This window comes from Brevundimonas fluminis, assembly GCF_003934285.1.
Lineage (GTDB): Bacteria > Pseudomonadota > Alphaproteobacteria > Caulobacterales > Caulobacteraceae > Brevundimonas > Brevundimonas fluminis.
Genome location: NZ_RQWJ01000004.1, coordinates 1 through 53,288, shown reverse-complemented (window position 1 = coordinate 53,288; position 53,288 = coordinate 1). Strand labels below are relative to the sequence as shown.

Sequence of the window (53,288 nt, the reverse complement as noted above, 5' to 3'; positions counted from 1 at the left end):
CCACCCCGACTATTACCAGATCCCGGTCGCCGACCGCGAGGCCATCATGGCCGAGGCCGCGACGGACGAGGATCATGAGGACGATCTAGGCCGCGAGAGCGCGGACGACGAAGGCGACAGCGAAGGCAAGCTGGCCGACGAGGAGCGCCTGAAGCGCCGCCTGATGCGCCGCTACAAGATCCAAGACGTCATCAAGCGCCGCCAGATCCTGCTGGTGCAGGTCGTCAAGGACGAGCGCGGCGGCAAGGGCGCCGCGCTGACCACCTGGCTGTCGCTGGCTGGCCGCTACTGCGTGCTGATGCCCAACACCGGCAAGGGCGGCGGCATCTCGCGCAAGATCACCAACGCCGCAGACCGCAAGCGGCTGAAGGCCGCCGCCGCGTCGCTGGACGTGCCGCGCGGCATGGGCCTGATCATCCGCACGGCGGGGGCCAAGCGCACCAAGGCCGAGATCAAGCGCGACTACGAATATCTGCTGCGCCTGTGGGAGACGATCCGCGAGACGACGCTGCGGTCCAACGCCCCGGCGATGATCCATGAGGAGGAGAACCTGGTCCGCCGCGCCGTGCGGGACATGTTCGACAAGGACTTCGACGGCATCCAGGTGGAGGGCGTCGAGGGCTGGAAGGAAGCGCGCGACTTCATGCGCGTGCTGATGCCCAGCCAGGCGAAGAAGGTGCACCTGTACCGCGGCTCCAAGCCGCTGTTCGCCGCGAACGGCATCGAAGAGATACTGCACCAGATCCACCAGCCGGTCGTGAACCTGAAGTCCGGCGGCTACCTGGTGATCAACCAGACCGAGGCCCTGGTGGCGATCGACGTCAACTCCGGCCGCGCCACCAAGGAGCGGAACGTCGAGCAGACGGCGTTCAAGACCAACATGGAGGCCGCGGCCGAGGCCGCCCGCCAGCTGCGTCTGCGCGACCTGGCCGGTCTCATCGTCATCGACTTCATCGACATGGAGGAGTCGAAGAACAACCGCGCCGTCGAGAAGTGCCTGAAGGACGCCCTGGCCCAGGACCGGGCCCGCATCCAGATGGGCAAGATTTCCGGCTTCGGTCTGATGGAGATCAGCCGCCAGCGGCGCCGCCTCGGGGTGATCGAAGGCGCGACGGAGGCCTGCCCGCACTGCCACGGCGCCGGGCGCGTTCGCTCGGCCGAGAGCGCGGCCCTGATGGCCCTGCGCGCCGTCGACATCGAGGTGGGCAAGAACGGCGCGGGGGTGGTTAACCTGCGCGTGCCCACGGCCACGGCCCTGTACATCCTGAACTTCAAGCGGGGTCATCTGGACCGCCTGCTGGAACAGCGCGGCGTGACCCTGGTGGTCATGGTCGACGACCGGCTGGGGCAGGCCGAGAGCGCGGTCGACCGGATCGAGACGAATGAGGACTTCGTGCCTCCGGCCGCGGACTTCGATCCGGCCGATCTGACCGACGACTTCGTCTACGACGAGGCCGAGGAGGAGGACGAGACCGCCGAGGACGTCTTCGGAGACGACGAGGACGAGGACGCGGCCGAGGACGACGAGGACGAGCCCCGCCGCGAGGCGCGCGGGCCCCGTCGCGCCGAGAGCGACGACGACGGCGAGGGCGGACGCCGCCGCCGTCGCGGACGCCGCGGCGGTCGCCGGGCGCGCGAGGACGCGGGCGAGAAGGACGGTTTCGTCTGGGTCCGCGGCCGCACGCCGTCGCTTCAGGACCCCTTCGTCTGGTTCGATCCCCTGCAGCCGCAGGCCGGCGGCGAAGCTCCGGTCCGTGCGGAAGACGCTCCGCGCCTGAACGAGGAGACCCGATCGGACGAAGCTCGCGGCGACGGCGAGCGCGGCGGACGGCGTCGTCGGCGTCGGGGCCGCGGACGCGGCGAGCGCGGTGAGGGTCTCGCGACGACCGACGGGACCGAGGTCGCCGAAAGCGTCCAGGACATCGCTGAGACCGCCGACCCCGCTGCGGACGCCGCTCCCGTCGCAATGCCGGCCGAGCCCAAGCGTCGCCGCGTGCGCCGCAAGGTGACCGCCGCCGAGGGAACGGAAGACGCGGTCGTCGCCGAAGCCGCGCCGGCGCTGGAGGCCCCTGCCCTCGACGCGCCGGCGGAGGAGGTCGAGTCCCCGACGGCCGAAGCCGAAGAGGCTCCGGTCGACGCCGACGAGGTCGAAACGGCCGTCGAGCCGGAGCCCGAGCCCGCCGTCTCGGCCGCTCCGGCGCCGAAGCCCGAGCGGTCGCGGGCGCCTGCCGGGGTCGCCGAGGACGATCCGGCCCAGATCACCGCGCCGCCGCCCAAACCGAAGCGCGGCTGGTGGCGTCTGTAACGGCGCCATCAGTCGGCCACGATGGTTTCGGACGCAGGGAGCGACCCGTCGACGCGGTTTCACCTGCGGCCGTCACGCCCTAGGATGAAGCCGGAGGGGCGTCAGGAGTGGAGCGTTCAATGAGCTGGCTGACCCGAACCGCGACCCGCGCCGCGGCCGTTCTCGCGGCGGCCGCCCTGACGCTGTTCCCACAGGCGGCCGGCGCCCAGAGCCTGATCCGCGACACCGAGATCGAGGGCATCATTCATGACTGGTCCGAGCCGGTCTTCGTCGCCATGGGGCTGGAGCCGGACGAGATCACCATCCTTCTGGTCAACGACCAGGAGCTGAACGCCTTCGCCACGCGCGGGCGGATCATGGGTCTGAACACCGGGCTGATCATGCGCACGCGCACGCCCAACGAGCTGCTCGGCGTGATCGCGCACGAGGGCGGGCACATCAAGAACCGGCACACCCTGCGGGACGGAGCCCAGCAGGCCGGGATGCAACCCTTCCTGATGACCATGGCGCTGGGCGCGCTGGCCGCGGTGGCCGGCGCGCCCGACGCGGCCGCCGTGCTGATGGCCAACAGCCAGTATTTCGGCACCCTGTCGGCCCTGCGCTACATGCAGGGGCAGGAAGGGGAGGCCGACATCACCGCCGCCCGGGCGCTGGAACGGGCGGGCATGTCCGGCCGGGGTCTGCTGGGCTTCTTCGAGAATTTCCGGTCTCAGGAGGTCTTCTCCGAGGCGCGGCGCTTTCCCTATTTCCGCAGCCACCCGCTGTCGTCGCAACGCATCGAACAGCTGCGCCCGATCGTGACCCAGGGCGAACACTACGGCGTCGTGGACACGCCGGTGCAGATCGCGGAGCACGCGCTGGTCTTGGCCAAGATCCACGCCTTCATGGAGCCGCCGGTCCAGACCCTGCGGAAATACCCGGAGTCGGACGCCAGCTATCCGGCACGCTATGCGCGCGCCATCGCCCGCTATCGCGCCGGCGAGACCGAGGTCGCCCTGGCGGCCGTCGACGAACTGCTGGCGGAGCAGCCGGAGAACCCCTTCCTGTGGGAACTGCGCGGTCAGATCCTGTTCGAGGAGGGGCGCGCTCCGGAAGCCGTGGAGGCCCACCGCAAGTCGGTCGGCCTGATGCCCGACGCCCCGCTGCTGCACGTGAACCTGGCCCACGCCCTGCTGGAGTCCGGCCGCACCGAGGCGGTGGAGGAGGCGGTCGCCCATCTGAAGACGGCGGTCGCGCTGGAACCCGAGAACAGCTTGGCGTGGCGTCTGCTGGGGCAGGCCTATGCCCGCCAGGGCAAGGAGGGCGAGGCACGCCTGGCCCACGCCGAGCTCTATTTCGCCATGGGCGACGAGCGGCAGGCCGTGCAGTTCGCCCTGCGTGCCCGCGACATGCTGGAGCCCGGGTCCATGGAATGGCGGCGCGCCATGGACATCATCCTGGCCTCCGGCGCGACGCACGAGGACCTGCGCCGGCTGGACGAGGACACGGCCCGCCGGCGCCCCGGCGTGATCCGCCCCACCGGCGACTGACGCCCGACACGGACCCGACATGACCGAACAGACCCCGCCCGAGACCGCGCCGGCGCGCGATCCCTTCGCCCGCTTCGGCGATCCCCGCGCCACGGCCGCCGCCCTCGCGGTCGCCGTGCTCGCGCTGATCGTCGCGGTCTGGCCGCAGGTGGGCGGCGGCGGCGACTTCGGCGCCCGCGTGCGCTCCTACCTGCTGGCCAATCCCGAGGTTCTGGACGAGGTGGTGCGCGCCCGCGACGTCAAGGCCAACGCCGACCGCGTCAACGCCCTGACCAAGGCGGCGCAGGCCAATCCGGCCCTCCTGCAGCCGGGCCCGAACGAGCCCGCCTTCGGTCCGGCGGACGCGAAGGTGACGGTGGTCGAGTACTTCGACTACCGCTGCCCCTACTGCAAGCTGGCGGCGCCGGGCTACATCCAGCTGATGCGGGACAATCCCGACGTCCGCTTCGTCTTTCGCGAATGGCCGATCCTGGACCGCGAGGGCGAGATCACGTCGCAGTACGCCGCGCGCGCCGCCCTGGTCGCCCATGCCCAGGGCAAGTACCTGCCGGTGCATCAGGCGCTGATGGCGGAACGATCGCTGACCATCGAGGGCATCGACCGCGTGCTGGCCGAAAACGGCGTCAACCTCGGCCCCAACCGCGAGGCGCTGCAGAGCCCCCCCGTGGCGCAGGTGCTGGCCGACGTGCAGATCGGCGCGGGGCGGATGGGTCTGGACGCCACGCCCACCTTCTTCGTGAACGGCCGCGCCATGCCCAGCAACGATCCCGAAGCGATCGGCCGCGCCATCCAGGCCGCCCGCTAGGCCTCAGATCAGGCCCGACAGCGGCGAGCTGGCGCTGGCGTACATCCGCCTGGGCATCCGGCCGGCAAGATAGCCCTGACGGCCGGCCATCACGGCGTGCTTCATGGCCCCGGCCATCAGGATCGGATCCCTCGCCCCGGCGATGGCGGTGTTCATCAGGACGGCGTCGCAGCCCAGCTCCATCGCCAGGGTCGCGTCCGACGGCGTGCCGACGCCCGCGTCGACCAGCACCGGCACCTTGGCCTGCTCCACGATCAGGCCGATGTTGACGCGGTTCTGGATGCCCAGGCCCGAGCCGATGGGCGCGGCGGCCGGCATGACGGCGGCGGCGCCGGCGTCCTCCAGCCGTTTGGCCATGACCACGTCGTCGGTGCAGTAGACCATGACCTGGAAGCCGTCCTTGGTCAGCAGGTCCAGCGCCCGGAGCGTCTCGAGCATGTCGGGATAGAGGTGGGCGGTGTCGCTGAGCACCTCCAGCTTGACCAGGTCCCAGCCGCCCGCCTCGCGCGCCAGCCGCAGGGTCCGCACCGCGTCCTCGCCGGTGAAGCAACCCGCTGTGTTGGGCAGAAAGGTGAAGCGGTCGGGCTTCACGTGATCGACCAGCATGGGCTGGTTCGGATCGGTCAGGTTCACCCGGCGCACCGCCACGGTGACGATCTCGGCCCCCGCCGCCTCGGCCGCCGCCGCGTTCTGCTCATAGCTGGCGTATTTCCCGGTGCCGACGATCAGTCGGGACGAGAAGGTGCGGCCGGCGACGGTCCAGGTGTCGGGGGAAGAGGTCATGAGCGGGGTTTAGCCGCCCCCCACGAACTGCACCACCTCGATGCGGTCGCCCTCGGTCACCGGCGTGTCCGCATGCAGCGATTTCGGCACGATCTCGAGATTGCGCTCGACGGCCACCTTGCGGACGTCGAGGCCGAGTTCCTCGACGAGCGCCAGGATCGTGGTCGCCGCGACGTCGCGGTCCTCGCCGTTCAGCTGAATGCGCATGACGCGGGGTCAATCTCCGTGTTGGACGACGGCGAAGCCTCGGCTAAAAGGCCCGTCCGATTCCGGCCTGACCGGCCGCCGATCTCGAGCGCATGCCCGAAACCCCCGTCCTTTTCGTCCTGAACGGCCCGAACCTCAACCTGCTGGGGGAACGGGAGCCGGAAATCTATGGGCGCGAAACGCTGGAGGACGTGCGCGGGATCTGCGAGCGCGCCGCGCCCGACTGGCGGGTCGACTTTCGCCAGACGAACCACGAAGGCGTGCTGGTCGACTGGGTGCAGGAAGCGCGGATCGCCGCGCAGGCCCTGGTCATCAACCCCGCGGCCTATACGCACACGTCCATCGCCTTGCTGGACGCGCTGAAGACGCTGAGCATCCCCGTCGTGGAATGCCACCTGTCGGATCCGGCGGCGCGCGAGGCGTTCCGACATCATTCCTACGTCGCCCTGGTGGCGGCGAAGACGGTCGCGGGCCACGGCGCGCGCGGCTATGAACTGGCCGTCCGGGCGGCCGTCGAACTGGCACAGGAACGCGGGCTGGCGTAAGCCCGTTCGAAGACAGAAGAAACAGAGGTCCCAAATGGCCGTCAGCAAGTCCCCCGCCGCCAAGCCGGCCGCGCCGAAGTCCGACCAGATCGACGCCGGGCTGGTCCGCTCGCTCGCCGACATCCTGAAGGACACCGAGCTGACCGAGATCGAGGTGGAGCGCGGCGATCTGCGCATCCGCGTGGCGCGGGAGATCACCGTGGCGGCCGCCCCGGTCGCCTATGCCGCCGCCCCGGCCCCCGTCGCCGCCCCCGCTCCCGCCGCGTCGGCCGCGCCCGTCTCCATGCCCAGCGACCCGGCCACCATCGTCGCCAAGGCCGGCGAGCAGGTGAAGTCGCCGATGGTCGGCACGGCCTATCTGAAGCCGTCGCCTGAGGCGCCGGCCTTCGTGCAGCCCGGCGACACGGTCAAGAAGGGCCAGACCCTGCTGATCGTCGAGGCCATGAAGACCATGAACCCGATCCAGGCCCCGCGTGACGGCAAGGTCGTCGAGGTGCTGGTCGGCGACGCCCAGCCGGTCGAGTTCGGCGAACCCCTCGTCCTGCTCGAGGCGTAAGCCATGTTCACCAAGGTTCTGATCGCCAACCGCGGCGAGATCGCGCTGCGCGTCCATCGGGCGTGCAAGGAGATGGGCATCTCCACCGTCGCCGTGCACTCCGAGGCCGACCGCGGCGCGATGTGGGTGCGTCTGGCCGACGAGAGCGTCTGCATCGGGCCTGCGCCGGCCGCGAAATCCTATCTGAACATCCCCTCGATCATCGCGGCGGCCGAGATCACCGGCGCCCAGGCGATCCATCCCGGCTACGGCTTCCTGTCCGAGAACGCCCGCTTCGCCGAGATCGTCGAGGCGCACGGCATGACCTTCATCGGTCCGCGTCCCGAGCACATCCGCGTCATGGGCGACAAGATCACCGCCAAGCAGACGGTGAAGGACGCGGGCATCCCCGTGGTCCCCGGTTCGGACGGCGAGGTCGAGACCGTCGAGGCGGCCATCGAGGCGTCGAAGACCATCGGCTTCCCCCTGATCGTGAAGGCGGCGGCCGGCGGCGGCGGGCGCGGCATGAAGGTCGCGCTGACGCCCGACGACCTGGTCGAGGCGGTGCAGACCGCCCAGTCCGAGGCGCTGGCCGCCTTCGGCAACGGCGCCGTGTACATGGAGCGCTATCTCCAGAAGCCGAGGCACATCGAGATCCAGGTCATCGCCGACAGCCACGGCAACGTGGTGCACCTGGGCGAACGCGACTGCTCCCTGCAGCGCCGCCACCAGAAGGTGCTGGAAGAGGCCCCCTCTCCCGCCCTGTCGGCCGCGCAGCGCACCGAGATCGGCCATACCGTCAACAAGGCCATCGCCGCCATCGGCTACCTGGGCGTCGGGACGATCGAGTTCCTGTGGGAGGACGGCGAGTTCTTCTTCATCGAGATGAACACCCGCCTGCAGGTGGAGCACCCGGTGACGGAGGCGATCACCGGCGTCGACCTGGTGCGCGAGCAGATCCGCGTGGCCGCCGGCCTGCCGCTGAGCTTCACCCAGGACGACATCCATTTCGAGGGCCACGCCATCGAGGTGCGGGTTAACGCCGAGAATCCCGACACCTTCACGCCGTCGCCCGGCACGATCACCGATTTCCATGCGCCGGGCGGACTGGGCGTCCGTTTGGACAGCGCCATCTACGCCGGCTATTCCATCCCGCCCTTCTACGACAGCCTGATCGGCAAGCTGATCGTGCACGGCCGCGACCGCGAGGAATGCGTGGCGCGGCTGAAGCGGAGCCTCGGCGAAATGGTCGTGGGCGGCATCGACACGACCATCCCCCTGTTCCAGCGCCTGCTGCAGGAGCCGGACATCCTGTCAGGCGATTACGACATCCATTGGCTGGAGCAGTGGGCCAAGCGGCGCGCCGGGGCCTGACCCGTGTCGCGGGGCGTGATCCCGCTGGACCTCCTGCTTCGCGCCTATCGCGACGGCGCCTTTCCCATGGCCGAGACCGCGGACGACGCCGAGGTCGGCTGGGTCAGGCCGCACGTGCGCGCCATCCTGCCGCTGGATCCCTTCCGCGTGCCGTCGCGGCTTGCCCGCACGGTTCGCAAGTCGCCCTTGGCCGTCACGACCGACCACGCCTTCGGCGAGGTCATCGCCTCCTGCGCCGCGGCGACTGTGGGGCGGCCGGAGACGTGGATCAACGGCGCGATCCGCGACGCCTACGTCGCCCTGCACGCGGCCGGCGCGGCGCACAGCGTCGAGATCTGGGACGCGGACAGTCTGGTGGGCGGCCTGTATGGCCTGCGGATGGGCGGCGCCTTTTTCGGCGAGAGCATGTTCAGCCGCGCGACCGACGCCTCGAAGATCGCCCTGGTGCATCTGGCGGCTCGCCTGAACCGGGCGGGGTTCGTCCTTCTGGACGCGCAGTTCGAAAACCCGCACCTCGACCAGTTCGGAGCGCGTGCCGTGCCTCACGCCGCCTACATGCGGATGCTCGATGCTGCGGTGGCCATGGAGCCCGACATGACGCTGTTCCACGCCCCGATGAGCGGGCCGGAGGCCGTGGGTCAGCCGCGACAGCCCACGATCCAGGCGTCGTAGACGGGGTGCTGCAGCCCGCTGACGCCGGGGCTTGAGGCGAACATCCAGCCCCGGAACAGCTGGCGCACGTCCTGTGCCGGAGCGCCGCCCCGGGGCTGGGCGCTGATCTCCATGTAGGCGACGGCGTCACGGGCGCGCTCGTCGGAAGCCGAAACCTCGCAGGCCCGGGCGCGGAAGATCAGGGTCTTGTTGAACGCCACCGGGCGGCCGTTGACCTCAACCTCGAAGCGCATGGTCTCGGCCGTGACCTTGTCCACCGCCTGAACGATGGCGAAGCGGCGGCGCTGACGCCGGCCGGGAGGGCCTTCGGGCTCGGCGGGCGCGGCTTCGACAGCGACCTCCCCCTCCTCGGCCTCGTCCTCGTCGGCCTTCTCTTCGGCCTGTGAGATGGACGCCGGCGCCCGATCCGATTCCTGGGCCGCGGCCACCGCAGCGGCGATGGAGTCCGCGCCGCCGGGCGGCGTCACGGGGACCGGGCGCTCGGGCGCCGGGTCGCCGGCGGGCGCCTGCTCGGCCGGCGGGGCCTGCGGCGGGTCCTGCGGATCCTGAACCGGCCGGGCGTCCTGAGGCAGATCCAGCAACGCCGCGGTGACCCCCGCGCCGCCGAGGGCCAGGACCGCCGTTCCCGCGATCAGCGCCAGGCGAAGCGCGCGTCTCACTCGGGCTTCCAGGCTTCGTAGTCGCCGTCGGCCTTCGGCCGCACGCCCTCGGCCGCCAGCGAGCCAGGCGGCCGCCACGCCATCGGCGTGCCGGTCAGGTTCGGCAGGTGCGACTTCTCCCACGTCTTGCGCGGGAGCGGGGTGCGGCTGGGCGGTTCGTCATAGGTGTAGCGCAGCCAGCCGTGCCAGTCCGGCGGCACCTTCGAAGCCTCGGCGTAGCCGTTGTAGAGCACCCAGCGTCTGCGCCGGCCGTCATAGCTGACCGTGTCGCGCGACTGGAAATAGCGGTTGCCGAACTCGTCGGTGCCGACGTGTTCGCCGCGGCCCTTGACCGTCACCAGGGTGCCGATGGTGGCGCCGTTCCACCAGGAGAAGAGCTTTGCGAGCACGCGAATCCGTCCGTCAACATCACCCGGCGAAGGCTTCGCCGCGGGCGACCTGATCATAGAAACCCGACGCGTCCGCGTCCAGCGCGCCGCGCGTTCACGGAGAGCCCATATCTTGTGGGCGAATGCCCTCCGGGGGCCCAGATTTATTGCCTGGGGCGCGCGTGACGACTTATCCTGCGGCCCAAGACGCCGCCCGCAGGCCGCCCCAAGGACGCCCATGCCCCGACGCAGCCGAATCCCGTTTCCGGCCGACCTCGCCCCGTGCGTGGAACGCGAGGTGGACCGCGACGCCGACGTCGTGACGGTCGTCGCGCCCATGGACTGGTCCACGGCGCGGCTGGAAGCCTGGATCGACTGGGCGGGATGCGACGGCGGCGACGTGCTCGAAGCCGTCGAGGCGCGGCTGCGCGCCCTCGGCGCCGACGACGGGACCGCAGCCGACCTCGCTCTCGCCGTTCGCGCGGGGCTGGTCGCCTTCGGGGCGGTCGCCGCGACGTCCGGGGTGATCGACGGTCGCCACGAGCAGGGGCGCGCGCCGATCGCGCGGCATGTGGGGGAGGCGGCCGCGGCCCGACTGGCCCATGGCGCGCTGACGGCCCTGACCGACGCCCTCGGCGGCGTGGCCGAGGCGGTCCTGCGCTGCGAAGGCCCCGCCGCCGACTGCGGAGACCCGCTGCGCAATCCGGCCCTGGCCCGCGCCGCCTGGGCCGCCCGGCGCGCCGGCGCCTCCGACGCCGAGATCGCCCGCGCCGTCGACGGCGACGTGCCGACCGCGGCGGACACGTCGTGGCCGACGCCCCCGCCCCTCACCGTCGTGCTCGAACGCGGCGGCGAGGCGGAGAGCGCGGTTCTGACCGGCCTTCTGCACGGCGACCTGATCGCCGTCTTCGACGCGCCGGACGCGACGCCGGTCGCGCCGGTGAGCCTGGCGCTGAATCTGGAGGCCTGCCGAACGGTCTTTTCCGACGGGACGGAGGAGATCCGGACCTTGGCGGACCTGACGGGTCGGGCCGCGATCGCCCTGGCTCGCGAGGGCACACGTCTGATCCTGCAACTGGAAGGGTTGACGGCGCGCGGCCTGCGGGCCGGCGACCTTGAAGCCGGCGTCGCCGAAGTCCGCGATCTTGCGACGGCGATGGTCGAGGCGGTCCGGGCTAAGGGACGCCGGATCGGCCTGTTCGGAGCCGATCCGGAGGCGGCCCTGCGCCTGGGAGTCGGCCGGTGGTCGCCCGTCGATCTGTTCGAGACCGCCGACGGCGACGTGAGCCGGCGCCTGCACCCCGCGCTCGCCGACGCCCTGACCCGGCATGAGCCGGCCCTGGTCGAGGCCGCGGAACGACGGCTGTTCGGACGGCGGACTCTGGTCGACGCGCCCGGTCTGGACCACGCGACCCTGCGGCGGGCGGGGTTCACCGACGTCGAACTGCAGGCCATCGAGGCGGCCCTGAACGAGGTCGACACGTTGGACGCGGCGTTCGCCGAGCCCTTCCTCGACGCGGGTTTCGCCCGGGACGTGCTGGGACTCGAGCCGGGCGAAGGGTCGCTGTTGAGCCGGCTGGGGTTCGGCCCCGCGGCGATCGCGGCGGCCGAAGCCCATGCGCTGGGGACGCCTGACCTGACCGGGTGGCGCGAGGCGCCCGAAACGCTGAAGCCTTGGCTGGACGGCGTTCCAGGAGCGGCGCCCGACTTCGAGGCGGCGCTCGCGGACCTGTCCGACGCGCCGGATCTGCGGGCACAGCCCGTCCACTGGCGGGCGACCGCCGCCGACGCGGAGGCCCTGTTGGCCGACGCCGCGGCCAAAGGCCGGCCCGGCCTGCGTCTGGCCCGGGCGGAACCGCCCGCCGGGTTCGCCCTCGACCTGCGCCCCGTCGAGGAGCCGGCGCCGCGCCGCGCGGACCCGCCCGCTCCCCCGGTCGAACAGCGGGTCGTGGAGCGGGTGGTCGAAAAGGACAGGTCCCGCCGGAAGCTGCCCGACCGACGCAAGGGCTACATCCAGAAGGCTGCCGTCGGCGGCCACAAGGTCTACGTCCACACCGGCGAATACGAGGACGGCGAACTCGGCGAGATCTTCATCGACATGCACAAGGAAGGCGCCGCTTTCCGCAGCCTGATGAACAATTTCGCCATCTCCGTTTCCATCGGACTTCAATACGGCGTGCCGCTGGACGAGTTCGTCGACGCCTTCACCCACACCCGGTTCGAGCCGTCAGGACGGGTGACCGGCAACGATTCCATCCGGTCCGCGACCTCGATCCTCGACTATATCTTCCGGGAGCTTGGGGTGTCCTATCTGGGACGCGACGACCTGGCCGACGGCGCGGAGGGCGGCGACCGCGACGGGCTGGTTCCTGCGGACGACGCCGAGGCGGTCCCGGCCGCCAGCCTGATCTCGAAGGGCTTCGCCCGCGGAGCCACGCCGGACAATCTGGTGGTCCTGCCGTTCGGCAAGGCGCGGGAGGAGCGGCGGTCGCCCGCCGAGGCTGAGCCCGCCCAGGCCCCCTGCCCCGCCTGCGGGGGAATGGCCGTTCAGCGCCGGGGCGAGACCCTGACCTGCGACACCTGCGGCGCGGCGTCCGGGGCAGGCGGGGGAACGGTCCAAACCCCGGCCGGCTGAGGCGCGAATCTTGCAGGGCCGCAGGCTTCGTTTCCGGAGCGTCCCATGCCTCGCTTGACCGCCTTCGTCGTGTTCGTCGCCGCCCTGGCCTTCGCCGCTCCCGCCGCGGCCCAGAACGCGGGCCAGATCTCCCGCGTGCAGTCCGGTCGCAGTTGCGCCGGATGCAACCTGTTCCAGGGCGACTTCACCGGGCTGGAGGCCTCGGGACTGAACCTCGCCCGCTCGCGGCTGAGACAGGCGTCGCTTTCGTTGGCGGTGATGAACCGGACCAACTTCTCGGGCGCGGACATGCGCGACGTGGACGCCTACGGCGCGGTGTTCGGCGGAGCGAGCTTCGCCGGCGCGGATCTGACCAACGCCAGCTTCGTGGGCGTGTATCTGGAAGGCGCGAATTTTTCGGGCGCGAACCTTTCGGGCGCCGACTTCTCGGGAGCCGAGATGGGCACGGCCCGCGGCCTTACCCAAGGCCGGCTGGACAGGGCCTGCGGCGACTCCGCCACGCGTCTGCCGCGCGGCCTGCACATTCCCGCCTGCTGAATGCGGCGGACCTTACGTCGATTTAAGTAGGGTTTTCGGCGAGATCGGATCATCTAGACCCGTGACCCAGTTTCCGCATCCCCGTCTGTTTCTGATCACGGCCGCCGCGGCGCTGCTCGCGGCCGCCGGGCCCGTCGTGGCCGGAGAGACCACGGCGGCCGAGATGCGGCAGGCGATCCCGGTGACGAAGCCGCAGGAGCCCTTCCTGCAGCAGAGCCCGTACTACGGCCAGGATCCGGACGTGGCGCGGACGGTGTCGCTGGGCGGTTCCTGCGTGCGCTGCGAACTGTCGGGCCGCGACCTTGCGGGGGCCACCTTCATCTCCGCCACCTTCACCGGCTCGACGCTGGTGGGCGCCAACCTGCGCGGCGCAGAGCTGGTCGGTTCGAACTTCTCCGGCGCCGACTTCTCCCGGGCCAATCTGACCGGCGCGACCCTGGTCGGGGCCAATTTCGGCGGCGCCAACTTCACCTCGGCCCGGTTGAACGGGGTCGAGGCGATGGGCTCGGTCTTCACCTCGGCGAATCTGAGCCGCGCCGACCTGACCGGCGCCGAGCTGGGCGGAGCCAACATGAACCGGGCCAACCTTCGCTCGGCCGTGTTCGCCGACGCGGAGCTGTTCGGCGTGACCCTGGCCAACGTCGACGCCCGCAACGCCAACTTCACGGGCGCCGAGGTCGACGCCTCGAACCTGTCGAACGGCAATTTCGCCGGAGTCAGCTTCCGCGGCGCCTCGCTGGACGGCGCGCGCCTGACCGGGGGCGCCTTCGGCGGGGCCAATTTCCAGGGCGCCACGCTGGACCGGACGGACATTCGCGGCACCGATTTGACCGGCGCGCGCGGGCTGACCCAAGCCCAGGTGTCCGAGGCCTGCGGCGACGCTGCGACCCGTCTGCCCCGCGACATGCGCGTCAACGTCTGCCGCGGCCGCATGGTCGTCGTGCGTCCCCCGGCCCCGCCTCGGCCGGCCGCGCCGCCGCGCACCACTCGCAACATCGTCGTCGCCGACCGCTGAGCCCGGCCTGAGCCGGCCGCCGCCCCCCTACTTGAGGGGCAGAGCCGTGCGGATGTGGACGTCCTTGAGCTGGCGCTCCTGCGCCTCGGTCGGGGCGTTCATGAGCAGATCCTCCCCCTGCTGGTTCAGCGGGAAGGCGATGACCTCGCGGATCGCGGTCTGATTGGCCAGCAGCATGACGATCCGGTCGATGCCGGGCGCCAGACCGCCGTGAGGAGGCGCGCCGTAGCGGAAGGCGTTCAGCATGCCGCCGAACTGCTCCTCGACCACCGACGCGTCGTAGCCGGCGATCTGGAAGGCCTTGAGCATGATCTCGGCCTTGTGGTTCCGGATCGCGCCCGAGCACAGCTCATAGCCGTTGCAGACGATGTCGTACTGATAGGCGCGGATGGTCAGGGGGTCCTGCGTCTCCAGCGCCTCCAGCCCGCCCTGGGGCATTGAGAAGGGGTTGTGGCTGAAGTCGACCTTCTTCTCTTCTTCCGACCATTCGAACATCGGGAAGTCGACGATCCAGCAGAACTTGAACTGGTTCTCGTCGATCAGCTTCAGCTCCGTGCCCACGCGGGTGCGGGCCAGGCCGGCGAACTTGGCGAACGTCGCGGGCAGGCCGGCGGCGAAGAAGGCGGCGTCGCCCTTGCCGAGGCCCAGTGAGGACATCAGGGCCTCGGTCGGCTCCTGGCCCAGGTTCTTGGCGATCGGTCCGCCCCAGGCGCCTTGATCGTCGGACCAGAAGATGTAGCCGAGGCCCGGCTGGCCCTCGGCCTGGGCCCAGGAGTTCATGCGGTCGCAGAAGGCGCGGCTGCCGCCGGTCGGGGCCGGGATGGCCCAGACGGCGTTGTTCTCGTCGGCCGCGAGGATCTTGTTGAACAGGCCGAAGCCGCCGTCGCGGAAATGCTCCGACACGTCCTGCATCCTGATGGGGTTGCGGGTGTCCGGCTTGTCGGTGCCGTACCAGGCCATGGACTGGGCGTAGGTCAGCCGCTCGAAGCCCCGGTGTTCCGACGTCTGGCCGAAGTCGTTGGTGAAGGTGTGGACGCCGTCGATGGGCGAGACGGGCTTGCCGTCGGCGAACTCCTCGAACACGCCGTGCATCACGGGCTCGATGGCCGCGAACACGTCCTCCTGCGTGACGAAGCTCATCTCGACGTCGAGCTGGTAGAACTCCAGCGAGCGGTCGGCCCGGAGATCCTCGTCGCGGAAGCAGGGGGCGATCTGGAAGTAGCGGTCGAAACCCGAGACCATGAGCAGCTGCTTGAACTGCTGCGGGGCCTGCGGCAGGGCGTAGAACTTGCCCGGGTGCAGGCGGGACGGCACCAGGAAGTCGCGCGCGCCTTCCGGCGACGAGGCCGTCAGGATCGGCGTCTGGTACTCCAGAAAGCCTTGGTCGACCATGCGACGCCGGATCGAGGAGATGACCCTGGAACGCAGCACGATGTTCCGGTGCAGGGTCTCCCGACGCAGGTCGAGATAGCGGTGCTTCAGGCGCAGTTCCTCGGGATACTCCGGCTCGCCGAAGACCGGCAGGGGCAGTTCGGCGGCCTCGGACAGGACCTCGACCGACTTGACGCGGACCTCGACCTCGCCGGTCGGCAGGTTGGGGTTCACGGTGCCGGCCTCGCGGGCCACGACCTCGCCGTCGATGCGGATCACGCTTTCGGCGCGCACGCGCTCGACCACCTCAAAGCCCGGGGCCTCGGGGTGGAAGACCAGCTGGGTCAGGCCGTAATGGTCGCGCAGGTCGACGAACAGCAGGCCGCCATGATCGCGCTTGCGGTGCACCCAGCCGGACAGCCGCACGTTCGAGCCGGCGTCGGAGGACCGGAGGGCGCCGCAGGTGTGGGAGCGATAGGCGTGCATGGTCGGTTCGTCTTGGAATCCAGGGCGCAAACGGCGCAATTCGGGGATGGCGTAGGGCGCATCATCCCCCCGCAAAGTCAAGGCTGGCCGTCCCCAGCGGGCGTCGATCCGTCCACGGAACGGCCCACCGGCGCCCTGCCCCACGGCGCCGGTTCTGCTATGGGGCAGGCATGACGGGCGAGGAGCCGAAACGCGGCCAGATGAAGCTGGACCTGACCCACGAAGGCGCGGGTCGTCATCGGCCATTCGTCACGTCCGACTGCAACGCCGCGGCGGTGGCCCGGCTGGCGACCTGGCCCGACGCCCTGACGCCGGTGCTGGCGCTGATCGGGCCCAAGGGCAGCGGCAAGAGCCGGCTGGCCGCCGACTGGGCCGAACGGGTCGGCGCCGTGCCGGTGCACGGGGCGGAGGCGTCGCTGCTGGACCCGCTGGAGGTCGAGGGCCGGCCGATCCTGCTGGACCGCGCGCCGGACGCTGACGACGAGACCCTGTTCCATCTGATCAATCTGGCCCGGTCGGGCGGCGGCGCCCTGCTGTTGGTGGCCCGCAGCGCGCCGTCCAGTTGGGAGGCGGCCCTGCCCGATCTGCGATCCCGGCTGGACGCCGTGCCCACGGTCGCGATCCAGACGCCGGACGATGCGGTGTTGGCCGAGATGCTGGAGGCCGAATTCGCGCGCCGCTCGATCGCCCCTCCGGCCGATCTGATCCCGTGGCTGCTGAAGCGGATCGAGCGGTCGTCGGGGGCCGTGGAGGCCGCGGTGGCGAGGCTGGACGCGGAGCCGGGGGCCGTGACGCGGGCGGTCGCCCGGCGAGTCTTCGGACCGCTGGGCCCCGGCGATCCGGATTGAAAATTTGAGTCCGGACAGTCCGGACAGTCCGGATCGCGTGCGCCGGGCGCCGTCAGCGCATCCCGGGCCGGATGGGGGATGCGAGCGCATTTCTGGCACGCGGCCGCGACGGAAACGGTCGCGGGCCGCGCATCTTCATGCCTGCGCGGTTGCGGCGTCGCCGAGACCGGGCCATGACCAAGGCATGAGCGAATCCGCCGTCATCAGCGACCCGACACGCGGCGACGACGTCCCGACGTCACGCGCGCCGCAGCTGAAGCTGGACAAGGCGCTGATGGCCTCGCCGGAACGGTTCTTCAATCGAGAGCTGTCGTGGCTGGCCTTCAACGCCCGCGTGCTGGAGCAGGCCGCCAACCCGGACCATCCGCTGCTGGAGAGGCTGCGGTTCCTGTCGATCTCGGCCAACAATCTGGACGAATTCTACATGACGCGCGTGGCCGGGCTGAAAGGTCAGGTCCGCGAACGAGTGCGCATCGTCTCGCCCGACGGGCTTACTCCCGCCGAGGCCCTGGAGAAGATCAACACGGCCGCCGGCGTCCTGATGGCGGAGCAGCAGCGGCGCTGGCGCAAGCTGCGCAAGGAGCTGATCGGCGCCGGAATCGAGATCGTCGACGCGGCGAAGACCACCAAGACCGAGCGGGAACGCCTGGAACCGGAGTTCCTGAACCAGCTGTTCGCCATCCTGACGCCGATGGCCATCGACCCGGCTCATCCCTTTCCCTTCCTGCCGAACCTCGGCTTTTCGCTGGCGCTGAAGCTGCGCCGCGTCGCCGACAACCGGGTGCTCTATGCGCTGGTGCCGGTGCCGACCCAGGTGAAGCGGTTCTGGCCCCTTGCGACGGACGGGCGGTCGACGCCGGGCAAGAAGCGCTACGTCACGCTGGAGAGCCTGCTCACCCTTTTCATCGACCATCTGTTCCCCGGCTGCGAGGTGCTGGAGCGCGGCGTCTTCCGGCTGATCCGCGACAGCGACATCGAGATCGAGGAAGAGGCGGAAGATCTGGTCATGGAGTTCGAGGAGGCGCTGAAGCAGCGCCGCCTGGGCTCGGTGGTGCGCATCAAGATCGAGGCCTCGATGCCGGAGGATCTGCGGACCTTCATCACCGGCGAGCTGAACGCCCAACCGCAGGACGTCATCCTCGTCGACGGCATGCTGGGTCTCGCCCAGCTTTCCGACCTGATCCCGGCGGGCCACCCGGATCTGAAGTTCAAGGGCTACGAGCCCCGCTACCCGGAACGGGTGCGCGACCACGGGGGCGACATCTTCGCGGCGATCCGCGAGAAGGACATGCTGATCCACCACCCGTTCGAGAGCTTCGACGTGGTGGTGCAGTTCCTGCGACAGGCCGCGCGCGATCCGAACGTCCTGGCGATCAAGCAGACCCTGTACCGGACGTCGAAGGACAGTCCGATCGTCGCCGCCCTGATCGAGGCGGCCGAGAACGGCAAGAACGTCACCGCGCTGGTCGAGCTGAAGGCACGTTTCGACGAGGAGGCGAACCTGCGCTGGGCACGGGCCATGGAGCGGGCGGGCGTCCACGTCGTCTTCGGCTTCGTGGAGTACAAGACCCACGCCAAGGTCAGCGTGGTGGTGCGCAAGGAGGGCGAGGGACTGCGCACCTACTGCCACTTCGGCACCGGCAACTATCACCCCGTCACGGCGCGCATCTACACCGACCTGAGCCTGTTCACCTGCGACCCCGTGCTGGGTCGGGACGCGACGCGGGTGTTCAACTACATCACCGGCTATGCCGCGCCCGATGAACTGGAAGCGCTGGTCGTCTCGCCGCTGAACATGAAGGCCACCCTGATCCGCCTGATCGAGGCGGAAATGGCGGCGGCGGCCAAGGGCAAGCCCGCGGCGCTCTGGGCGAAGATGAACAGCCTGGTGGATCCGGAGGTGATCGACGCCCTGTATCGCGCCAGTCAGGCCGGCGTGCGCATCGAGCTGATCGTGCGGGGCATCTGCTGTCTGCGTCCGGGCGTGGCCGGGCTGAGCGAGAACATCCGGGTGAAGTCGATCGTCGGGCGCTTCCTCGAGCACAGCCGCGTCGTCGCCTTCGCCAACGGGCGGGATCTGCCGAACGACAAGGCGAAGCTGTTCATCGCCTCGGCCGACTGGATGCCGCGCAACCTCGACCGCCGCGTCGAGTTGATGACCCCGGTGCGCAACGCGACGGTTCACGACCAGGTGCTGGACCAGATCATGGTGGCCAACCTGAAGGACGACCTGCAGAGCTGGATCCTCGGACCCGACGGCGTCTACCGCCGGATGGAGCCCGTGGACCCGGCGCGGCCGTTCTCGGCGCACAAGTACTTCATGACCAATCCCAGCCTGTCCGGCCGCGGCCGCAAGGTGAAGACCCTGCCCGAAGCCCTGCGCTATGACCGGCCCGTCTGACGCCGCGCCCGCCCAGGCGGCGGTGGTCGACGTGGGATCCAACTCCGTGCGTCTGGTGCTGTACCGGCTGGAGGGGCGGGCCATCTGGACCGTGTTCAACGAAAAGGTGCTGGCCGGCCTCGGCCGCGACCTGCCGCGCACCCGTCGCCTGTCGGAGCGCGGGGTCGTCGACGCCATGGCGGCCTTGAAGCGGTTCGCGGCGGTGATCGAGGGCGTGCGGCCGGACCTGACCTTCGTCGCCGCCACCGCGGCGGTGCGCGAGGCCGAGGACGGGCCGGAGTTCTGCGAACGGGTGGCGGCGGAGACCGGCCTGCGCATCCGCGTCCTGACCGGCGAGGAAGAGGCGCGCGCCTCGGCCCTCGGCGTGCTGGCCGGGGCCCCGGACGCGGCCGGCACGGCCGCCGACATGGGCGGGACCAGTCTGGAGCTGACCCGGATCGGCGACGGCAAGGTCATGGACGGCGTCACCCTGGCGCTGGGGCCCTTCGCCCTGTCGGACGGGAAACCCTTCGACGCCGAACGCGTCCGGGCGCTGGTGGCCAAGCGGCTGAAGCCGGCCAGGAGCGACCATGGCGACCGGCGACTGCACGCCGTCGGGGGGGCGTGGCGCAGCCTGGCCCAGCTGCACATGGCGATCTCGGACTATCCGCTGAAGGTGGTGCACCAGTATGCGATGAGCGCGGCGGACGCCCGCGAGGTGGCGCGCTTCGCCGCCCGCCAGTCGCGCGCCTCGCTGGAAAAGTCGCCGGGCATATCGAGACGACGGGCCGAGACCCTGCCCTATGCGGCCCTCGTGCTGGAGGGGCTGATCGAGCATCTGGGCTTCGAGGAGATCAGCTTCTCGGCCTGGGGCGTGCGCGAGGGCCTGCTGTTCGAGGCGCTGGGGGAGAAGACGCTGGTCGTCGATCCGCTGCTGGCCGGGACCGAGGCGCTGGGCGCGCGACAGGGCGTGTCCCCGGGCCTGCCGGGCGCCGTCGCGGGCTGGATCGACGCCCTGATCCGCAACCTCCCGCCGGCGTTCGCCGTGGAGCGCGACGCGGTGCTGACCCGCGCCGCGTGCAACCTGTGCGACCTCGGCGCGCGGCTGCACCCCGATCACCGCGTCGAGCTGGCGTTCGACCAGGTTCTGCGGGCCTCGATCCCCGGTCAGACGCACGTGGAGCGGGCCTTCCTCGCGACGGCGATCAGCGCCCGGTACGGCGGCCCCTCCAGCACTCCCGAGCCGGCCACGATCGAGCGGCTGCTGAACGACGAGCTGCGGGCGCGGGCCCGGGCGCTGGGTCTGGCGATCCGTCTGGCCTGCGACCTGTCCGGGCGCTCGCCGCAGTTGCTGGCGAACGCCGCGCTCGGGCTGGACAAGAGCACGCTGCGGCTGTCGGCGACGCCCGCCTATGCCGACATGCTGCTGGGCGAGCAGACGCGCCGCCGCGCCCGGGCGCTGGCCGAGGCGCTGGGCGCGGAGCTGGAGATCGAGGGGATCTAGCCCTCGATCTCGACCACCTCGACGCGCGGGCCGTTGAGAACCAGAGCGATCTCGCCCCGCTTGAGCTTCAGGGCATCGTCGCCGAACAGCTGGCGGCGCCAGCCGTGCAGGGCCTCGACGTCGGCCTCGTCGTCGACGGCGATCTTCTCGAGGTCGGCGACCGTGGCGATCAGCTTGGAGGCCACGCCCGCGTTGTCGCTCTTGGCCTTGAGCAGGACCTTCAGCAGCTCCACCACCGACGGCGGGGCGGGGTCGTTGCGGCCGGGGCGTTCGACCTTGGGCGCGTGGGCCTCGGGATCCGCCAGCACGCGCTTGAGGTCTTCGATCAGCTCCTGGCCGAGGCGCGAGCCGCCGAAACCCTTGGGCACGGAGCGCAGGCGGTTGAAGGCGTCGGCGTCGGTCGGCGCCTGGGTGGCGATCTCGTCGATGGCCTCGTCCTTCAGGATGCGGCCCCGCGGCTGATCCCGCTCCTGCGCCGCGCGCTCCCGCCAGGTCGCCACGGCGACGAAGGCGGCGAGATATTTCGCCGACCACTTCTTGGGCTTCAGCCGCTTCCACGCCAGCTCCGGCGTGGTGTCGTAGAGTTTGGGATCGGTCAGGTCCTCCATCTCGGACATGACCCAGTCCAGCCGACCGTCCTTCTGCAGGCGGTCACGCAGCTTCGGGTACAGCGCCGCCAGATGGGTGACGTCCCCCAGCGCATAGGTCAGCTGGGCGTCCGACAGGGGCCGGCGGGCCCAGTCGGTGAAGCGGCTGCCCTTGTCGACCTCCTTGCGGACCATCTGGCGGACCAGCGCCTCGTAGGAGACCTGATCGCCGAAGCCGGCGGCCATGGCGGCGACCTGGGTGTCGAACATCGGCCGGGGCATGGCGCCGAGACGCACGAAGATCTCCACGTCCTGTCGGGCGGCGTGGAAAACCTTCAGAATCTTCTCGTCCCGCAGCAGGTCGAGGAACGGCTCCAGGTCCAGCCCCTCGGCAAGCGGGTCGATGATGGCGGCGTCCGTCGGCGAGGCGGCCTGGATCAGGCACAGCTTCGGCCAGTAGGTCGTCTCCCGCATGAACTCGGTGTCGACGGTGATGAAGGGCTGGTCCGACAGCTTGGCGCAGAAGTCGCGCAGGGCCTCGGTGGTGGTGATCGGCGTCATTCGGATGCTATAGCCCCGCCCGCGCCCCGTGTGGCAAGAGCCGCCGCGCAAGTCCGCCAACCGATTCAGGCCCGTGACCCATGAGCGACACCCCGAATTCCGTCCGCAACGGCCTGACCTACGCCGACGCCGGCGTGGACATCGACGCCGGCGAGCGGCTGGTGGACGCCATCAAGCCGTTGGCGAAATCGACGGCGCGGCCGGGGTCGGAGCCGTCGCTGGGCGGGTTCGGGGCCCTGTTCGACCTGAAGGCGGCGGGGTTCAAGGACCCGCTCATCGTCACCACGACGGACGGGGTCGGCACCAAGCTGAAGATCGCCATCGAGACGGGGCGGCACGACGGCGTCGGGATCGATCTGGTGGCCATGTGCGTCAACGACCTGCTGGCGCAGGGCGCGGAGCCGCTGCTGTTCCTCGACTATTACGCCACCGGCAAGCTGGACGTGGACGCCGCGCGGCGCGTCGTGGCGGGGATCGCCGAGGGCTGCCGGCAGGCCGGCTGCGCCCTGGTCGGGGGCGAGACGGCCGAGATGCCGGGCATGTATTCCGGCGGCGACTATGATCTGGCGGGGTTCTCGCTGGGCGCGCTGGAGCGCGGGAGCGCCCTGCCCCGCTTCGACCTGCAGAACACCGGCGACGTGATCGTCGGCATCGCCTCGTCCGGGCCGCACTCCAACGGCTATTCGCTCATCCGCCGGGTGATCGAGGCGGCGGGCAAGACGTGGGGCGACGACGCCCCGTTCGACCGCGACCGGACGCTGGCCCAGGCCCTGATGGAGCCGACGCGCATCTATGTGAAGTCGGTGCTGCCGCTGATGAAGGCCGGATGGGTCAAGGGCGCGGCGCACATCACGGGCGGCGGCCTGATCGAGAACCCGCAGAGGGGCATCGCCGATCATCTGAAGCCGGTGTTCGACTGGGAGGCCTGGCCCCTGCCGCCCGTGTTCCGCTGGCTGGCCGAGGCGGGCGGGATCGAGGCGCACGAGATGCGCCGCACCTTCAATTGCGGCGTCGGCTTCATCCTGATCGTCGGGCCCGAGCACGTCGAGGACGTGCTGGCCGGCTTGCTGGAAGCGGGGGAAACCGCTTTCGTGTGCGGACGACTGGACGCCGCCTGATCCGAGAGGAAGACCGCATGCGCGCACTCGCCCTGGGCCTGACCCTGTTGCTGCTGGGCGGAGGCGCGGCGTCGGCGCAGACCTCCGCGGCGACGGAGCATCCCTTCCTTCACGAGCTGGCCGGGCAGGTCCGTCCCGAGCGCATGCGGGAGGACATCGAGTTCATGGTGGGCTTCGGCACCCGCCACACCCTGTCGGAGACGCAGTCGGAGACGCGGGGCATCGGCGCGGCGCGGCGCTGGTCGGCCCGGCGCTTCGAGCAGATTTCGGCCGACTGCGGCGGGTGTCTGGAGATCGTGACGCCGTCGGACACGGTGACCGGCCAGCGCGTGCCCAATCCGACCGAGGTCGTGAACGTGGTGGCCATCCAGCGCGGCGCCGGCGACCCGAACCGCGTCATCATCATCTCCGGCCATCTGGATTCGCGGGTCAGCGACGTGATGGACTTCACCTCCGACGCGCCGGGGGCCAACGACGACGCCTCGGGCGTGGCGACCGTGTTCGAGGCGGCGCGCGTGCTGTCCAGGCACCGGTTCGACGCGACCATCGTCTATGCCGTCCTGTCCGGCGAGGAGCAGGGTCTGCTGGGCGGCAAGATCCTGGCCGACTACGCCAGGGCGCAGGGCTGGTTCGTCGAGGCGAACCTGAACAACGACATCGTCGGCAACTCCGAAGGCTCGAACGGCGTGCGCGACACCACCCGCGTGCGGGTGTTCTCCGAAGGAACGAAGACCGTCGAGACCGAGCAGCAGGCCAACCAGCGCCGCTACAACGGCGGCGAGGTCGATTCCTCGTCGAGGAACCTGTCGCGCTTCGTCGACGGAATCGCCGACCGCTATCTGGCGAATTTCGACGTCGAGATGATCTATCGCACCGACCGGTACGGGCGCGGCGGGGACCAGGTCGAGATGCTGCGCGCGGGCTTCCCCGCCGTGCGGATCTCGGAGGGCGCCGAGCACTACGACCGCCAGCATCAGGACCTGCGCGTGGAGAACGGCGTCCACTACGGCGACGTGATCGAGGGCGTGGACTTCGACTATCTGGGGCAGGTGGCCCGGCTGAACATCGTCTCGCTGGCCGCCCTGGCCAGGGCGCCGGCCCCGCCGACGGGCGTCACGATCGCCGGCGCCGTGAGGCCCGACACCACCGTGCGCTGGCAGGCCGTGCCGGGCGCCGCGGGCTATCGCGTCTGGTGGCGCTCGACCACCGCGCCGCAGTGGACCCACAGCCGCGCCTTCGGCCCCGAAGCCACCGAGGCGGTGCTGCGCGGCATCGTGATCGACGATTACTTCTTCGGCGTCTCGGCGATCTCCGCCGACGGCTACGAGAGCCCGGTCGTCTTCCCTGGACCCGCCGGCGACTTCCGCGCGCCGGCGCCGGCGCCGGCGGCCGCGACGGGCGGCTGACTCAGACCGCGCCGGCGCCGTCTGCGGCGTCAGGCCGGCTGCGGCGTCCGCACAGGAACCGCCACAGCCCCTCGACCGGGCCGATGGGGAAGACGCGGAGCCACAGGGCCGCGAAGACGGACAGACCGAGGAAGACGCCAAGCGCCAGCAGGTTGATCTGGGCCATGCCCCATTCGCCCAGCCGGCCGAGGCCCCAGCCGTACCAGACGAAGCCGCCGATCAGGTTGGACGCCAGATAGCCGGTCAGGGCCAGCCGCCCCATCGGCGCCAGGGCGCGCCCGACCGCGCGGCCCGATCCCGAGAACCACAGGGTGAAAAGAGCGAGGTAGCCGAAGGCGAGGATCGGCAGGCCGACGTAGGCCATGCGCCTGGCCCCCGCGATCCAGCCCTCCATCGGGATGCCCGCGACGTCCGGGGCGATGTAGGCGGCGCTGATGAGCAGGCCGACCGGCAGGCACGTCCAGAGCACGCGCCGGAGGAAGGCTCGGAAGCGGTGGACGTCGGCGAAGACGCCCTTCCGCACCGTCCACAGGCCCAGCAGGAAAAGGCCCATGACGCCGAGGTCGTAGACGGCGACGTAGGCGGTGTCGAAGAGGTTGTGCGCCACGTAGTACTGAAGATTGGCGCGCATCACGGCGAAATAGTCGGAACCCTCGTAGATCGGCCGCAGGCTCTCGAACCAGCGCCAGCCCTCGGCGGCGGTCTGGCCGTTCAGGCCGCGCAGAGGGCCGAACAGAATCTCGGCGGCCCCGGCCACGAAGGGCGGCGCCAGCACCAGGGCGAGGCCGACGGTCAGGAGGGTCTTCTGCGACCAGCCGCGACACAGCATGAGCAGCATGCCGCAGATGGCGTACACGATCAGGATGTCGCCCCAGTAGAGGAAGGCGAGGTTGAACACGCCGATTCCCAGCAGCAGCAGCATGCGGCGCAGGAAGTAGGCCCCGAACCCCGGACCGGTCCGCGACATCAGCAGGCCGAAGCCCACGCCGAACAGGAAGGCGAACATCGACCGCGCCTTCCCCTGTATGAACAGAAGTTCGAACAGGCCGAAAGCCAGATCCGGCGGCCCCGCGCGGGTGATCACCTGTCCCGCCGCGAAGACCATGACCATGCCCGTCAGGTTCATGGCGATGACGCCGTACAGGGCCACCGCCCGCACGCCGTCGATGACCGGCAGTCGGCCCTGCCCCGCGCTGGCGTCCGTCATTCGCAAACCCCCGTTCCCGCGCCACCGTCCCAGATGGCGGGACCGACGTCCAGCGCTTGCCTTCGCCCGTCATCGCGGCCATCCCTCGCGCCGATGACCGCCTCGAACTCCCCTCGCGTCCCCGTCGCCGTGCTGATCTCCGGCGCGGGATCGAACATGGCCGCGATCCTCGACGCGGCGGGCGCCGCCGACGCCGCCTTCGAGGTCGTCGTGGTGATCTCGAACGTGCCGGAGGCCGGCGGGCTGACGCTGGCGGCGGAGCGCGGCGTTCCCGCCGTCGTCGTAGATCATCGCGGGCACGGCCGGGACAGGCAGGCGCACGAGCGGGCGATCCAGGCCGTGCTGGAGGCGCACGGCGTCGAGGTCGTGGCCCTCGCCGGCTACATGCGCCTGCTGAGCCCGTGGCTGGTCGCCGCCTGGGAGGGGCGGATGCTGAACATCCACCCCAGCCTGCTGCCCAGACATCCGGGCCTGGACACCCACGCGCGCGCTCTGGCCGCCGGCGACGCCGAGGCGGGGTGCACGGTTCATCTGGTCATCGACGACGTCGACGCCGGGCCGATCTTGGGCCAGTCGCGCGTGCCGATCCTGCCGGGCGACGACGCCGAGGCGCTTTCGGCGCGGGTCAGGACGGCGGAGCACGTCCTTTATCCGGCGGTGCTGGACCGGTTCTGCCGCGATTCTCGCCGGCCATGAAAAAAGGCCCCGGCGACGACCGGGGCCTTCTTCATTCATCGGTCCGGGGAAACTCAGCCGACGATCTGATCGTCAGTGAAGAACTGGGCGATCTCGATGGCCGCGTTCTCGGCCGAATCCGAGCCGTGGACCGAGTTCTCGCCGACGCTTTCGGCGTAGAGCTTGCGGATGGTGCCCTCGGCGGCGTCGGCCGGGTTGGTGGCGCCCATGACTTCGCGGTAGCGGGCCACGGCGTTCTCGCCTTCCAGCACCTGCACGACGACCGGAGCCGAGGTCATGAATTCCACCAGCTCGCCGTAGAACGGGCGGGCGGCGTGAACTTCGTAGAACTTCTTCGCCTGGTCCTCGGTCATCCGGATGCGGCGCTGGGCGACGATGCGCAGGCCGGCGTCCTCGATCACGGCGTTGACCTTGCCGGTCAGGTTGCGACGCGTGGCGTCGGGCTTGATGATCGAGAAGGTGCGTTCGGTCATGGGAGCGACTTCTTGTTGGGAGATTGAAGGTCGCGGGCTTATAGCGGCGCTCTTCCCCGTTTCCAACGCTTCTCATTTTTGCCTCCATCTCCCGCCGGCAGGCGTGAGAGGCGCCCGAGTTTTTCGACGATGCTGCAGATCAAGAACCTCACCCTGAACGCCTGGGGCCGCTCGTTCCTCGACGACGCCTCCGTAAGCCTGCCGCCGGGGGCCAAGGTCGGGCTGGTCGGCCGCAACGGCATCGGCAAGTCGACCCTGTTCAAGGTGATCCTGGGCGAACTGGTCGCCGGCGGCGACGAGGTGTCCCTGCCGAAGACCGCACGCATCGGCTCAGTGGATCAGGAACATCCGGCCACGCCCGTCAGCGTGCTGGAGACGATCCTCGAAGCCGACGTGGAGCGGCACCAGCTGCTGAGCCGGCTGGAGACCGCGGAACCCGAGGAGATGGGCGAAATCTGGTCCCGGCTCATCGAGATCGACGCCGACGCCGCGCCGGCCAGGGCGTCGGAAATCCTGGTCGGTCTCGGCTTCAGTCAGGAGGACCTGCACCGGCCGATGTCGCATTTCTCGGGCGGCTGGCGCATGCGCGTGGCGCTTGCGGCGGCGCTGTTCGCCGAGCCGGAGATGCTGCTGCTGGACGAACCGACCAACTACCTCGATCTGGAAGGCGCGCTGTGGCTGGAGGCGCGGCTGAAGAAGTATCCGGCGACCGCGCTGATCATCAGCCACGACCGCGAGATGCTGAACGAGGTCTGCACCCACATCCTGCACCTGTCGAACCGCAAGCTGGAGCTCTACACCGGCAACTACGACACCTTCGAAAAGACGCGGGCCGAAAAGCTGCGCCTCATGGAGGCGACCAAGTCCAAGCAGGAGGCCGAGCGGGCGCACCTGCAGAAGTTCATCGACCGGTTCAAGGCCAAGGCGTCGAAGGCCACCCAGGCGCAGTCGCGCGTCAAGAAGCTGGAGAAGATGGAGCGGATCGAGCTGCCGCCCGAGGAGCGGGTGGCGCCCTTCATCCTGCCGTCGCCGCCGCGCCCCCTGCCCCCGCCCCTGATCCGGCTGGAGCGGGCCAACGTCGGCTATGAACCCGGCAAGCCGATCCTGAAGAACCTGAACCTGCGGATGGATCTGGACGACCGGATCGGTCTGCTGGGCGTCAACGGCGCGGGCAAGTCGACCTTCGCCAAGCTGATCGCCAAGGCGCTGAACATCGAGACCGGCGAATTCCATCGCGACGGCAAGATGCGGGTCGGCTGGTTCCACCAGCACCAGATCGAGGCCATGGACCCGACCGACACGCCGCTGGAGATCATCCGGCGCGCCATGCCAGAAGCGTCGGAGAGCTCGCGCCGGTCGCGACTGGCCCAGTTCGGCCTGCCGTTCGAGAAGCAGGAGACCAAGGTCGCGGCCCTGTCGGGCGGCGAGCGGGCGCGCCTGCTGCTGAACCTGGTGGCGATGGACGCGCCGCACGTCCTGATCCTCGACGAACCGACCAACCACCTGGACATCGACAGCCGCCGCGCCCTGCTGGACGCGCTGAACGAGTACACCGGCGCGGTCATCCTGATCACCCACGACCGCTCGCTGATGGAGCTGGTGGCCGACCGGCTGTGGCTGGCGGCCGACGGGACGGTCAAGCCGTTCGAGGGCGACATGGACGACTATGCCAAGTTCGTTCTCGACCGGGCGAAACAGGCGGGGATGAAGCCGACGCAGGTGAAGCACGAGCCGGAAGTCGTCTCGGCCGGCGCGCCCGCGCCGAAGGCGGAGAAGAAGAAGGGCGGTCCGTCGCCGTCGACCCTCCGACACGCGGTGAAGAAGGCCGAAGAGCGCGTCGCGGCCCTGACTGCGGAGATCGCGCGCATCGACGACGATCTGGCCAACGCCGCCGTGTCCAACCCCAAGGCGCTCGAGGGGCTCACCCGGGCCCGGGCGAAGGCCCAGGCCGACCTGGACGCCGCCGAGGCCGCCTGGCTGGAGGCGGAGGAAGCCCTCGCGGAGGTCGCATGAAGACGCCCATCACCCTGACCCCGGAGGAGCGGCGCGCGGCCGCCGCGCGTCTTCGGGCCCTGCTGGCCGAGCAGCTGGACGTGGAGATCGGCGGGCTGGAAGCCGAGGCCCTGCTGGACGGGCTGGCGAAGGAGGTGGGCGCGGTCTTCTACAACCGCGCCCTGACCGACGCCCGCGCCCTGGTCGCCGCCAAGGCGGAGGACATCGACGACGCCCTGCACGCCCTGGATCGCGACAGCGGCCTGCGCTGACCCTTCAACTCAGCCGCAGCTGACGCGCACCACGTTCTGCGTCGCCGGGTCGACCTCGACGTTGAGGCGATCGGGGCGGAAGTCCTGGGTGACGGCGTCGCCGGTCTCGTAGACGCGCCAGGTTTGGCCGGCGGGAGCGGCGGGCACCGAGCTGCGCGGCTGGCCCACCCACGCCTGCTTGTCTGCGGCCCCGCACGCGTCGTCGGCGGGGGCGGCCGGCGGGGTCGTCGCCGGCGGCGTGGCGGCGGGAGGCGTGGCCGCGGGCGTTTCTGCCGGCGCCGGTTCCGTCGCGGCGTCTTCGGCGGCGGGCGAGCAGGCGGTCAGCAGGGCGGCTCCGGCGAGGGAGAGAAACACGAGGCGCATGGCGAGCTCCTGATAGATGACCTAGGTCAACGGCCGACGCGCGCCGACGTTGCGCGTCAGCGGATCGTGCCGCTGACCCGCTCGCCGCGACGCAGGATGGTGATCCCGGTCCCGCGCTGGAGGTCGTTCAGCTGGGAGGCGGCCGTGACGGCGCGACCGTCGATCTCGATGACGACGTCGCCGGTCCTCAGCCCCACGCGCTCGCGGGCGTAGGTGCCGCGGGCCACCGCCCCGACGATGACCCCTCGCGTCGTCGGGTCGACGCCCAGGCGATCGGCCACCGCCGGGTTGAGGGCCAGGACCTGCGCCCCGGTCAGGGCCCCGGACTGGATCACGACGGCCCGCTCGAGACTGGCGTCGCCGGGGAGGCGTTCGACCCGCGCCGTCAGCGTCTGCTCGCGACCGCCGCGCAGAAGGCCGACGCGGACCGATTCACCGGGCGCATTGGCGCCGACGCGGAAGTTCAGGCCGCCCTGATCGTCCACGGCGGTGCCGTCGATCGAGACGATGACGTCGCCCTCGCGGATGCCGGCGTCGTCGCCGGGACCGCCGTCCCAGACGCGGGTCACGACGAGCCCGCGGGGGCGATCCAGGCCCAGCTCACGCGCGCGCTCGCTGGTCACGGCCTCGCCCGACACGCCCAGCCACGGGCGCACCACGGCGCTTTCGCCGCCGAGAGCGGCCGACACCACCTGCTGGACCATGGTGGCGGGCACGGCGAAACCCACGCCGGACGACGAGCCGCTGCGCGAGAAGATGGCGGTGTTGATGCCGATCAGGTCGCCGTCCATGTCGACAAGGGCGCCGCCCGAGTTGCCCGGGTTGATGGCCGCGTCGGTCTGGATGAAGGAGCCGGAATCGCTGATCCCGGTCTCCGTGCGGTTCAGGGCCGAAATGATGCCGTTGGTCACCGTCTGGCCGACGCCGAACGGGTTGCCGATGGCCAGCACCAGATCGCCGACCTGCTGGGTCTCGCTGGTGTCGATGCGCAGGGTCGGCAGCTGGTCTTCCACCCCCGTCAGCTGCAGCACGGCGATGTCGGACCGCGCGTCGGCGAGCAGGACGCGGGCGGGGAACTCGCGCCGGTCGGCGAGGGAGACCCGGATGTCGCTCATGCCCTCGATGACGTGATTGTTGGTCACCACGATGCCGTCGGCCCGCACGATGACGCCGGAGCCGACCGAGCCGGTCGGCTGGCTGAACTGGCCCCAGAAGGGGTCGCGCACGGTCTGGACTCCCTGGGCGGCGATGTTGACCACGGCGGGCGCGGTGAGTTGCACGACCGGAGCGAAGCTGGCCTTCACCGCGCCGGCGTCGCGGGGAACGACGCGCTCCTCGGCCTGGCCGAAGGTCGCGTCCTGCGCCTTGCCCTGATCGGGTGAACCGCAGGCGGAGAGCAGGAGCGCGCCGGCGAGGGCGAGGTGGCGGAGCTTCATCGGACGTCTCGCAAGCTGGACCATGAGGGTCATGACGCCGCGCCATTTCGGCGGCATCGTGGCGGGTCGCAGCGGCAAACGGGCGCGGCTGCGCCGACGTTCCCGCGGCATTGCGCAAGTTTAACCCACGCCCGCGGATTCCCGTGTCAGTCTCGCGGCATGAGCGCAGTGATCGAGACCCGGGGCCTGTCGAAACACTATGGCGCCGTGCGCGCCCTCGACGGGCTGGACCTGACCATCCCGCGCGGCGGGGTGTACGGCGTGCTCGGGCCGAACGGCGCCGGCAAGTCGACCCTGTTCCGCATCCTGCTGGGGCTGATCCGGCCGACGGACGGGTCCGCCACCGTCATGGGCGGGCCGGTCGGCCAGGTCTCGACCATGCGGCGCATGGGCTCCATGATCGAGACGCCGCGGTTCCCGCCCTTCCTGACGGCGAAACAGGTGCTGAACTGGCTGGCGGCCGCGCATGGCCTGAACGGCGATCCCGCAAGGATCGAGGGCTGGCTGGCGCGCGTCGGCCTGACCGAGGCGGCCAACCGCAAGGTCCGGGGCTTTTCCGTCGGCATGATGCAGCGGCTGGGCGTGGCCGCGGCCCTGATGACCGAGCCGGAGCTGGTCATCCTCGACGAACCGACCAGCGGCATGGACCCGCCCGGCATCCAGGAGATGCGCCAACTGATCCGCTCGCTTGCGGTCGACGACGGCCTGACGGTCGTTCTGGCCAGCCACCAGTTGCTTGAGGTGCAGCGCGTCTGCGACCGCGTCGCCATCCTGAACAAGGGGCGGCTGGTGCTGGAGGGCGCGGTCAGCGAGCTGACCGGCTCCGGCGAGCGGCTGAGGCTGAAGCTGCGGCCGCAGGCGGCGGCGCTGGATCTGCTGGGTCAGAAGGGGTCGGCGGAGGGCGACGACGCGGTCATGGCCGCAGTGACCCGGGCCGAGGCCCCTGCCGTGCTGAAGGCTCTCATCGACCGCGGCGTCGAGATCGAGGAGGCCCGCTGGGTGGGCGCCGATCTGGAAAGCATCTTCTTCACCGAGACCGGCTCGGTCCAGGCCCCGGAGGCGATCCATGCTGGCTGACGCCTATCGCTCCGAAACCTACCGCCTGCTGCGGAACCGCACCGTCCTGTTCTGGTCCGTCGTGTTCGTGCCCCTGATCGGCGTGGTGTTCGGCATCATCGGCAACGCCGTCCTCAAGGCCAACGCCGACAAGCTGGCCGGCGAGGAGATGCCGCCCGAGCTGATGGTCGCCATGGCCGGCGGGCCGATGAACCTGGCGGCCGAACTCGTCTCGGCGGCGGGCAACGTGGCCAATCCCGTGGCCCTGCTGTTCCTGCTGATCGGGGCCGCGACCCTGTACACCGGCGACTATCGCTGGGAGACGTGGCGGCTGATAAGCGCCCGCAACGGCCGCGTGCCGCTGATCCTCGGCAAGGTGCTGAGCTACGTCACGCTGGCGCTGGTCGCCATGCTGGTACTGGTCGCCGGGGCCCTGATCGAGAAGTCGATCTCGGCCGGCTTCTTTTCCCGGCCTCTGACCTTCGACGCAGGGAACGGCCGGATAGCCGACGCCTTCGCGATGTTCGGGGTTTCGGGCCTGCGCATCCTGCAGGTGACCATGCTGGGCCTGCTGGCCGGCGTGGTCGGGCGGTCCCTGCTGGCCGCCCTGTTCGTGCCGGTGGTGGTGAGCGTCCTGCAGGCCCTGTCGCCGTTCGCGCTGATGGGCATGGGGGTGGCCAACGACGCGTGGGTGACCTTCCTGGTCAATCCCGGCCAGGGCTACGACGTCATAGCCGCCGCCATCCGCGGGGGTCCCGACGCCCCGATGGCCGAGTTGGTCGTGCGCGGCTGGACGAGCCTGCTGGGCTGGACCATCCTTCCCCTGATCGGGGCGCTGGCCTGGTTCCAGCGTCAGGATCTGTCGAAGGAGTGACCGGCCCGTGCCGGCGCGTGGGGAGGCGGTCGGCATGAGGCGCTCATCGATCTCGACATGGATGCTGACCGGGGCGCTGTGCGCCGGCCTCGCGGCCCCGGCGGTCGCGCAGGAGGGCGAGGAGCCGTCCACGCGCGTCGACGACATCGTGGTCATCGGCAACGTCCCGCTGCGCGAGCAGATCGACATCTTCGTGGGCGAGGTGACCGAGCCGCCGGAGGGCCGCGGCCCGGCGCGATGGAGCCGGCGCGGCGGCGTCTGCGTCGGCGTGGCCAACCTGCGGCAGGACGTGGCCCAGGCGGTCGCCGACCGCGTTTCCGACCGCGCACGCCAGCTGGGCCTGGCGGTGGGAGAGCCGGACTGTCGCGCCAATGTGCTGATCATCGCCACCGACGACGGGCAGGCGCTGGCCCGGGCCCTCGTTGAGCGCAGCCCCAACGCCTTCCGCCCGGACTACGCGGGCTCGTCGAAGACGCGGCGGGAGCTGGAGCTGTTCGTCGAGACGGACAGGCCGATCCGCTGGTGGCACGTCTCCATGCCCGTGATCTCCGGACAGGGCATCCCGGCGGTCAAGCTGCCCGGCGACGACGCGCCCTTCATCCCCGGGCCAGGTCGGGTGCGAACCGCCGTGCGCAACGTGTTGCTGCGCGCCTACGTCATCGTCGATCTGGACCAGACGGAGCATCTGACCCTGACCCAGCTGGCGGATTACGCCGCCATGGTCGCCTTCGCCCAGATCGACCCCGACGCGGATGTCGGCGCGTTCTCCACCATACTGAACGTGTTCGAGGATCCCGCCGCCACCTCGGAGCTGACGGATTGGGATCTGGCCTATCTGGGCGCGGTCTACACGGGCGAGCGGAACCAGCGCGACCCGCGCTCGCAGGTCGCGGGCGTGGCCGCCTCCATGTACGCGGATCGGGACGCGGCGGTGGAGCGGCAAGCCCCCGCCGCGGCCAGCGAATGACGGGCGCCCTTCCCCGCTCGACCCTGCCCGCGGTCGCCGTCGCGCTGGCGCTCTGCGTGCCCACCTTGGCGCTCGCCCAGGAACGTCCGGCCCAGCAGGAGCCGGAGCCGACCCGGGTGGACGACATCGTGGTCCAGGGCATGCCGCTGCGCGAACAGGTCGCCACCTTCGTGGACGCCGTCACCGCCCCGCCGGCGGGACGCGCCCCCGCCCGCTGGGCGGATCGCGCGGGCGTGTGCGTCGGGGTCGCCAATCTGCAGAGTGAGGCCGCCCAGTTCATGGCCGACAGGGTGTCGGAAGTCGCGCTTCTTCTCGACATGCCGGTCGGCGAGCCCGGATGCAGTCCCAACGTGGTGGTGATGCTGACGGACGACGCGCCGGGCCTGGCGGCGGCCCTCGTCGAGCGCAGCCCCAACGCCTTCCGGCCGCACTACGCCGGAGCCGCCGGGACGGTGCGTCAGCTGAACCTGTTCATGACGTCCGACCGCCCGGTTCGCTGGTGGCATGTGGCCATGCCGGTCACGGGGGAGTCCGGCAACCCCGCCATCAGGATGCCAGGCGACGACCGCATTCCCCGGGTCAAGGTGCCGTTGAGCCGCCTAACCACCACGATCCGCAACGAGCTGCGCCGCGCCTTCATCATCATCGACGTCGATCAGGTGGAGCATCTAACCCTGACGCAGCTCAGCGACTACGTCGCGATGGTCGCGTTCGCCCAGGTCGACCCGGACCACGAGGTCGGCGATTTCCCGTCGATCCTCAACGTGATCGCAGACCCGACGGCCGCGGCGGCGATGACGGATTGGGACCGGGCCTATCTGCAGGCCCTGTACGGGGTCGAACTGAACCGCCGAAGCCCCTCCTCCCAGCTGGGCCAGGTCGTCGCGGACATGTTCCGCGACCGCCGCGAAGCCGGCGGGGACGACGGCGCGCCGCCCGCGCAAGACTGAGCGCGCAAACGAAAGGGGCGGCCCGGTCGCCCCGGCCGCCCCTCGATGTCGTCAACGTCGCCCGTGACGGGCGGCGATCACTCCTCGCCGTCGTCGAACGACTGGACCGGACCGGAGTCCTGGCCCTTGGCGTCCACGTCGCGGTCGACGAACTCGATCACGGCCATGGCGGCGTTGTCGCCGTGCCGGAAGCCCGCCTTCATGATGCGGATGTAGCCGCCGTTCCGCTCCGAGTAGCGCGGAGCGATGGTGTCGAACAGCTTGCCGACCTGGGTCACGTCGCGGACCTGGCTGATGGCCTGACGACGGGCGTGCAGGTCACCCTTCTTGCCGAGCGTGACCAGCTTCTCGACGAAGGGACGCAGTTCCTTCGCCTTGGGCAGGGTCGTCGTGATCTGCTCGTGCTTGATCAGCGAAGCGGCCATGTTGGCGAACATGGCCTGGCGGTGGCTGGTCGTGCGACCGAGCTTGCGATGGGCGGCGCCGTGGCGCATCGGGGTCTCTCCTACTCCGTGCCCGGTTTCCCTCGCGGGGACCTTGGCCCGTCCTCATTCTAACCGCTCCGAGCCCCGCGTACGGGACGGGCGGAAGGGTTGAAACTAGATCTGGTCGTCGAACTTCTTGGCCAGATCTTCGATGTTCTCCGGCGGCCAGTTCGGCACGTCCATGCCGAGGCTGAGGCCCATGGTCGCCAGCACTTCCTTGATCTCGTTCAGCGACTTGCGGCCGAAGTTCGGGGTGCGAAGCATCTCGCCCTCGGTCTTCTGGATCAGGTCGCCGATGTAAACGATGTTGTCGTTCTTCAGGCAGTTGGCCGAACGGACCGACAGCTCCAGCTCGTCCACCTTCTTCAGCAGGGCCGGGTTGAACGGCAGGTCGGGCTTGCCTTCCGACAGGGCCTCGGCCTTCTTCGGTTCGTCGAAGGTGATGAAGATCTGCAGCTGGTCCTGGAGGATGCGCGAGGCGTAGGCCACCGCGTCCACCGGCGACACGGCGCCGTTGGTTTCGACTTCCATGATCAGCTTGTCGTAGTCCAGCGACTGACCCTGACGCGTCGGCTCGACGCGATAGGCGACCTTCTTCACCGGCGAGTACAGGGCGTCGACGGCGATCAGGCCGATCGGCGCGTCTTCCGGACGGTTCTTCTCGGAGGCGACGTAACCCTTGCCGTTCTGGACGGTCAGCTCCATGCGCACGGTGGCGCCGTCGTCGAGCGTGCAGATGACGTGATCGGGGTTCAGAACCTCGATGTCGGCCGGGACGTCGATCTGGCCGGCGGTCACCGGGCCGGGGCCCGTGGCGCGCAGGGTCATGCGCTTCGGCCCCTCGGCGTGCATGCGCAGGGCCAGCTGCTTGATGTTCAGGACGATGTCGACCACGTCCTCGCGCACGCCTTCCAGCGACGAGAACTCGTGCACCACGCCGTCGATCTGGATGGCGGTGACGGCCGCGCCTTGCAGCGACGACAGCAGCACGCGCCGGAGGGCGTTGCCGAGCGTCACGCCGAAGCCACGCTCGAGGGGTTCGGCCACCAGGCGCGCCTTGCGCTGGGCGTCGGAACCGGTCTCGATCTGCGGCTTCTCGGGACGGATCAGCTCTTGCCAGTTACGTTCGATCATATGTGTCCCTCGAAACGGGTTTCGCCGGTCCCCCTCGCCTCGTCAGGGAAGGCGGGACCGGCGGAGAATGGGGTTGCCGAAGTCGTCGCTTAGACGCGACGACGCTTCGGCGGACGGCAGCCGTTGTGCGGCATCGGCGTGACGTCGCGGATGGTCGTGATGGTCATGCCCACGGCCTGAAGGGCGCGCAGGGCCGACTCGCGGCCCGAACCGGGGCCCGACACGTTGACTTCCAGCGTCTTCACGCCGTGCTCAGCGGCCTTCTTGCCGGCGTCTTCCGCAGCCATCTGGGCGGCGTACGGCGTCGACTTGCGCGAGCCCTTGAAGCCCATGTGGCCGGCCGACGACCAGGAGATGGCGTTCCCCTGCGCGTCGGTGATGGTCACCATGGTGTTGTTGAAGCTGGCGTTCACGTGGGCGACGCCCGACGTGATGTTCTTGCGCTCGCGGCGTTTGACGCGACCCGGTTCCTTGGCCATCGGCTGGGCTCTCTCTTACTTCTTCTTGCCGGCGATCGGCTTGGCGGGACCCTTGCGGGTGCGGGCATTGGTGTGCGTGCGCTGGCCGCGGACCGGCAGGCCCTTGCGGTGACGCAGGCCGCGGTAGCAGGCCAGGTCCATCAGACGCTTGATGTTCATCGACGTCTCGCGGCGCAGGTCGCCTTCGACGGTGTAGTCGCGGTCGATGGTCTCGCGGATCTGCAGCACCTCGGCGTCGGTCAGCTGATTGACGCGACGGGCGTCCTCGATGCCCACCTTGCCGATGATGTCGGCGGCGGCGGCCGGGCCGATGCCGTGGATGTACTGCAGCGCGATCAGGACGCGCTTGTTGGTCGGGATGTTGACGCCAGCGATACGGGCCACGAAGATCTCCAGATACGCGCAAACCGGACGCAACAAACGCTCCGGTCAACAGACCTGGAGCGTTGGGCGCCCTTCGCGGAAGGGCGCTCTTATAGACCTGATTCAGCGGGCGTCAACCGTCCGGCAAGACTCCTCGCGCCGACGGGTTCCCGGGGTGCGATGGATTCAGCGCCCGGGACGGCCGAATTCGACGACGATGATGATGTCGCTGACTTCCTCGCGACCGCCCCTCACCTGCGGCGAGAAGCGGTAGAAGCGCTCGGCGGCCGCGACTCCGGCGGCGCCGAACCCTTGTCCTGCCGGGGTTTCCGACGTGACCCGGCAGCGGTCAAGCCGGGCGTCGAGCTGCACTTCGCACGTCACGGTGACCCGGCCGGACCGCCCCCGGGCGTCCGCCGGGTGCAGGCTCTGGAGTTCCCGCATCGAAGCCTGACGGATCGGACGGGCGCGGACCGTGCCGGCGCCCGGGCCGACTCCGGCGCCCCGTCCCCCACCCTGCCCCGTGCCCTCGCCGCCCTGTCCCTGCCCGGGCGTGGTTCCGGGTGAGGGCGAGACGCCGACGACGACCTCGGGCGGTTCCGGGGCGGGCTCGGGAGGCGCGACGACCTCCGGCCGGGGCGGCGGCGTGCGCGCGGGGCGCACGACCGACGGCGCGGCGGGGGCCCCGCCCCCGACCTCCGCGGCCGGCTCGGGCGGTGGCGGCGGCGGCGGAGGCGGCCGGAACAGGGTGATCTCGAACGGCGGGCTGGGAATCGGCGGCATGGGCGTCGGCGCGGTCCGCGCGATGACCGCGAACAGCGCCAGATGCGCCGCGATCACCACAGCGTAGATCGCCGGCTTGCGCCAGCGGTCGGCCCTGTCGGATTTCCGGTCGTGGTCCATGCCCGTCCCTGCCATGCCGAAGCTTAACGCACGACGGGCCGGTTCGGTCAGCGCGGGTTCAGGCGTCCAGCGCGGCGTCCATCTGGGCGGCGACGGCGTCGATCGAGCCCATGCCGTCGATCTCGGTCAGCAGACCCTTGCCCTCGTAGTAGGGCAGCAGTGGCGCGGTCTGGCGATTGTAGACGGCCAGACGGTCCTTGAACGTCTCGGGATTGTCGTCCGGCCGGCCCTGATCCTCGAACCGCTTCGTGATGCGGGCGGTCAGGGCGGCGTCGTCGACCTTCAGCCGGACGACGCGGTCGATCTTCGCGCCGCGCGTCTCCAGCATGGCGTCCAGTGCCTGGGCCTGCGCCACCGTGCGGGGGAAGCCGTCGAAGATGGCCCCGCCGGCGGCCTCGGCCTCCGGGAGGCGGTCCTCGATCAGGGCGATGACGATCTCGTCCGTCACCAGATCGCCGCGCGCCAGCACGTCCTTGACCTTGAGGCCCAGCTCCGAGCCCGAGGCGATGGCGGCGCGCAGCATGTCGCCGGTCGACAGCTGGACCATGCCGCGCGTCTCGACCAGTCGCTTGGCCTGGGTCCCCTTGCCGGCCGCGGGCGGCCCGAACAGGATCAGGTTCATCGCCGCCCTCCCCGAGCGATCAGGCTCAGCGCCGGACCGGCGCGGGCGAGCCGCGGCCGCCGCGACCACGCAGCTTGGCCTTCTTGATGAGGCCTTCGTACTGGTGCGCCAGCAGGTGCGACTGGATCTGGGACACGGTGTCCATGGTCACCGACACGACGATGAGGATCGACGTGCCGCCGAAGTAGATGGCGTTGCCCATGCCCATGACCATGAACTCCGGCAGCAGGCACACCAGGGTGATGTAGCCGGCGCCGATGACCGTCAGGCGGGTCAGCACGTAGTCGAGGTACTCGGCCGTGCGCTTGCCCGGACGGATGCCCGGCAGGAAGCCGCCGTACTTGCGCAGGTTCTCGGCCGTGTCCTCGGGATTGAAGGTGATCGAGGTGTAGAAGAAGCAGAAGAAGATGATCAGCGCGGCGTAGAGCGCGATGAACAGGGGCTGGCCGTGGGTCAGCTGGCCCGTGACGATCGGCAGCCAGGACGACAGCCACGGCGGCAGATCGGCGTTGGCGGTGAACTGGGCGGCCGTGGCAGGCAGCAGCAGCAGCGACGAGGCGAAGATCGGCGGAATGACGCCGGCGGTGTTCACCTTCAGCGGCAGGAAGCTGCGCTCTCCGCCCGCCATGCGGTTGCCTTCCTGACGCTTGGGATACTGGATCAGCAGCCGGCGCTGGGCCCGTTCCATGAAGACGATGAAGACGACGGTCGCCACGGCGAGGGCCGCCAGCAGGAACAGGAAGAAGACCGACATCTGTCCTTGCTGGGCCAGGCCCAGCAAGCGCGCGATGGTCGACGGCAGGACCGCCACGATGCCGGCGAAGATGATCAGCGAGATGCCGTTGCCGACGCCGCGCGCGGTCACCTGCTCGCCCAGCCACATCAGGAACATGGTCCCGCCGGTCAGGACGGTCACGGTCGAGATGATGAAGAAGAGGCCGGGCTGATCGACCAGGCCCGGGGTGGCGTTCAGGCCCACGGCGATGCCGAAGGACTGCATCAGGGCCAGCACCACGGTCAGGTAGCGGGTGTACTGGTTCAGCTGCTTGCGGCCGCTCTCGCCGCCTTCCTTGCGCAGCTTCTCCCACGGCGGATACACCGCGGCCATCAGCTGCACGATGATCGACGCCGAGATGTAGGGCATCACGTTCAGGGCGAACACGGCCATCCGCTCGACGGCGCCGCCCGAGAACATGTTGAACAGGTCCAGGATGCCGCGCTGACCGTCCGGGTCGGCGAAGAACTGGAGGAAGGCCTCGGAGTTGATCCCCGGAATCGGGACGAAGGTGCCGATGCGGTAGACCAGCAAGGCCAGCAGCGTGAAGAGCAGCCGCTTGTGCAGCTCGGTCGCCTTGGCGAACGAGCCCATGTTCATGTTGGCTGCGAGTTGTTCGGCGGCCGAAGCCATGTGTCGTCACCCCGACTGATCAGAACGCGGCGCATCCGACCTGAAGTCGCCGCCTGCGTCCAGATAGGCGAAGGGCGGTCCGTCAGCCAGACCGCCCCGCTCTTTTAGTTACTTGCCGGCCTTGGCGGCGGTGCGCCTGGCGCGGGCCGAGACCTTGTTGGCGTCGCCCTTCGGCGCCTTGGGGGCCGGAGCCTTGCCCTTGGCGGCGTTGCGCTTCTCGACGCGGGCGGCGGCCTTGGCCTCCGCCTCGACGCGCTGCTGGGTGACCGAGCCGCCGGCGGCCTCGATGGCCTTCACGGCGCCGGCCGAGGCCGACCAGACGACCAGGTTCAGCTTGGCCTTCAGCTCGCCCGTGCCCAGGATGCGCACGCCGTCCTTGGCGCGGCGGATCACGCCGGCGGCGACCAGGGCCGCGCCGTCGATGTCCTTCTTGACGTCCAGCTTCTTGGCGTCGACGGCGTCCTGAAGACGCCACAGGTTCACCTCGGCCAGCTTGAGCGCGTTCGGATTGTTGAAGCCGCGCTTGGGCATGCGCATGTACAGCGGCATCTGGCCGCCTTCGAAGCCCAGCAGCGACACGCCGGTGCGGGACTTCTGGCCCTTGACGCCGCGGCCCGAGGTCTTGCCCTTGCCCGAGCCCGGGCCCCGGCCGACGCGCATGCGCTTCTTGTGGGCGCCTTCGTTGTCGCGAATTTCGTTCAGCTTCATGTGCCTGATCCTTTCGGGTGCTAGCGCCCGCTGCGGGAGCGGACTCGGCTGTGAAAATCGAAGGGCCGCCTATAGGCGGCCCCTCCTGTCTCCGCAAGTTGCGGAGACGCTTACTTCTCGACCACTTCGACCATGTGGGCGACCTTGGCGATCATGCCGCGCACCGAAGGGGTGTCCTCCAGAGTGGCCTCGCGGCCGACGCGGTTCAGGCCCAGGCCCACCAGGGTGGCGCGCTGGTCCGACTTGCGACGGATCGGGCTGCCGGTCTGGCGCACGGTGACGGTGTTGGCGTCTTTCTTGGCCATGCTCAGGACTCCACGGCTTCCGGCGCCGAGGCGCCGTCGTTGCGGCGGCCCATCAGGTCGGAGACCTTCTTGCCGCGCTTGGACGCGACCATGCGCGGCGACGACTGGACCTTCAGCGCCTCGAAGGTGGCGCGGATCATGTTGTAGGGGTTCGACGAACCGGTCGACTTGCCCACCACGTCCTGGACGCCCAGGGTTTCCAGCACGGCGCGCATCGGACCGCCGGCGATGACGCCGGTGCCCGGAGGGGCCGCACGCATCATGATCTTGCCGGCGCCCCAACGGCCCGAGCCGTCGTGGTGCAGGGTGCGGTTCTCGCGCAGCGGAACCTTGATCATGGTCTTCTTGGCTTCCTCGGTCGCCTTGCGGATGGCTTCCGGCACTTCGCGCGCCTTGCCGTGACCGAAGCCGACGCGGCCCTTGCCGTCGCCGACGACCATCAGGGCCGCGAACGAGAACCGGCGGCCGCCCTTCACGGTGGCCGCGACGCGGTTGATGTGGACCAGCTTCTCGACGATGTCCGAGTCGGCGTCGTCGACGGCCGGGCCGTTGCGGTTGTCGCGGCGGTTGCGGTCGCCGCCGCCGCGGTTGGGTTCACGAGCCATGCTTCTCGTCCCTTAGAAGTTCAGGCCGGCTTCACGCGCGGCATCCGCCAGCGCCTTCACCCGTCCATGATAAATGTAACCGCCCCGATCGAAGACGACGTCCTTGACGCCCTTCTCGATGGCGCGCTCGGCGATCAGCTTGCCGATCCTGGCGGCGGCCGAGACGTCCGAACCCTTGGAGCCCTTGCCGCCTTCCAGCGACGAGGCGGCGGCGATCGTGACGCCCTGGGCGTCGTCGATGACCTGGGCCGAGATGTTCTTGTCCGAACGGTGGACCGACAGGCGCAGGCGGCCGTTGGCCACCGCCTTGAGGCGGCGACGGGTGCGCTCGGCGCGACGCTTGGCGTTTTGCTTGAGAGTCGTGGCCATGGCTTACTTCTTCTTGCCTTCCTTGCGGCGGACCTTCTCGCCGGCGTAGCGGACGCCCTTGCCCTTGTAGGGCTCCGGCGGACGCAGCTTGCGGATGACGGCCGCGACCTGGCCCACGGCCTGCTTGTCCGGGCCCGAGATCTTGATCTCGGTCTGCTTCGGCACCGCGAAGGTGATGCCGGCCGGAGCCGGCACGTCGACCTCGTGGCTGAAGCCCAGCTGCAGCGACAGGGCGTTGCCCTTCATGGCGGCGCGGTAGCCCACGCCGACCAGCTCCAGGGTCTTCTCGAAGCCCGTGGTGACGCCGGTGACCATGTTGTCGACCAGGGTGCGCGACAGGCCCCACATGGCGCGGGCGCGCGGCGTGTCCGCCTTCAGGCCCAGCGACAGCTCGTCGCCCTCGTGCTTGACCTCGATCTCGTCGGCGACGGTCCAGGCGCGCTCGCCCTTCGGTCCCTTGACGGTGACGGTCTGGCCGTCGAGCGTGACGGTCACGCCCTTCGGCACGGCGATGGTTTTCTTGCCGATACGGGACATCTTAGTAGACCCTGCAGAGGACTTCGCCGCCGACGTTGGCGTCGCGGGCGGCGGCGTCGGACATGACGCCCTTCGAAGTCGAAAGGATCGAGATACCGAGGCCGTTCTTGATCGGCTTCAGATCCGAAATGGCGGAGTAGACGCGACGGCCCGGCTTCGACACGCGGGCGATCTCGGCGATCACCGGCTGGCCGTCGAAGTACTTCAGCTCGATCTCGAACTGGGGGAACTCGCCCGGGTTCTGAACCAGGGAGTAGCCGCGGATGTAGCCCTCGTCCTGCAGCACGTCGAGGACGCGCTGGCGCAGACGCGAAGCGGGGGTCAGCACCTTCGAACGCTTGCGGGTCGCGGCGTTCTTGATGCGGGCGATCATGTCGCTCAGGGGATCGTTGATCATCATGACTTGGTCTCTCCCCTTACCAGCTCGACTTCGTCAGGCCGGGGATCTGGCCCTTGTTGCCCAGCTCGCGCAGCGCGATCCGGCTCATCTTCAGCTTGCGGTAGTAGGCGCGCGGACGACCCGTCACCTCGCAGCGGTTGCGGATCCGGGTCGGAGCCGAGTTGCGCGGCAGGGCGGCCAGCTTCAGGCGCGCGTCGAAGCGCTCCTCCAGCGGCAGGGATTCGTCGTTCGCGATCGCCTTCAGGGCGGCGCGCTTCGCGGCATACTTCGCAACCAGGGCCTTGACGGCTTCGTTGCGGTTTACGGCGCTTTTCTTAGCCATTGTGCTCTTTCCTTCCCGATCAGTTCACGAACGGGAACTTGAACTCGGTGAGGAGGGCCTTGGCCTCCTCATCGGTCTTGGCCGTGGTGCAGACGATGATGTCCATGCCCCACATCTGGTCGATCTGGTCGTAGTTGATCTCCGGGAACACGATGTGTTCCTTCAGACCGGTGGCGTAGTTGCCGCGACCGTCGAACGAGGTGCCCTTGAGGCCGCGGAAGTCCTTCACGCGCGGCAGGGCGATCGTGATGAAGCGGTCCAGGAACTCGTACATCTGGTCGCCGCGCAGGGTGACCTTGCCGCCCACGACCATGCCCTCGCGCAGCTTGAAGCCGGCGATGGAGTTGCGGGCCTTGGTCGGCACGGCCTTCTGGCCGGCGATCATGGTCAGATCCTTGAGGGCCGCGGTGGCCTTCTTGGAGTCGGCCACGGCTTCGCCGATGCCCATGTTCAGGACGATCTTGTCCAGCTTGGGCACCTGCATCTCGTTGGTGTAGCCGAACTTTTCCTTCATGGCGCCGCGGATGCGGGCCACGTAATCCGACTTCAGCCGGGGGGTGTACTTGGCGTCGGCCATCAGATGACGTCTCCCGTCGTCTTGGCGAAGCGAACCTTCTTGTCGCCGTCCATGCGGAAGCCCACGCGCGTCGCCTTGCCCGAAGCGTCGGCGATGGCGACGTTCGACAGGTGAAGCGAGGCTTCCTTGTTCTTGATGCCGCCCTGCGGGTCGGCCTGGGTGGGGCGGGTGTGGCGCTGGACCATGTTGACGCCCTGAACCACCACGCGGTTCTCGGACGGCAGCACCTTCAGGACCTGGCCGGTGCGGCCCTTGTCCTTGCCGGTCAGCACGACGACGTTGTCGCCCTTCTTGATCTTGGCGGCCATGGTCACAGCACCTCAGGCGCGAGAGAGATGATCTTCATGTGGTTCTTGGCGCGCAGTTCGCGCGGAACCGGGCCGAAGATGCGGGTGCCGACCGGCTCGTTCTGCTTGTTGACGATCACGGCGGCCGACTTGTCGAAGCGGATCACCGAACCGTCCTTGCGGTTGATGTCCTTGGCGGTGCGCACGACGATGGCGCGCACGACGTCGCCCTTCTTCACGCGGCCACGCGGAATGGCTTCCTTCACGGAGGCGACGATGGTGTCGCCGATCGAGGCGTAGCGGCGCTTCGAGCCGCCCAGCACCTTGATGCACATGACCCGGCGAGCGCCCGAATTGTCGGCCACGTCCAGGTTAGTTTGCATCTGGATCATTGGATCAGATCCTTCTGATTACGAGGCCGAGGCCGGGGACAGGACTTCCCACGTCTTCAGCTTGGACTTCGGGGCGCACTCGACGATGCGGGCCACGTCGCCGACCTTCAGCGCGTTGGACTCGTCGTGGGCGTGATACTTCTTGGAGCGGCGGACGGTCTTCTTCAGGACCGGGTGCAGCAGGGTGCGCTCGACCTTGACGACGACGGTCTTGTCGCCCTTGTCGGAGACGACCACGCCTTCGAGAATTCGCTTCGGCATCTTCGTTTCCTTACGCGTTCACGCGCTTCTCACGCAGCAGCGTGGAGATGCGGGCGATGTCCTTGCGCACTTCCGAGACCCGATGGGTCTTTTCCATCTGGCCGGTGGCGGCCTGGAAGCGCAGGTTGAACTGCTCCTTCTTGAGCTTCAGCAGCTCGTCGGACAGCTGGTCGACGGTTTGCGACCGGAGATCGGCGATCTTGGTCATCAGGCGGCGGCCTCCACATGAGCGACGCCGGCGTCGAGGCGGGTGACCACCTTGGTGCGGACCGGCAGCTTGGCGGCGCCCAGGCGCAGCGCCTCGCGGGCGATGTCGTCCGGCACGCCGTCGATTTCGAACAGGATGCGGCCCGGGTGGCAGCGCGCGGCCCAGTGGTCCACGGCGCCCTTGCCCTTGCCCATCCGGACTTCCGCCGGCTTGCCGGTCACCGGCAGGTCGGGGAACACGCGGATCCACACGCGGCCCTGACGCTTCATCTGGCGGGTGATCGCGCGGCGGGCCGCCTCGATCTGACGCGCGGTGATGCGTTCCGGCTCCAGCGTCTTCAGCCCGTAGGAGCCGAAGTTCAGCGAGAACCCGCCCTTGGCCGAACCGTGGATGCGGCCCTTGAAGGCCTTGCGGTACTTGGTCTTCTTCGGTTGCAGCATGACTTAGCCCTCACGCCCGCGATCGCGACGCGGACCGCGGTCGCCGCGGGGGCCGCGCTCGCGGCCTTCGTTCGACGACGGACCCGAGGCTTCCTGGGCCCAGCGCTTGTCCTGGGCCATCGGGTCGTGCTCGAGCACTTCGCCTTTGAACACCCAGACCTTCACGCCGATGATGCCGTACGTCGTCTTGGCTTCGTAGAAGCCGTAGTCGATGTCGGCGCGCAGGGTGTGCAGCGGCACGCGGCCTTCGCGGTACCATTCCATGCGGGCGATCTCGGCCCCGCCCAGACGGCCCGACACGTTCATCCGGATGCCCTTGGCGCCCAGACGCATGGCCGACTGCATGGCGCGCTTCATGGCGCGGCGGAAGGCCACGCGGCGCTCCAGCTGCTGGGCGATGTTCTCGGCGACCAGCTGGGCGTCGACTTCCGGCTTGCGGACCTCGACGATGTTCAGGTGAACCTCGCCTTCGGTCTGGGCCGCGATGTCCTTGCGCAGCTTCTCGATGTCCGCGCCCTTCTTGCCGATCACGACGCCCGGACGGGCGGCGTAGATCGTCACGCGGCACTTCTTGTGCGGGCGCTCGATGATGATGCGCGACACGCCGGCGGCCGACAGGCGCTCCTTCAGCCACTCGCGCAGCTTCAGGTCCTGGTGCAGCAGCTTGGCGTATTCCTGACCGCCGGCGAACCAGCGGCTGTCCCAGGTGCGGTTGACGCCGAGGCGCAGACCGATCGGATTGACTTTCTGACCCATCAGGCGGCCTCGCCGGCTTCGCGGACCACGATGGTGATCTCGCTGAACGGTTTCAGGATGCGCGACGAGCGGCCACGAGCGCGGCTCGCGAAACGCTTCATCACCAGGTTCTTGCCCACGAAGGCCTCGGCGACGACCAGGTTGTCGATGTCGAGGTTGTGGTTGTTCTCGGCGTTCGACACGGCGCTGTAGAGCACCTTGCGGACGTCGGTCGCGATGCGCTTGCGGCTGAATTCCAGCTCGTTCAACGCCTTCTGGACCGGCAGGCCGCGGATCGACTGGGCGACCAGGTTCAGCTTCTGCGGGCTGATCCGGACGTTCACCAGCTTGGCGCGGGCCTCAGTCGGGGCGACCCGACGTTCGTTCTTGGTCTGGGCCATCGGTTACTTCCTCTTGGCCTTCTTGTCCGCCGCGTGGCCCGGGAAGTTCCGGGTCGGAGCGAACTCGCCGAACTTCATGCCGACCATCTCTTCGGAGACCGACACCGGCACGTGCTTCTGGCCGTTGTGGACGCCGAACGTCAGACCGACGAACTGCGGCAGGATGGTGGAGCGGCGCGACCAGGTCTTGATCACGTCCTTGCGGCCCGACGACGAGACGGCGTCGGCCTTCTTGAGCAGATACCCGTCGACGAACGGGCCTTTCCAGGATGAGCGGGCCATGTCTTAGCGAGCCTTCTTGGCGTGGCGGCTGCGGATGATGAACTTGTCCGTCGCCTTGTTCTTGCGGGTGCGGGTGCCCTTGGTGTCCTTGCCCCAGGGCGTGACCGGCGTCCGGCCGCCCGAGGTGCGGCCTTCACCGCCGCCGTGCGGGTGGTCGATCGGGTTCATGGCCACGCCGCGGACGTGCGGGCGGAAGCCCATGTGGCGGACGCGGCCGGCCTTGCCCAGGTTCTGGTTCATGTGGTCGGGGTTCGAAACCGCGCCCACCGTGGCCATGCAGCCGTCCAGGACCATGCGAAGCTCGCCCGAACCCAGACGGATCTGGGCGTAGCCGGCGTCACGGCCGACCAGCTGGGCGTAGGCGCCGGCCGAACGGGCCAGCTGGGCGCCCTTGCCCGGCTTCATCTCGATGTTGTGGATGATCGTTCCGACCGGCATCGAGCGCAGCGGCATGGCGTTGCCCGGCTTGACGTCGACCTTCTCGCCCGCGACCACCGTGTCGCCCGCCTTCAGGCGCTGCGGCGCGATGATGTAGGTCTTCTCGCCGTCGGCGTAGGTCACCAGGGCGATGAAGGCGGTGCGGTTCGGGTCGTACTCCAGACGCTCGACCGTGCCGACCGCGTCGAACTTGCGACGCTTGAAGTCGATCTTGCGGTACAGCGTCTTGGCGCCGCCGCCGCGGAAGCGGACGGCGATGCGACCGCCCTGGCCGCGGCCGCCCGACTTGGTCAGGCCTTCGACCAGCGACTTCTCGGGACGGCCCTTGTGGAGCTCCGAGCGGTCGACAAGCACCAGGGCGCGGCGGCCCGGCGACGTCGGATTGTAAGTCTTCAGCGCCATCGGATCAGAGCCCCGTGGTGACGTCGATCGACTGGCCCTCGGCCAGCGTCACGATCGCTTTCTTGATGTCGACGCGACGGCCCTGGATGCCCCGGAACCGCTTGGTCTTGCCCTTCTGAACCAGGGTGTTGACCTTGACGACGTTGACTTTGAACAGGCTTTCGACCGCCGCGGCGATCTCGTCCTTGGTCGAGGTTCCGGCGACGCGGAAGACGACCTTGTTCTGCTCCGACAGGATCGTGGCCTTCTCGGTGATCACCGGAGCCAGGATGGTGTCGTAGTGCTTGGCGGTGGGTTGGGCGCCGGCCATCACGCGGCCTCCTTCTTGGCGAAGCGGGCCTCGATCGCGTCGACGGCGGCCTTGGTCAGCACCAGCTTGTCGGCCCGCAGGATGTCGTAGACGTTCAGGCCGGCGTTCGGCAGGACGTCCACGTGCGGGATGTTGCGGGCGGCCAGGCCGAAGTTCTCGTTCACTTCCGGGCCGGCGATGATCAGGGTCTTCGTCCAGCCCAGCTTGCCGAACTGCTCACGCAGCGCGGCGGTCCTGGCTTCCTTGACGTCCACCGAGTCCACGACGACCAGATCGCCCGAGACGACCTTGGACGACAGGGCGTGGCGCAGGGCCAGGGCGCGGACCTTCTTCGGCAGGGAGAAGCCGTGGTCGCGGACGACCGGGCCGAAGGCGCGCGAGCCGCCGACGAACTGCGGCGCACGGCGCGAACCGTGACGGGCGCCGCCGGTGCCCTTCTGCTTGTACATCTTCTTGCCGGTGCGAGAGTTCTCGTTCCGGGTCTGAACCTTGTGCGTGCCGGCGCGACGCTTGGCCAGCTGCCAGTTGACGTAGCGGGCCAGCAGGTCGCCGCGGATGTCGGTGATGCCGAACACGGCGTCCGACAGCTCGACGTCGCCGGAGGCCTTGCCGTCCAGTTTGATGACCGGGAGTTTCATTACGCTTCACCGCCTTCGGTGGCTTCAGCGGCCGGAGCGGTCTCTTCCGCCGGGGTCTCGGCGGGCTGCTCGGCGGCGGCCGGAGCCGACTTGGACTTGATGCCGCCCGGGAAGGGGGCTTCGGCCGGACGGGCCTTCTTGATCGCGTCGCGGACCTTCACCCAGGTCCCGTCGTGGCCCGGGACCGCGCCCTTGACCAGGATCAGGCCGCGCTCGCTGTCGATGCGGACGACGGTGAGGTTCTGGACGGAGACGATCTCCTGACCCAGGTGACCGGCCATCTTCTTGCCCGGGAAGGTGCGGCCCGGATCCTGACGGTTGCCGGTCGAACCATGCGAACGGTGCGAGACCGAGACGCCGTGCGTGGCGCGCAGGCCGCCGAAGTTCCAGCGCTTCATGGCGCCGGCGAAGCCCTTGCCGACGGTCGGCGCCTGGACGTCCACCTTCTGCCCGACCACGAAGTGATCGGCGGTGAACTCGGCGCCCACGTCCAGCAGCCCGTCCGCGTCGACGCGGAACTCGGTGACGTAGGCCTTCGGCTCCACCTCGGCCTTGGCGAAGGTCTCGCGCTGGGCCTTGTTGGTGTTCTTGGCCTTCTTCGTGCCGGCGCCCAGCTGCAGGGCGACGTAGCCGTCCCGCTCCTGGGTGCGCTGGCCGACGACCTGGCAGCCGTCGAGTTGAAGCACAGTGACCGGAACGTGCGCGCCGTCATCGGCGAACACGCGGGTCATGCCCAGCTTCTTGGCGATCACGCCCGTGCGCATCGGATCCCGCCTTCTCTTCTTAGATCTTGATCTCGACGTCCACGCCGGCGGACAGGTCGAGCTTCATGAGCGCGTCCACGGTCTGCGGGGTGGGGTCGACGATGTCGAGGACACGCTTGTGCGTGCGGATTTCAAACTGCTCGCGCGACTTCTTGTCGACGTGCGGCGAACGGTTCACGGTGAACTTTTCGATCAGGGTCGGCAGCGGGATCGGACCACGAACGGTCGCGCCCGTGCGCTTGGCGGTGTTGACGATCTCGCGCGTCGAAAAGTCGAGGACGCGGTGATCGAAGGCCTTGAGCCTGATGCGGATGCTTTGATCCATATCGGTGCTTATCCCAAGCGGTCGGAGGACCGCGTCCCTGTGAACCATTTCAAAGACCGAAGCCTTCGGGCCGAAGCCCTCAGGGTACGCAATCCGCAAAAACGATCGGCCTGCACGGCGAGCCGTGAGGCCGAATGAACCCAAGAGTCTGCAAAGAACAGGGTCTTGAGGCGTTCCCGCGGACCGCGTCTGCACCCGGGGGTGCACAGCCGGCCCAACAAGAGTTGCGGCTTATGACGGGTGACTCGCCCGTCGTCAAGCGGCGAAATCGTGGCGTGGCGGGCCTCAGCGGCCCACGGTCACCCGGCCGCCGCCCATGATGTTGCGCTCGGTGCGACCGGTCACCTCGGCCACGCGCACGTCGCCGCCGCCCATGATCGAAACGTCGAGGTCGCCGACCGTGCCGTCGAAGACGACGTCGCCGGATCCGGCGATGTTGACGCCCAGATCCGCCAGTCGCCCGCCGCGCACGGCCACGTCGCCGGAACCGCCGATGTTGACCTCGCCCCGGCCGCCCGTCGCGCCGGCCAGGATGACGTCGCCCGAGCCTCCGATGTTGACCTGGAAGTCGCCGGTCGTGCCGGCGCGGACCTCGCCGGAACCGCCGATGTTGATCTCCAGTTCGCGGGTGTTGCCGAGGACCGCCGAGCCCGAGCCCCCGATGTTCAGCCGCACGTCGCCGCTCACGTTCGGCACGGTCCAGTCGCCGCAGCCGCCGATCGACAGGTCGACCTCGCGCGCGCCCTGCCCCACCGTGCCGTAAACGCCGCCGCCGGCGGCCACCTTCACCGCGCGCGGAGCGCGGACGATGACCAGCGGCGCGTCCGCCAGATTGACGCGCCCGACGCCGCGCACGTCGACGCTGGCGCCCTGTCCCGGCTGGGTCCCGCCCGGAGGGCCCGAGCGGCAGTCGCGGATGCGGCTGTGGCGCATCATGAACCGGCGCTCGCTCAGACCGCCCTCGACCACGGTCGTGCCGCCTTCCTGGCGCACGCGCAGCGCCGGCAGGTCGGCGCGGCCGGCCTCGACCGACACGGCCACGTCGGTGCGGTCCTCGACGATCACGACCACGCGGGCCACGGCGTCCTTGATCTCCACCTCCTGCGCCACGGCGGGCGCGGCCGCGGCGACGGCCATGGCGACGGCGGAAACGGCGAGAATGGTCTTCATGGCGGGGCTTCCCTCTCCAGGATCTGATGCCCGGAAGGTGCGCCCGCGTCCGCCGCAGGTCACTTTAAATCGAGGTCATGACCTCGATGTAAGGAAGCTCGGTCGGCGAGCGCCCGCGCGCCGTCCGCGACCCCCAGCTCGGGCTCGAAGTCGCGCTCGAAGTGGGCGATGCGGCTCTTCAGCCCGCCGACGCGCTTCAGCGCCAGCGAGGCCGCCCAGCGCGCCGCCAGCTCCGGCGTGGCCATCACGTCCGTCGGTCGGGGCCGCGCCCCGCGGCTGCGCAGCACGGCGTTGGTGTACAGGGCGCCGTTGCGCCAGCGCGACGGCCAGGTCTGGAAGTCCATCGACAGGCTGACGCAGAACCGGTCGAGGTTCTCCACCCGGTGCGGCGCGTACAGCGGCCAGGTCAGGGCCTGACCCGGCTCCAGATCGATCACGGTCGCGTCGCCCTCGAAGGCGCGGACGTAGGGCAGCTCCTCCGTCGTCTGGCGCGCCACCACCTGCTCCATGCAGCGCTCGGGCAAGTGCGCCTCGTCGCCCGGATAGACGAAGATGCGCTTGCGGCCCCGCAGGTGGAACAGGACCACCCCCGCCGGGTCGAAATGATAGGGCACGCGCGCCTTGGGGGACGACAGGATCAACTGGCCGGCGTTGGTGACGGCCTTCATGCCCGGATAGGCGCGCTGGATGCGGGCGAACTCGTCCATGGCGGCGTCCCACAGGTCGGGCGCGGCCTCGGCGGCGTTGCGGATGTTGACCCACAGACGACCGGCCTTGATCGCCTCAAGCAGCTCCGCCCCCGACAGCCGCCCCCGCGCCCCGGTGCGCAGCGAGACCTGCCCTTCGGCGTCGTAGTCGTAGAGGTTGATGTCGAACAGGTCCGCCGGGCAGCGGTCCAGCAGGGCCGCCAGCCAGGCGTCCTCGGCGAAGCCCTGCTCGTTCAGCGTGTGCGCGTGGACGGCGGCCTCGCGGATCGGACCGGCGTAGCGGGTGGTCATGGCTCAGGCCCTCGCGGCGGCGGAAGACGGGGACAGCCTGGCGGCGGCGGCGCCGACGGCGGACAGGGCGCCCCTCAGACGCGCGCCCGGGGTGATCTCGCAGGCCTCGATGGCGGCCCACCGGCGCCGGACGCTGGCCCCCAACCGGCTGCCCCTGCCCTCGCCCGTGGCGTTCAGCAGACCCACGGCCGCGCGGCCGGCGCTGCGCGCCAGACCCGGCCGCTCGATCACCGCCTCCACGATCCGCCGCTCGGCGTTGCAGAAGTACTTCTTGTAGCTCTCGCCCTGGAAGCCGTAGTCGAAGACCCTGTACCCCTCGGCGCCGGCCAGGCGCATGGTGTCCATGCTCAGCAGGATGCCCGGCGAGCATCGCGCGACGGCGGGGTCATAGGCCGGGAACCAGAAGTGATACTGGTCCGTGGCGTGCAGCGAGATTTCCAGCGCCGCCAGCCGGTCCCCGCCCCACAGGGCCGCCATCGAGGCGCCGAACCGTCCGCGGTGGTCCCGCGTCAGCGCGTGCAGCACGTCGCGGGTCCAGCCGCAGGCGAAGACGTCGTGGCGCCCCGTGCGCCGGTACTGTTCGCGCTTCAGGTCGATCAGGTGGTCCAGCAGGGCCGGGTCGGTCAGGCCGCGCGCGACCCGGATCGGACCCAGCTCGGCTTCGAGGCTGCGCCGGGCGCGTTCCTTGTCCTTGAAGTATTTGCCGAAGGCGGCCCGACGCTCGGCGTACCAGGCGTCGTAGCCGTCCGGCAATGCCGCCTGCACCGTGGCGCGGCGCTCGCCGCCGTTGGCCGGACCGACCCAGCCGCCCACGCTCAGGCGCGGCGCCTTCAGCAGTTCGGCGACCTGCTCCAGGCCGATGGCCTCGGCCCGGTCGGCGACGACGCCGTGGTAGTCGTTCAGCGGCGCGGCCAGCGGCTGGATCGAACCGCCGCGCCGCTGATGCGGAAAGAAGCCGACCACCCGGCCGCCGCGCCGGAACAGCGCCACCCTCGCGCCGGGCGTCACGGCGCCGGCGACCTGGGTGAACTCCGGCTGGAAATAGGGCGAAACCAGATCCGGATCGGCGTCGGCCATGCGCCGCCAGGCGTCGACCAGCGACGCGTCCAGCTCGTCCGGCGAGATCAGGTCGACCGACAGGCTCATGGTCCGGCTCCGTCCGCCCGCGCGCATGCCGGGCCGTCCCGCATCCTGCCCCGGGCGCCGTTGCGGCACGGTTTAGGGGCATGGTGAACGAAACCTGCGGCGGCGGCCGGGCGTTGCCGTCCGGAACCCACGGAGCCTCCCCATGACCGCCCGCCAGCCCGGCCGCCAGAACGAGTATGAACAGGAGAAGCCCGTCCGCGACGGCGAGCCGCCCCACCCGGCGCAGGAGCCGCCGGGATCCGAAGGCTCGTCCAACAGCGGCGAGACCGCCACTGACCCGGCGACCGGCGAACCGAACGACTGATCTTTCCGGAAAGCGGAAGGCCCCGGGATCGCTCCCGGGGCCTTCCTTCATGCA

At 69.8% G+C, this 53,288-nt stretch carries 64 protein-coding genes (1 of these 64 running past the window's edge); 23 read left to right on the top strand and 41 right to left on the bottom strand.

What is annotated here, in order from left to right:
* The 3 genes from EFJ44_RS09090 to EFJ44_RS09080 all read left to right on the top strand — a co-directional run.
* A protein-coding gene (locus tag EFJ44_RS09090; RefSeq protein ID WP_125256908.1) for an Rne/Rng family ribonuclease crosses the window boundary here: on the top strand, positions 1-2,305 show its 3' portion. It extends 221 nt beyond the left edge of the window; only the last 2,305 of its 2,526 coding nucleotides appear in the window; the start codon falls outside the window, past its left edge; its stop codon occupies positions 2,303-2,305.
* A 119-nt stretch (positions 2,306-2,424) separates the two neighbouring features.
* Entirely contained in the window at positions 2,425-3,834 is a 1,410-nt protein-coding gene (locus EFJ44_RS09085; protein ID WP_125256907.1) for a M48 family metalloprotease, read from the top strand.
* A gap of 19 nt (positions 3,835-3,853) precedes the next feature.
* Positions 3,854-4,639, top strand: coding sequence for a thioredoxin domain-containing protein (locus EFJ44_RS09080; protein WP_125256906.1), 786 nt, complete (start codon positions 3,854-3,856; stop codon positions 4,637-4,639).
* A gap of 3 nt (positions 4,640-4,642) precedes the next feature.
* Here the strand turns inward: EFJ44_RS09080 and EFJ44_RS09075 are convergent, their stop codons facing one another.
* The gene (locus EFJ44_RS09075) at positions 4,643-5,422 is read right to left on the bottom strand and encodes a thiazole synthase (RefSeq protein ID WP_125256905.1); all 780 of its coding nucleotides are present in this window, start codon (positions 5,420-5,422) and stop codon (positions 4,643-4,645) included.
* A gap of 9 nt (positions 5,423-5,431) precedes the next feature.
* Positions 5,432-5,629: a sulfur carrier protein ThiS gene (gene thiS, locus EFJ44_RS09070; RefSeq protein ID WP_125256904.1), complete on the bottom strand. Its 198-nt coding sequence runs from the start codon at positions 5,627-5,629 to the stop codon at positions 5,432-5,434.
* A gap of 92 nt (positions 5,630-5,721) precedes the next feature.
* Here thiS and EFJ44_RS09065 point away from each other — a divergent pair, with 92 nt between their 5' ends.
* Genes EFJ44_RS09065 through aat form a run of 4 tightly spaced genes read left to right on the top strand, consistent with a single transcriptional unit; the run spans position 5,722 to position 8,755 of the window.
* A complete protein-coding gene (locus EFJ44_RS09065; protein WP_125256903.1) occupies positions 5,722-6,174 on the top strand; it encodes a type II 3-dehydroquinate dehydratase in 453 nt (150 codons plus the stop codon).
* Between the two features lie 34 nt (positions 6,175-6,208).
* Entirely contained in the window at positions 6,209-6,730 is a 522-nt protein-coding gene (accB, locus tag EFJ44_RS09060; protein WP_125256902.1) for an acetyl-CoA carboxylase biotin carboxyl carrier protein, read from the top strand.
* Between the two features lie 3 nt (positions 6,731-6,733).
* A complete protein-coding gene (gene accC, locus EFJ44_RS09055) occupies positions 6,734-8,083 on the top strand; it encodes an acetyl-CoA carboxylase biotin carboxylase subunit (RefSeq protein WP_125256901.1) in 1,350 nt (449 codons plus the stop codon).
* 3 nt (positions 8,084-8,086) lie between these two features.
* Positions 8,087-8,755: a leucyl/phenylalanyl-tRNA--protein transferase gene (gene aat, locus EFJ44_RS09050; RefSeq protein WP_241209739.1), complete on the top strand. Its 669-nt coding sequence runs from the start codon at positions 8,087-8,089 to the stop codon at positions 8,753-8,755.
* Here the strand turns inward: aat and EFJ44_RS09045 are convergent.
* Complete coding sequence (locus EFJ44_RS09045; protein ID WP_125256900.1) at positions 8,722-9,414, bottom strand: DUF2155 domain-containing protein; 693 nt, start codon at positions 9,412-9,414, stop codon at positions 8,722-8,724. The two genes, aat and EFJ44_RS09045, sit on opposite strands and share 34 nt — an antisense overlap.
* Entirely contained in the window at positions 9,411-9,803 is a 393-nt protein-coding gene (locus tag EFJ44_RS09040; RefSeq protein WP_164511894.1) for an NADH:ubiquinone oxidoreductase subunit NDUFA12, read from the bottom strand. The genes EFJ44_RS09045 and EFJ44_RS09040 overlap by 4 nt, the downstream gene beginning before the upstream one ends.
* Positions 9,804-10,020: 217 nt before the next feature.
* Between EFJ44_RS09040 and EFJ44_RS09035 the strand changes: the two genes are divergently transcribed.
* From EFJ44_RS09035 to EFJ44_RS09025, 3 genes are all read left to right on the top strand, one after another.
* Positions 10,021-12,417 carry a TSCPD domain-containing protein gene (locus tag EFJ44_RS09035; protein ID WP_125256898.1) on the top strand — a complete coding sequence of 799 codons (2,397 nt, stop codon included), beginning with the start codon at positions 10,021-10,023 and terminating at the stop codon, positions 12,415-12,417.
* A 45-nt stretch (positions 12,418-12,462) separates the two neighbouring features.
* Entirely contained in the window at positions 12,463-12,954 is a 492-nt protein-coding gene (locus EFJ44_RS09030; RefSeq protein ID WP_125256897.1) for a pentapeptide repeat-containing protein, read from the top strand.
* Positions 12,955-13,015: 61 nt separating this feature from the next.
* Positions 13,016-13,969, top strand: a complete 954-nt coding sequence (locus tag EFJ44_RS09025; RefSeq protein WP_241209738.1) for a pentapeptide repeat-containing protein — start codon at positions 13,016-13,018, stop codon at positions 13,967-13,969.
* Positions 13,970-13,996: 27 nt separating this feature from the next.
* On the opposite strand, the gene aspS is transcribed toward EFJ44_RS09025, so the two are convergent.
* A complete protein-coding gene (aspS, locus tag EFJ44_RS09020; RefSeq protein ID WP_125256896.1) occupies positions 13,997-15,826 on the bottom strand; it encodes an aspartate--tRNA ligase in 1,830 nt (609 codons plus the stop codon).
* Positions 15,827-15,996: 170 nt separating this feature from the next.
* Between aspS and EFJ44_RS09015 the strand changes: the two genes are divergently transcribed.
* The 3 genes from EFJ44_RS09015 (at position 15,997) to EFJ44_RS09005 (ending at position 20,558) form a co-directional block, all read left to right on the top strand.
* Positions 15,997-16,674 carry a P-loop NTPase family protein gene (locus EFJ44_RS09015; protein ID WP_125256895.1) on the top strand — a complete coding sequence of 226 codons (678 nt, stop codon included), beginning with the start codon at positions 15,997-15,999 and terminating at the stop codon, positions 16,672-16,674.
* A 184-nt stretch (positions 16,675-16,858) separates the two neighbouring features.
* Entirely contained in the window at positions 16,859-19,075 is a 2,217-nt protein-coding gene (locus EFJ44_RS09010) for an RNA degradosome polyphosphate kinase (RefSeq protein WP_125256894.1), read from the top strand.
* On the top strand, positions 19,059-20,558 hold the full coding sequence (locus EFJ44_RS09005; protein ID WP_125256893.1) for a Ppx/GppA family phosphatase: 1,500 nt from the start codon (positions 19,059-19,061) through the stop codon (positions 20,556-20,558). The genes EFJ44_RS09010 and EFJ44_RS09005 overlap by 17 nt, the downstream gene beginning before the upstream one ends.
* Here the strand turns inward: EFJ44_RS09005 and rnd are convergent.
* On the bottom strand, positions 20,555-21,706 hold the full coding sequence (gene rnd / locus EFJ44_RS09000) for a ribonuclease D (protein WP_125256892.1): 1,152 nt from the start codon (positions 21,704-21,706) through the stop codon (positions 20,555-20,557). The genes EFJ44_RS09005 and rnd overlap by 4 nt on opposite strands.
* Positions 21,707-21,786: 80 nt before the next feature.
* Between rnd and purM the strand changes: the two genes are divergently transcribed.
* Both purM and EFJ44_RS08990 read left to right on the top strand, forming a co-directional pair.
* Positions 21,787-22,824, top strand: coding sequence for a phosphoribosylformylglycinamidine cyclo-ligase (gene purM, locus EFJ44_RS08995; protein WP_125256891.1), 1,038 nt, complete (start codon positions 21,787-21,789; stop codon positions 22,822-22,824).
* A gap of 17 nt (positions 22,825-22,841) precedes the next feature.
* Positions 22,842-24,230 carry a M28 family peptidase gene (locus EFJ44_RS08990; RefSeq protein WP_125256890.1) on the top strand — a complete coding sequence of 463 codons (1,389 nt, stop codon included), beginning with the start codon at positions 22,842-22,844 and terminating at the stop codon, positions 24,228-24,230.
* Position 24,231: 1 nt separating this feature from the next.
* On the opposite strand, the gene EFJ44_RS08985 is transcribed toward EFJ44_RS08990, so the two are convergent.
* A complete protein-coding gene (locus tag EFJ44_RS08985; protein ID WP_125256889.1) occupies positions 24,232-25,437 on the bottom strand; it encodes a DUF418 domain-containing protein in 1,206 nt (401 codons plus the stop codon).
* Between the two features lie 93 nt (positions 25,438-25,530).
* Between EFJ44_RS08985 and purN the strand changes: the two genes are divergently transcribed.
* Positions 25,531-26,133, top strand: a complete 603-nt coding sequence (gene purN / locus EFJ44_RS08980) for a phosphoribosylglycinamide formyltransferase (protein ID WP_125256888.1) — start codon at positions 25,531-25,533, stop codon at positions 26,131-26,133.
* A 53-nt stretch (positions 26,134-26,186) separates the two neighbouring features.
* On the opposite strand, the gene ndk is transcribed toward purN, so the two are convergent.
* Positions 26,187-26,606 carry a nucleoside-diphosphate kinase gene (ndk, locus tag EFJ44_RS08975; RefSeq protein ID WP_125256887.1) on the bottom strand — a complete coding sequence of 140 codons (420 nt, stop codon included), beginning with the start codon at positions 26,604-26,606 and terminating at the stop codon, positions 26,187-26,189.
* Between the two features lie 129 nt (positions 26,607-26,735).
* Here ndk and EFJ44_RS08970 point away from each other — a divergent pair, with 129 nt between their 5' ends.
* Together EFJ44_RS08970 and EFJ44_RS08965 are read left to right on the top strand one after the other, a co-directional pair.
* The gene (locus tag EFJ44_RS08970; RefSeq protein ID WP_125256886.1) at positions 26,736-28,619 is read left to right on the top strand and encodes an ABC-F family ATP-binding cassette domain-containing protein; all 1,884 of its coding nucleotides are present in this window, start codon (positions 26,736-26,738) and stop codon (positions 28,617-28,619) included.
* The gene (locus EFJ44_RS08965) at positions 28,616-28,870 is read left to right on the top strand and encodes a DUF2164 domain-containing protein (RefSeq protein WP_125256885.1); all 255 of its coding nucleotides are present in this window, start codon (positions 28,616-28,618) and stop codon (positions 28,868-28,870) included. Before EFJ44_RS08970 ends, EFJ44_RS08965 begins: the two co-directional genes overlap by 4 nt.
* Positions 28,871-28,879: 9 nt before the next feature.
* Here the strand turns inward: EFJ44_RS08965 and EFJ44_RS08960 are convergent, their stop codons facing one another.
* Positions 28,880-29,233 carry an I78 family peptidase inhibitor gene (locus EFJ44_RS08960; RefSeq protein ID WP_125256884.1) on the bottom strand — a complete coding sequence of 118 codons (354 nt, stop codon included), beginning with the start codon at positions 29,231-29,233 and terminating at the stop codon, positions 28,880-28,882.
* Positions 29,234-29,289: 56 nt separating this feature from the next.
* Positions 29,290-30,669: a trypsin-like peptidase domain-containing protein gene (locus EFJ44_RS08955; RefSeq protein ID WP_125256883.1), complete on the bottom strand. Its 1,380-nt coding sequence runs from the start codon at positions 30,667-30,669 to the stop codon at positions 29,290-29,292.
* Positions 30,670-30,828: 159 nt separating this feature from the next.
* On the opposite strand from EFJ44_RS08955, the gene EFJ44_RS08950 reads away from it, so the two are divergent.
* Genes EFJ44_RS08950 through EFJ44_RS08935 form a run of 4 tightly spaced genes read left to right on the top strand, consistent with a single transcriptional unit; the run spans position 30,829 to position 34,516 of the window.
* A complete protein-coding gene (locus tag EFJ44_RS08950) occupies positions 30,829-31,746 on the top strand; it encodes an ABC transporter ATP-binding protein (protein ID WP_125256882.1) in 918 nt (305 codons plus the stop codon).
* Positions 31,736-32,599: an ABC transporter permease subunit gene (locus EFJ44_RS08945; RefSeq protein WP_125256881.1), complete on the top strand. Its 864-nt coding sequence runs from the start codon at positions 31,736-31,738 to the stop codon at positions 32,597-32,599. Before EFJ44_RS08950 ends, EFJ44_RS08945 begins: the two co-directional genes overlap by 11 nt.
* A gap of 34 nt (positions 32,600-32,633) precedes the next feature.
* Positions 32,634-33,566, top strand: a complete 933-nt coding sequence (locus EFJ44_RS08940; protein ID WP_125256880.1) for a hypothetical protein — start codon at positions 32,634-32,636, stop codon at positions 33,564-33,566.
* Positions 33,563-34,516 carry a hypothetical protein gene (locus EFJ44_RS08935; RefSeq protein ID WP_125256879.1) on the top strand — a complete coding sequence of 318 codons (954 nt, stop codon included), beginning with the start codon at positions 33,563-33,565 and terminating at the stop codon, positions 34,514-34,516. Before EFJ44_RS08940 ends, EFJ44_RS08935 begins: the two co-directional genes overlap by 4 nt.
* Positions 34,517-34,593: 77 nt before the next feature.
* On the opposite strand, the gene rplQ is transcribed toward EFJ44_RS08935, so the two are convergent.
* The 31 genes from rplQ to EFJ44_RS08780 form a co-directional block, all read right to left on the bottom strand.
* Positions 34,594-35,010, bottom strand: a complete 417-nt coding sequence (gene rplQ / locus EFJ44_RS08930) for a 50S ribosomal protein L17 (protein WP_125256878.1) — start codon at positions 35,008-35,010, stop codon at positions 34,594-34,596.
* 105 nt (positions 35,011-35,115) lie between these two features.
* On the bottom strand, positions 35,116-36,135 hold the full coding sequence (locus EFJ44_RS08925) for a DNA-directed RNA polymerase subunit alpha (protein WP_125256877.1): 1,020 nt from the start codon (positions 36,133-36,135) through the stop codon (positions 35,116-35,118).
* Positions 36,136-36,224: 89 nt separating this feature from the next.
* Positions 36,225-36,614 carry a 30S ribosomal protein S11 gene (gene rpsK / locus EFJ44_RS08920; RefSeq protein ID WP_003164390.1) on the bottom strand — a complete coding sequence of 130 codons (390 nt, stop codon included), beginning with the start codon at positions 36,612-36,614 and terminating at the stop codon, positions 36,225-36,227.
* 15 nt (positions 36,615-36,629) lie between these two features.
* Positions 36,630-36,998 (bottom strand): 30S ribosomal protein S13, encoded by a 369-nt coding sequence (rpsM, locus tag EFJ44_RS08915; RefSeq protein ID WP_125256876.1) that lies wholly within the window; start codon positions 36,996-36,998, stop codon positions 36,630-36,632.
* A 165-nt stretch (positions 36,999-37,163) separates the two neighbouring features.
* Positions 37,164-37,895, bottom strand: a complete 732-nt coding sequence (locus tag EFJ44_RS14075) for an energy transducer TonB (protein WP_125256875.1) — start codon at positions 37,893-37,895, stop codon at positions 37,164-37,166.
* 43 nt (positions 37,896-37,938) lie between these two features.
* Positions 37,939-38,502, bottom strand: a complete 564-nt coding sequence (locus EFJ44_RS08905) for an adenylate kinase (RefSeq protein ID WP_125256874.1) — start codon at positions 38,500-38,502, stop codon at positions 37,939-37,941.
* Between the two features lie 25 nt (positions 38,503-38,527).
* The gene (gene secY / locus EFJ44_RS08900) at positions 38,528-39,910 is read right to left on the bottom strand and encodes a preprotein translocase subunit SecY (protein ID WP_125256873.1); all 1,383 of its coding nucleotides are present in this window, start codon (positions 39,908-39,910) and stop codon (positions 38,528-38,530) included.
* Between the two features lie 108 nt (positions 39,911-40,018).
* The gene (rplO, locus tag EFJ44_RS08895) at positions 40,019-40,618 is read right to left on the bottom strand and encodes a 50S ribosomal protein L15 (protein ID WP_125256872.1); all 600 of its coding nucleotides are present in this window, start codon (positions 40,616-40,618) and stop codon (positions 40,019-40,021) included.
* A 110-nt stretch (positions 40,619-40,728) separates the two neighbouring features.
* Entirely contained in the window at positions 40,729-40,923 is a 195-nt protein-coding gene (gene rpmD, locus EFJ44_RS08890; protein ID WP_125256871.1) for a 50S ribosomal protein L30, read from the bottom strand.
* Between the two features lie 2 nt (positions 40,924-40,925).
* Entirely contained in the window at positions 40,926-41,528 is a 603-nt protein-coding gene (gene rpsE / locus EFJ44_RS08885) for a 30S ribosomal protein S5 (protein ID WP_125256870.1), read from the bottom strand.
* A gap of 12 nt (positions 41,529-41,540) precedes the next feature.
* On the bottom strand, positions 41,541-41,897 hold the full coding sequence (gene rplR / locus EFJ44_RS08880; protein ID WP_125256869.1) for a 50S ribosomal protein L18: 357 nt from the start codon (positions 41,895-41,897) through the stop codon (positions 41,541-41,543).
* A 3-nt stretch (positions 41,898-41,900) separates the two neighbouring features.
* A complete protein-coding gene (rplF, locus tag EFJ44_RS08875; RefSeq protein ID WP_125256868.1) occupies positions 41,901-42,434 on the bottom strand; it encodes a 50S ribosomal protein L6 in 534 nt (177 codons plus the stop codon).
* Between the two features lies 1 nt (position 42,435).
* The gene (rpsH, locus tag EFJ44_RS08870; protein ID WP_125256867.1) at positions 42,436-42,834 is read right to left on the bottom strand and encodes a 30S ribosomal protein S8; all 399 of its coding nucleotides are present in this window, start codon (positions 42,832-42,834) and stop codon (positions 42,436-42,438) included.
* Between the two features lie 16 nt (positions 42,835-42,850).
* A complete protein-coding gene (gene rpsN, locus EFJ44_RS08865) occupies positions 42,851-43,156 on the bottom strand; it encodes a 30S ribosomal protein S14 (protein WP_125256866.1) in 306 nt (101 codons plus the stop codon).
* Positions 43,157-43,175: 19 nt separating this feature from the next.
* Positions 43,176-43,733, bottom strand: a complete 558-nt coding sequence (gene rplE / locus EFJ44_RS08860) for a 50S ribosomal protein L5 (protein WP_125256865.1) — start codon at positions 43,731-43,733, stop codon at positions 43,176-43,178.
* Positions 43,733-44,041 (bottom strand): 50S ribosomal protein L24, encoded by a 309-nt coding sequence (gene rplX / locus EFJ44_RS08855; RefSeq protein ID WP_125256864.1) that lies wholly within the window; start codon positions 44,039-44,041, stop codon positions 43,733-43,735. The genes rplE and rplX overlap by 1 nt, the downstream gene beginning before the upstream one ends.
* Before the next feature lie 2 nt (positions 44,042-44,043).
* Positions 44,044-44,412, bottom strand: a complete 369-nt coding sequence (gene rplN / locus EFJ44_RS08850; RefSeq protein ID WP_125256863.1) for a 50S ribosomal protein L14 — start codon at positions 44,410-44,412, stop codon at positions 44,044-44,046.
* Between the two features lie 18 nt (positions 44,413-44,430).
* Positions 44,431-44,673: a 30S ribosomal protein S17 gene (gene rpsQ, locus EFJ44_RS08845; RefSeq protein ID WP_125256862.1), complete on the bottom strand. Its 243-nt coding sequence runs from the start codon at positions 44,671-44,673 to the stop codon at positions 44,431-44,433.
* Between the two features lie 10 nt (positions 44,674-44,683).
* The gene (gene rpmC / locus EFJ44_RS08840) at positions 44,684-44,881 is read right to left on the bottom strand and encodes a 50S ribosomal protein L29 (protein WP_125256861.1); all 198 of its coding nucleotides are present in this window, start codon (positions 44,879-44,881) and stop codon (positions 44,684-44,686) included.
* On the bottom strand, positions 44,881-45,321 hold the full coding sequence (rplP, locus tag EFJ44_RS08835) for a 50S ribosomal protein L16 (protein ID WP_125256860.1): 441 nt from the start codon (positions 45,319-45,321) through the stop codon (positions 44,881-44,883). The genes rpmC and rplP overlap by 1 nt, the downstream gene beginning before the upstream one ends.
* A gap of 3 nt (positions 45,322-45,324) precedes the next feature.
* Entirely contained in the window at positions 45,325-46,077 is a 753-nt protein-coding gene (gene rpsC / locus EFJ44_RS08830; RefSeq protein ID WP_125256859.1) for a 30S ribosomal protein S3, read from the bottom strand.
* Positions 46,077-46,457 (bottom strand): 50S ribosomal protein L22, encoded by a 381-nt coding sequence (gene rplV / locus EFJ44_RS08825; RefSeq protein WP_125256858.1) that lies wholly within the window; start codon positions 46,455-46,457, stop codon positions 46,077-46,079. Before rplV ends, rpsC begins: the two co-directional genes overlap by 1 nt.
* A gap of 3 nt (positions 46,458-46,460) precedes the next feature.
* Entirely contained in the window at positions 46,461-46,739 is a 279-nt protein-coding gene (rpsS, locus tag EFJ44_RS08820; protein ID WP_125256857.1) for a 30S ribosomal protein S19, read from the bottom strand.
* 3 nt (positions 46,740-46,742) lie between these two features.
* A complete protein-coding gene (rplB, locus tag EFJ44_RS08815; protein WP_125256856.1) occupies positions 46,743-47,579 on the bottom strand; it encodes a 50S ribosomal protein L2 in 837 nt (278 codons plus the stop codon).
* A 4-nt stretch (positions 47,580-47,583) separates the two neighbouring features.
* Positions 47,584-47,889 (bottom strand): 50S ribosomal protein L23, encoded by a 306-nt coding sequence (locus tag EFJ44_RS08810; protein ID WP_125256855.1) that lies wholly within the window; start codon positions 47,887-47,889, stop codon positions 47,584-47,586.
* Entirely contained in the window at positions 47,889-48,527 is a 639-nt protein-coding gene (gene rplD, locus EFJ44_RS08805; RefSeq protein WP_125256854.1) for a 50S ribosomal protein L4, read from the bottom strand. The genes EFJ44_RS08810 and rplD overlap by 1 nt, the downstream gene beginning before the upstream one ends.
* The gene (rplC, locus tag EFJ44_RS08800) at positions 48,527-49,291 is read right to left on the bottom strand and encodes a 50S ribosomal protein L3 (RefSeq protein WP_125256853.1); all 765 of its coding nucleotides are present in this window, start codon (positions 49,289-49,291) and stop codon (positions 48,527-48,529) included. Before rplC ends, rplD begins: the two co-directional genes overlap by 1 nt.
* Before the next feature lie 19 nt (positions 49,292-49,310).
* Complete coding sequence (rpsJ, locus tag EFJ44_RS08795; RefSeq protein ID WP_003164367.1) at positions 49,311-49,616, bottom strand: 30S ribosomal protein S10; 306 nt, start codon at positions 49,614-49,616, stop codon at positions 49,311-49,313.
* 285 nt (positions 49,617-49,901) lie between these two features.
* Positions 49,902-50,786: a GIN domain-containing protein gene (locus tag EFJ44_RS08790; protein WP_125256852.1), complete on the bottom strand. Its 885-nt coding sequence runs from the start codon at positions 50,784-50,786 to the stop codon at positions 49,902-49,904.
* A gap of 59 nt (positions 50,787-50,845) precedes the next feature.
* The gene (locus EFJ44_RS08785) at positions 50,846-51,784 is read right to left on the bottom strand and encodes a transcriptional regulator (protein ID WP_125256851.1); all 939 of its coding nucleotides are present in this window, start codon (positions 51,782-51,784) and stop codon (positions 50,846-50,848) included.
* Between the two features lie 3 nt (positions 51,785-51,787).
* Positions 51,788-52,930, bottom strand: a complete 1,143-nt coding sequence (locus EFJ44_RS08780) for a GNAT family N-acetyltransferase (protein WP_125256850.1) — start codon at positions 52,928-52,930, stop codon at positions 51,788-51,790.
* Between the two features lie 142 nt (positions 52,931-53,072).
* Between EFJ44_RS08780 and EFJ44_RS13850 the strand changes: the two genes are divergently transcribed.
* Positions 53,073-53,234, top strand: a complete 162-nt coding sequence (locus EFJ44_RS13850) for a hypothetical protein (RefSeq protein ID WP_164511893.1) — start codon at positions 53,073-53,075, stop codon at positions 53,232-53,234.
* Positions 53,235-53,288: the final 54 nt, after the last annotated feature.

Coding starts and splice junctions, on each gene's coding strand:
- EFJ44_RS09085 (WP_125256907.1), top strand. CDS start 2,425: ATGAGCTGGCTGACCCGAACCGCGACCCGCGCCGCGGCCGTTCTCGCG.
- EFJ44_RS09080 (WP_125256906.1), top strand. CDS start 3,854: ATGACCGAACAGACCCCGCCCGAGACCGCGCCGGCGCGCGATCCCTTC.
- EFJ44_RS09075 (WP_125256905.1), bottom strand. CDS start 5,422: ATGACCTCTTCCCCCGACACCTGGACCGTCGCCGGCCGCACCTTCTCG.
- thiS (WP_125256904.1), bottom strand. CDS start 5,629: ATGCGCATTCAGCTGAACGGCGAGGACCGCGACGTCGCGGCGACCACG.
- EFJ44_RS09065 (WP_125256903.1), top strand. CDS start 5,722: ATGCCCGAAACCCCCGTCCTTTTCGTCCTGAACGGCCCGAACCTCAAC.
- accB (WP_125256902.1), top strand. CDS start 6,209: ATGGCCGTCAGCAAGTCCCCCGCCGCCAAGCCGGCCGCGCCGAAGTCC.
- accC (WP_125256901.1), top strand. CDS start 6,734: ATGTTCACCAAGGTTCTGATCGCCAACCGCGGCGAGATCGCGCTGCGC.
- EFJ44_RS09035 (WP_125256898.1), top strand. CDS start 10,021: ATGCCCCGACGCAGCCGAATCCCGTTTCCGGCCGACCTCGCCCCGTGC.
- EFJ44_RS09030 (WP_125256897.1), top strand. CDS start 12,463: ATGCCTCGCTTGACCGCCTTCGTCGTGTTCGTCGCCGCCCTGGCCTTC.
- aspS (WP_125256896.1), bottom strand. CDS start 15,826: ATGCACGCCTATCGCTCCCACACCTGCGGCGCCCTCCGGTCCTCCGAC.
- EFJ44_RS09015 (WP_125256895.1), top strand. CDS start 15,997: ATGACGGGCGAGGAGCCGAAACGCGGCCAGATGAAGCTGGACCTGACC.
- EFJ44_RS09010 (WP_125256894.1), top strand. CDS start 16,859: ATGAGCGAATCCGCCGTCATCAGCGACCCGACACGCGGCGACGACGTC.
- EFJ44_RS09005 (WP_125256893.1), top strand. CDS start 19,059: ATGACCGGCCCGTCTGACGCCGCGCCCGCCCAGGCGGCGGTGGTCGAC.
- rnd (WP_125256892.1), bottom strand. CDS start 21,706: ATGACGCCGATCACCACCACCGAGGCCCTGCGCGACTTCTGCGCCAAG.
- purM (WP_125256891.1), top strand. CDS start 21,787: ATGAGCGACACCCCGAATTCCGTCCGCAACGGCCTGACCTACGCCGAC.
- EFJ44_RS08990 (WP_125256890.1), top strand. CDS start 22,842: ATGCGCGCACTCGCCCTGGGCCTGACCCTGTTGCTGCTGGGCGGAGGC.
- EFJ44_RS08985 (WP_125256889.1), bottom strand. CDS start 25,437: ATGACGGACGCCAGCGCGGGGCAGGGCCGACTGCCGGTCATCGACGGC.
- purN (WP_125256888.1), top strand. CDS start 25,531: ATGACCGCCTCGAACTCCCCTCGCGTCCCCGTCGCCGTGCTGATCTCC.
- ndk (WP_125256887.1), bottom strand. CDS start 26,606: ATGACCGAACGCACCTTCTCGATCATCAAGCCCGACGCCACGCGTCGC.
- EFJ44_RS08970 (WP_125256886.1), top strand. CDS start 26,736: ATGCTGCAGATCAAGAACCTCACCCTGAACGCCTGGGGCCGCTCGTTC.
- EFJ44_RS08965 (WP_125256885.1), top strand. CDS start 28,616: ATGAAGACGCCCATCACCCTGACCCCGGAGGAGCGGCGCGCGGCCGCC.
- EFJ44_RS08960 (WP_125256884.1), bottom strand. CDS start 29,233: ATGCGCCTCGTGTTTCTCTCCCTCGCCGGAGCCGCCCTGCTGACCGCC.
- EFJ44_RS08955 (WP_125256883.1), bottom strand. CDS start 30,669: ATGAAGCTCCGCCACCTCGCCCTCGCCGGCGCGCTCCTGCTCTCCGCC.
- EFJ44_RS08950 (WP_125256882.1), top strand. CDS start 30,829: ATGAGCGCAGTGATCGAGACCCGGGGCCTGTCGAAACACTATGGCGCC.
- EFJ44_RS08945 (WP_125256881.1), top strand. CDS start 31,736: ATGCTGGCTGACGCCTATCGCTCCGAAACCTACCGCCTGCTGCGGAAC.
- EFJ44_RS08940 (WP_125256880.1), top strand. CDS start 32,634: ATGAGGCGCTCATCGATCTCGACATGGATGCTGACCGGGGCGCTGTGC.
- EFJ44_RS08935 (WP_125256879.1), top strand. CDS start 33,563: ATGACGGGCGCCCTTCCCCGCTCGACCCTGCCCGCGGTCGCCGTCGCG.
- rplQ (WP_125256878.1), bottom strand. CDS start 35,010: ATGCGCCACGGCGCCGCCCATCGCAAGCTCGGTCGCACGACCAGCCAC.
- EFJ44_RS08925 (WP_125256877.1), bottom strand. CDS start 36,135: ATGATCGAACGTAACTGGCAAGAGCTGATCCGTCCCGAGAAGCCGCAG.
- rpsK (WP_003164390.1), bottom strand. CDS start 36,614: ATGGCCAAGGAACCGGGTCGCGTCAAACGCCGCGAGCGCAAGAACATC.
- EFJ44_RS14075 (WP_125256875.1), bottom strand. CDS start 37,895: ATGGCAGGGACGGGCATGGACCACGACCGGAAATCCGACAGGGCCGAC.
- EFJ44_RS08905 (WP_125256874.1), bottom strand. CDS start 38,502: ATGAACCTGATCCTGTTCGGGCCGCCCGCGGCCGGCAAGGGGACCCAG.
- secY (WP_125256873.1), bottom strand. CDS start 39,910: ATGGCTTCGGCCGCCGAACAACTCGCAGCCAACATGAACATGGGCTCG.
- rplO (WP_125256872.1), bottom strand. CDS start 40,618: ATGAAGCTGAACGAAATTCGCGACAACGAAGGCGCCCACAAGAAGCGC.
- rpmD (WP_125256871.1), bottom strand. CDS start 40,923: ATGGCCAAGAAAGACGCCAACACCGTCACCGTGCGCCAGACCGGCAGC.
- rpsE (WP_125256870.1), bottom strand. CDS start 41,528: ATGGCTCGTGAACCCAACCGCGGCGGCGGCGACCGCAACCGCCGCGAC.
- rplR (WP_125256869.1), bottom strand. CDS start 41,897: ATGGCCACGACTCTCAAGCAAAACGCCAAGCGTCGCGCCGAGCGCACC.
- rplF (WP_125256868.1), bottom strand. CDS start 42,434: ATGTCCCGTATCGGCAAGAAAACCATCGCCGTGCCGAAGGGCGTGACC.
- rpsH (WP_125256867.1), bottom strand. CDS start 42,834: ATGATGATCAACGATCCCCTGAGCGACATGATCGCCCGCATCAAGAAC.
- rpsN (WP_125256866.1), bottom strand. CDS start 43,156: ATGGCTAAGAAAAGCGCCGTAAACCGCAACGAAGCCGTCAAGGCCCTG.
- rplE (WP_125256865.1), bottom strand. CDS start 43,733: ATGGCCGACGCCAAGTACACCCCCCGGCTGAAGTCGGATTACGTGGCC.
- rplX (WP_125256864.1), bottom strand. CDS start 44,041: ATGGCCGCCAAGATCAAGAAGGGCGACAACGTCGTCGTGCTGACCGGC.
- rplN (WP_125256863.1), bottom strand. CDS start 44,412: ATGATCCAGATGCAAACTAACCTGGACGTGGCCGACAATTCGGGCGCT.
- rpsQ (WP_125256862.1), bottom strand. CDS start 44,673: ATGCCGAAGCGAATTCTCGAAGGCGTGGTCGTCTCCGACAAGGGCGAC.
- rpmC (WP_125256861.1), bottom strand. CDS start 44,881: ATGACCAAGATCGCCGATCTCCGGTCGCAAACCGTCGACCAGCTGTCC.
- rplP (WP_125256860.1), bottom strand. CDS start 45,321: ATGCTGCAACCGAAGAAGACCAAGTACCGCAAGGCCTTCAAGGGCCGC.
- rpsC (WP_125256859.1), bottom strand. CDS start 46,077: ATGGGTCAGAAAGTCAATCCGATCGGTCTGCGCCTCGGCGTCAACCGC.
- rplV (WP_125256858.1), bottom strand. CDS start 46,457: ATGGCCCAGACCAAGAACGAACGTCGGGTCGCCCCGACTGAGGCCCGC.
- rpsS (WP_125256857.1), bottom strand. CDS start 46,739: ATGGCCCGCTCATCCTGGAAAGGCCCGTTCGTCGACGGGTATCTGCTC.
- rplB (WP_125256856.1), bottom strand. CDS start 47,579: ATGGCGCTGAAGACTTACAATCCGACGTCGCCGGGCCGCCGCGCCCTG.
- EFJ44_RS08810 (WP_125256855.1), bottom strand. CDS start 47,889: ATGGCCGGCGCCCAACCCACCGCCAAGCACTACGACACCATCCTGGCT.
- rplD (WP_125256854.1), bottom strand. CDS start 48,527: ATGAAACTCCCGGTCATCAAACTGGACGGCAAGGCCTCCGGCGACGTC.
- rplC (WP_125256853.1), bottom strand. CDS start 49,291: ATGCGCACGGGCGTGATCGCCAAGAAGCTGGGCATGACCCGCGTGTTC.
- rpsJ (WP_003164367.1), bottom strand. CDS start 49,616: ATGGATCAAAGCATCCGCATCAGGCTCAAGGCCTTCGATCACCGCGTC.
- EFJ44_RS08790 (WP_125256852.1), bottom strand. CDS start 50,786: ATGAAGACCATTCTCGCCGTTTCCGCCGTCGCCATGGCCGTCGCCGCG.
- EFJ44_RS08785 (WP_125256851.1), bottom strand. CDS start 51,784: ATGACCACCCGCTACGCCGGTCCGATCCGCGAGGCCGCCGTCCACGCG.
- EFJ44_RS08780 (WP_125256850.1), bottom strand. CDS start 52,930: ATGAGCCTGTCGGTCGACCTGATCTCGCCGGACGAGCTGGACGCGTCG.
- EFJ44_RS13850 (WP_164511893.1), top strand. CDS start 53,073: ATGACCGCCCGCCAGCCCGGCCGCCAGAACGAGTATGAACAGGAGAAG.